Source organism: Stenotrophomonas sp. CASM114 (assembly GCF_049384325.1).
Classification (GTDB): Bacteria; Pseudomonadota; Gammaproteobacteria; order Xanthomonadales; family Xanthomonadaceae; genus Stenotrophomonas; species Stenotrophomonas muris.
The window spans coordinates 1-57671 of sequence record NZ_JBMRGJ010000007.1 but is presented as its reverse complement, the minus strand read 5'-3'; the positions used below and the strand labels follow the sequence as shown (position 1 = coordinate 57671).

Sequence of the window (57671 nt, the reverse complement as noted above, 5' to 3'; positions counted from 1 at the left end):
AGAGCGATCCACCCCAATCAAGCCCATACAAGATACATCATTGTATGGACTTGTGCATCTGCACGTATGGAAAAACTGACCGATGACGCCACCTGCCGCCGGCCGCCGCCTGAAACACCCCAATCGCACCTGGGTTCGCCCCTTCCGCGAGGGCGCTGGCCCGCTGTACCTGCAGATCGCCCAGCAGGTGCGCGAGGCAGTGGATGACGGCGTGCTGCGTCCGGGCGACCGGCTGCCGCCGCAGCGCGACCTGGCCCAGCAGGTGGGCGTGGACCTGACCACGGTCACCCGGGCCTTTGCCGAGCTGCGCCAGGCTGGCCTGCTGGATGCGCAGGGCGCCGGCGGCACCTTCATCGCGCTGTCGGCCGGCAACCGCAGCACCTCGGTGGACCTCAGCATGAACATCCCGCCGCTGCTGGGCAGCGCGCCGTTCGCACAGGGCATGGAGGCCGGTTTCCAGCACGTGGGCCAGCAGCTGGGCCAGGGCGAACTGATGAGCTACCACGTCGGCGCCGGCACCCGCGAGGACCGCGCCGCCGCCGTGCAGTGGCTGTCACCGGTGCTGGGCACGGTGGGTGCCGACCAGGTGGTGATCTGCCCCGGCGCGCAGACCGCACTGTGCGCACTGATCCTGGCCCGCACCCAGCCGGGCGAGCTGATCGCCGCCGAGCAGCTGACCTACCCGGGCCTGCTGGCCGCCACGCGCGTGCTGCAGCGGGGTGTGGTGCCAGTGGCGATGGACGCCGAAGGCATGCTGCCCGACGCGCTGGAAGAGGCCTGCCAGCTACGCCGCCCGCGCCTGCTGTACCTGGTACCGACCATCCAGAACCCGACCACGGCGACGATGTCGGCACAACGCCGGCAGGCCCTGCTGGCGGTTGCCAAGCGCCACGATCTGACCGTGATCGAAGACGATCCCTACTGGTTGCTGGCCGGGGACGCCGCACCGCCGCTGGCCGCCCACCGCGACGCTGGCTGCCCGGTGTATTACATCTCCACCCTGTCCAAGTGCCTGGCACCGGGCCTGCGCACCGCCTACCTGGTGGTGCCGGGCGGCGAACCGATGGAACCGGTGTTGGACGCCCTGCGTGCGATCGCGCTGATGCCGACCCAGTCAATGGTGGCGGTGGCGTCGCAGTGGATCCGCAGCGGCCAGGCCCAGGACATGGTGCAGCGCTTCCAGCAGGAGCTGCGCGAGCGCCAGGCGATTGCCGCGCAGTACCTGCCGTCCCGCGCGCGGGCGCACCCGGCCGGCCTGCACGTATGGCTGCCGCTACCGCCGCGGCTGGACCAGTACCGGCTGATCCAGGCCGCACAGGAACAGGGGCTGGGCATCGCCAGTTCGGACGCCTTCAGCGTGGAGGAACCGCCACCGGGCAACGCCATCCGCCTGTCGCTGGGCGGCGCAGTTGACCAGGATGCGCTGGCCGGGGCGCTGGCCAAACTGAACGAGATCCTGTCTGAGGCCCCCGGGGCCCGGCACAACGCCATCGTCTGAACCGGGCGCATGGCGCCGCATCCATACAAGATGATATTTTGTATGCAATGTATGGATGAAGGGACGTGCGTCGATGCGCGCCGAGAGACTGAAGTTCCACCTGGTAATGGCCGGCTGTGGTGGCTTCGTGGTGTTGATGCTGGCCGCGCTGGCCTGGGTCTGCCTGCAGCCGCAGACCGTGGATGTGCAGGCCGCCGAGCGCCACGCCATCGAGCAATGCGTGCAGCGCAGCGAGGATCCGTCGCGTAGCGAGATCCAGCGTCGCGCGCAGGCCGACTCCTGCCGCGAGATGCGCAAGCAGTACGTGCACAAGTTCGGCGGGGACGCGTCCTGATGGGCGCAGCCGCGCCGCGCCGCCGCTGGCTGCTGCCGACGATGATCGCCCTCGCCTGCCTGTTCATGGCCGGCGTGGCGGCTGCGCTGTGGCAGTACTTCGGCTACAGCGCGCAGTCGACGTTCACCGAACAGGCCATCGTCTTCGACGACTCGCAGCTGCGCCTGCCGTCCGATCTGGCCGGCGATACCGGCCGCATCCGCGTGGTGCACTTCTGGGACCCGGCGTGTGCCGTCTGCAACCGCGAAACCGGCGCACACCTGAGCTACCTGATCAGCATGTACCGCCGCGCCGGCATCGACTTCTATGCGATCCGCCGCCCCGGTACCCACGGCGAACTGCCTGAGCCGCTGCGCAACAAGGTGATCAACCTGCCGACCATCGACGGCATCGAACACATCCCGGCCAGCCCTGCCGTGGCGATCTGGGACCGGCAGGGCCACCTGGCCTATGCCGGCCCGTACAGCATCGGCATGGTCTGCAACTCGGCCAACAGCTTCGTCGAACCACTGCTGGACAGACTGGTGCGCGGCGAAACCGTGCGCCCGAAAGGACTGCTTGCCGTGGGCTGCTACTGCCCCTGGCAGGCCAAGCGCTGAGGACGCGCAATGACACCACTGACGCTGGCCGCTGTGGCCGCCACAAGCAACAACGGCGGTCACCTGTCCGAACCGACCGATGGTTATGGACAGGCTCCCGCCGTTGGAAGCAACGATACGCCCCGACATGCTCCGTACATGCCGCGACCGGATGTCGCAGCCCGCGAATGGGTGCAGGACGTGCTCGCGCACAACGGGCCGATCTACCTGCGCATCGTCAATTCGCTTGAGCGCACGGTACGTCGCGGTGGGCTTGCACCAGGACAACGCCTGCCCTCGCAGCGCGCGTTGGCGCAGCAGCTCGGCGTCGACCTGACCACGGTAACGCGGGCATTCGACGAAGCGCGCAAGCGCGGCCTGATCGAGGCGCGCGGGCCACAAGGCAGTTTCATCGCACCACCCAAGGCCGGCTTCGACCAGGTGGTGGACCTGAGCATGAACGTGCCGCCGGTGCCCGATGCCGATGCGCTGGCCGAAACCCTGCGCCGCGGTGCCGCCGCCGTGCTTGCGCGCAGCAACGCGCCGAACCTGATGACCTACCACCTGGGCGGCGGCAATCCCACCGACCGCCACGCGGCAGCGCGCTGGCTGCAACCGATGCTGGGCGCGGTGGAGGATGCCAGCCTGTTGCTGACCGAAGGCGCGCAGGTGGCATTGGCCGCGATCCTGCTCAGCCAGGGCCGCGATGGCGACGCGATCCTGTGTGACACGCTGGTCTACCCGGGGCTGCTGCAGGCCGCCGGGGCGCTTGGGCGGCGGCTGGTACCGGTGGACGGCGATGAGTACGGGATGTGCCCCGAAGCACTGGTGAGGCAGGCGCGCGGGAGTGGCGCGCGGTTGGTCTATCTCAATCCCACCTGCCAGAACCCGACCGCGCTGACGCTGTCGTTGCAACGGCGCGAAGCGCTGGCGCGCGTCTTGGAAAGCGAGAACCTGTTGGCGGTCGAGGATGATCCTTACTGGCACCTTGCCGAAGAGGCACCCATACCGTTGGCAACGCTGGCACCGCGCCACGTGTTCCATGTGGCGACGCTGTCGAAGGTGATCAGCCCCGGCCTGCGCACGGCCTTCGTGCGCTGCCCGGGTGCCGCGCACGCCGAGGCGATGGCTTCGGCCTTGCGCGCCACCCGGTTGATGGGGCATCCGCTGGTGGCGGCGCTGGCCAGCCAGCTGCTGCTGGATGGTTCGGCGCAATCGCTGCTGGCGCAGGTGCGCAGCGAAGCGCACGAGCGCATGCGCATGGCGCGCTACCTGCTGGCGCCTTCGCTGCTGCTGCGCGCCGAAGGCCTGCATGCCTGGTGCCGGGTACCAGCGCCATGGACTGACGCCACCCTGGTGCGTACCGCACAGCTGCAGGGGCTGGCGATCGCGCCATCTTCGGCGTTCTGTCCGCCGGGGGTGCAGCATCAGAACGGCGTGCGGCTGTCGCTGGGGCTGGCGGCCGATCGCCGGCAGCTGGAGAGCGCGTTGCGGCGGATTGACCGGTTGTTGTTGTCGGACGCGTTGCCGGCGATCGAGCGGTAGCCCTGGAATGGGATGTGCCGACCAACGGTCGGCACCCACCCGACCGGTAGTGCCGGCCGCTGGCCGGCGGAAGATTCCTCAGCACGGTTGGAATGTGCCAACCAACAGTTGGCACCCAGCCGACCGGTAGTGCCGGCCGCTGGCCGGCGGAAGATTCCCCGGCACGGTTGGAATGTGCCAACCAAGGTTGGCACCCACCAGATCGGAGGTAGATCGTGGAATGGGATGTGCCGACCAACAGTTGGCATCCAGCCGACCGGTAGTGCCGGCCGCTGGCCGGCGGAAGATTCCTCGGTACGGTTGGAATGTGCCAACCAAGGTTGGCACCCACCAAAGCAGGGTCAGGCCAAGGCGGAGAGGGCCTTCACCAGCGCATCCATCTGCTGCGGCCGGGTGAACACCGACGGCGTCACCCGCACGCAGGCGCCGGAGTCCAAGCCGTCGCGATGGGTGGTGAACACGCGATGCTCATCCAACAGGCGCCTCTGCAGCGCGATGTTGTCAGCCACGCTGGTGCGCCCGCGCAGGCGGAAGCTGGCCAATGCACTCGCCAACGCCGGATCCGGCGAAGACAGCACTTCGATGTGCGCCATCTGCCGCGCCGGCAGCGTCCAGCGCTCGCGCAGGTAACGCAGGCGCGCCTGCTTGTTGTCCGCACCGATGCGCTGGTGCAGGGCAATCGCCTCCGGAAGTGCCAGGTAAGCGGCGAAGTTGACCGTGCCGGTGTGTACGCGGCTGCCCACACGGCCGTCGTCGGTCTCGCCCATGTACGGGTCGAGGTCCGCAACGCGGCCCCTGCGCACGTACATCGCGCCGACACCGACCGGTGCGCCGATCCACTTGTGCAGGTTGATGCCGACGAAATCGGCCTTGAGCTGCGGCACCGCGTAGTCGATCTGGCCGAACCCGTGCGCCGCATCGACGATCACGTCGATACCGCGTGCGCGTGCACGCTCGGCGATCTCGGCCACCGGCAGCACCAGCCCATGGCGATGGCTGACCTGGGTCAGCAGCACCAGCTTCAGGCGTGGCAGCCGCGCGAACGCGGCCTCGTAGGCCTGCAGGATCTGCGCATGGTCGGGCACCACCGGCAGCGCGATGCGCTCGACCTGCACGCCACGGCGCTGCTGCAGCCAACGCATCGCACCGATCATGCTGTCGTAGTCGATGTCGGCGTACAGCACCTGGTCGCCGGGCCGCAGGCGGTTGTAGCCACCGATCAGCGCCAGCATCGCTTCGGTGGCGCCACGGGTCAGTGCGATCTCGTCGGCGCCCACGCCCAGCAGTTCGGCCACCTGCCGCTGCACCGCCATGTACTGCGCCGGGAACTCATGACGGCCGTACCAGGCGTTACCACGGTTCACCTCGGCGGTGTGGCGCTGGTAGCTGGCCAGCGTCTCGCGGCCCATCGCGCCCCAGTAGCCGTTCTCCAGGTGGTTCACTTCATCGGTGATGTCGAAGTGGCTGGCCACGGCGGCCCAGTAGCCTTCATCGCGGGCCAGCGCGTCCGGCGCTACGGTCGTTGCGGGAATCTGCATGGGCGCAGCGTAACCCGCGGCCGCCATGGCGGGCAGTGAAGACAGCGCAGCTGCAGCCGGCAACAGTGCACCGGCACGCAACAGGACGCGGCGGTTGCGGTCCATCAGAAGCTCAGCCGGTACTGTGCGTACAGGTTGGCACCGTCGGTGTCGTACGGCGCGTTGCGCGAGTAGACCAGGCCGCGACTGGCCTGGAAGGTGGCTTCGTCCGGATAGCGGTCGAACACGTTGTCGGCACCCACGCGCAGGCTGTGATGTTCGTTGATGCGATAGCCGACGGCCAGGTCGAGGAAGCTCATCGCACCGAAACGCTGGTAGATATCGCCCACCGCATTGCCGCTGGAATCGGTCCAGGCACCGTAGTAGCGCATGCGCGCCATCAGCGACCAGGCACCGATGTCCCAGCTGCCGGTCAAGCTGCCCTTGTGCTCGGGCAGGCGATCTTCGAACAGCACGCGCTGGGTCTCGTTGGTGGCCACCGAGGTGCTGCCGTTGTCCACGCGGGTGCGGTTGTAGTTGTAGGCCAGGGTCAGCGTCATGCGGCCCGCGCCGAGGTCGCGCAGGCAGTTGCCGACCACGTCCACGCCGGTGGTGGTGGTGTCGAAGTCGTTGGTGAAGTAGTTCACCGAGGTATAGCCCAGCGGATTGGGCGTACCGGCCGGAATGGCGAAACTGGCCGACTGGCTGAAGCGGTCGGTGAGCTTGATCTGGTAGACATCCACCGAGCCGGACAGGCCCAGGTCGGTGCGCCAGGTCAGGCCCAGCGATGCGGTACGCGATTCTTCCGGCTTCAACGGCCTGGCACCGAGCAGCTGCGCCAGCGGATCGTTCGGCGACAGGCGGCCGCTGGTGAAGATCTGCAGCGTGCGCGTATCCAACCCCTGGGTGGTGCTGGTGGTGTTGAGCTGCGCCGGCGTCGGCGCGCGGAAGCCGGTGGACACGGTGCCGCGCAGGGCGACGTCCGGGGTGATCGCGAAGCGCGCCGACAGTTTGCCGTCCAGTGTGCTGCCGAAGCTGGAGAAGTCCTCATAGCGGCTGGCTGCACCGATGCTCCAGCGCTCGCCCAGCGGCACTTCCATGTCCACGTAGGCGGCCTTGCTGCGCTGGCTCCACTGCCCGGCCTGGCTGGCCGAGAAGCCCGGCGCGCCATTGGAGTTGGCCTCCAGGCCCGCGGCCGCGCCCGGACCCACCGCGTACGAGGCCGGATCACCGGCGCGCACCTGGTAGGTATCCTGGCGGAACTCGCCACCGAAGGCGACGCTGATCGGCTTGGACAGCGCAGCCACGTCCCATTCGTAGTTGAAGTCGGCGTTGGCGTTCTTCTCGGTCTGGGTGAGGCGGCCGAGATCGAAGTCGGTCGGGCTGGCCGGACCGAGCGAGGCATTGATCGAGTTCTTCAGGCGATAGTCGATGGCGTTGCGGCCATACGAGGCGCTGACATCCCAGCGCAGCTTCGGCGTGATCTCGCCGCGCAGGCCACCGACCAGCTGCAGGTCGTTCTGCACGTTGCCGTACTGCGGGCTGAAGCCGACCGGATACAGCGAGCGCAGGTTCCAGCCCGGGAAGATGGCGGTGGTGCGGTACGCGCCGGCGGTGGTGTCCGGGTTGCGCCAGTTGAAATCGCTGACGCCATCGCTGTGGCTGTACAGGGCAAAGGCATAGAGCTCCAGCGTATCGCTGGCGTTGGCCTTTACGTTGAAGCCGACGCGGCGGCTTTCCAGTTCCGGCTGGCCCCAGCGCTGCACCGGGTTGGGCACCTCCAGCTCCGGATGCGCGGCCTGGAAGGCGATGGCATCGGGACGCTGGCGGGTGCGCGAGGTGGCGTCGGAGGTGGACGATTCGACGAACAGCACCAGGCTGCCATAGTCGCCCAGCGACCAGCCGGTGCGCGCACTGAAATCGCGCGAAGCACCGTCGCCCTGCGCGTACTGCGAGTAGCCGGCGGTGATCTCGCTACCCGGCCCATCTTCCAGGATGATGTTGATGACGCCGGCGATGGCGTCCGAGCCGTACTGCGCCGACGCGCCATCACGCAGCACCTCGATGCGCTTGATCGCGCTGGTTGGAATCTGTGCCAGATCAGCGGCCTGTGCACCACGGTTGCCGAGCAGCGCGCTGCGGTGGAAGCGGCGGCCGTTGACCAGCACCAGGGTCTGGTCCGGCGACAGGCCACGCAGCGTGGCCGGACGCACGAACACCTGGCCGTCCGCCATCGGCAGGCGCTGCACCACGAACGACGGCACCAGCTGGGCCAGCACGTCCTTCAGGTCGGTGGATTCGACGGACCTGATGTCTTCCTTGCTGAACACATCCACCGGCGCCAGCGTTTCGAACTGGGTGCGGTTGGACGCGCGGGTACCCGTGACCAGCATCGCGTCGAGCTGGGTGGGCGCGGCGCGGCTGCCGCCGGCGGCATCGACCGCATCGGCCTCCGCTGCGATCGCGCCTCCTGCGCTGGCCATGGAAAGGGCAAGGAGGATGGAACGCGAAAGCTTCGAACGATGCACGGCAGGGCTCCGGGAGGACGCGACAGGGCCAGCACCTGTGCGCACACAACAGGCCTGGACAAGGCGCGCAGTCTCGGCGCGATGTGTGAAGGAGGCATGACGTCAGTACGACAGCTTGATGCGCCAACCAAGGTTGGCCCCTGCCAGGGCTCATCCGTAGATCCACGCCATGCATGGGTGGCAATGCAGACCCACGCCCCATCCCCGCACACAGCGTCTAGCCGTTGGCGTCGTCGCCAAAGCCGAATCGGGCCGGCCGTGCCGTTCGCAGCGGAACGAACATCATGGCGGCGAACACCACCAAGGCGGGGGTGGACATGATCCAGATGCCCCTGTTGCGAATCCCGATCCCCATGAAGTCGACCTGCAGATCGCCGATCCATTGCAGCTGCGTCAGTATCATCACCAGCCCGCCGATAGTCGCGCACGGCAACCCACCGTGACCGGCCCCCAACAACGTCGGTGTCAGAAACCCGCCCAGCAACGCGAAGCCGACACGGTACACCCAGGGGTTGCCGCGCCACCGTGGCGCGCCGAACAACATCAGCAGCATCAGCGCCAGGGTCAACAGACTGGGAAGTACCCAGAGGACAAGCAGCATTTCGATCATCTCGATCATCGGCCGGGCTCCGCTGGCCTGGCATCCCACGTCGTCGATCGCATCTCCCTGCCCCCCATCACGTCCATGAAGCACGCATTGTTGCCGGTACGCAGGCAGACGCAAAGCCCCGGCAGCGCAAGAACTGCTAAACGCCGCGCCTGCCGATCCGCTACTGTGCCGGCATTGGATGCGGGGAACGGCAGGATGAGCGCGGCAGGCAAGGCGTTGTGGTACATCGAAACCCATGCGGACCAGCCATTGGCGCTGGCCGACATCGCCGCTGCGGCCGGCCTGTCGCCGTTTCATCTGTCACGCCTGTTCCAGGCCCGCACCGGCACCTCGGTGGTGCGCTACCTGCGCGGGCGCCGCCTGACCGCTGCCGCGCAGCGGTTGGCCAACGGCGCGGGCGACATCCTGCAGGTGGCGCTGGGGGCCGGCTACACCACCCATGCTGCCTTTACCCGCGCCTTCAGCGAACAGTTCGGGCAGACACCGGAACGGGTACGCGAACAGGGCACCGATGGGCTGACGCTGGTGCAGGCGATCCGCCTGGACGAGGCCCCGTCAGCCTGCATTGAAGCCCCGCGGCTGCTCGATACGCCCGCGTTCCAGCTGGCAGGCGTCGGCATGCGGCATACCCGCGACAGCAGCGGCTCGATTCCGGGCCAATGGGCCCAGCTCAACCGCGAGTGGCCGACACCGGCACCGGTCAGCTTCGGTGTGTGCTGCAACAGTGATGACGATGGTGGCTTCGACTACATTGCGGCACTACCGGCAAGCGCGGTGCCGAGCGTGCCTGCGCACTGGCGACGCGTGGACATCCCGGCGCGCCGCTACCTGGTGGCTTGGCACGGCGGACACATCTCGGCCATCCGCTCGACCTGGTTCTGGTTGCTGGATCATTATCTCCCTGCGTCCAACCTGAGCCTTGCCGATGCGCCGGACCTGGAGCGCTACGACGCCCGGTTCGACGAGCACAGCGGCAACGGCGGCGTGGAGATCTGGCTGCCGGTGGAAGAACGTCCCCACTGACAAGGAGTTGAAGATGCGCATGACCGCTGCTGTGCTGGGAGGAATGCTGCTGGCGTTCGCGAGCGTCGGCGCCGCCCGCGAAAGCGGCGTCGCCGGCGAGCGCCACGGCACGACGACGCTGGCCAGCGCCGCCGTGCGCGACGCAGGGCACCGCGACGCGCTGCGCTACACGGTCTGGTATCCGGCACAGGCCGGCAGCCGCGAAAACGCGCTGACCATCGGTCCACCCGACGCGCCGCTGTTCGACGCCGGCCGGTCGGCCAAGGATGCGCCGGTCGCGGGTGATCGCCTGCCGACCCTGCTGCTCTCGCATGGCAACGGCGGCAGCGCGCGCATGATGGGTTGGCTGGGCACGGCGCTGGCGCGGGCCGGATATCTGGTGATTGCGGTGGATCATCCAGGCAACAACGGCGTTGACACCATGACCCTGCCCGGCAGCCTTCTGACCTGGTTGCGCGCCGATGACCTGCGTGCCGCACTGGCGGCCGTGCAAGCTGATCCGGTGCTGGGCCCGCATGTCGATCCTGAGCGCCTGGGGGTCGCCGGCTTCTCGGCCGGTGGCTACACCGCGCTGCTGGCAGCCGGTGCGCGACCGGGCCTGCAGCGATTGCGGGACTTCTGCACCGCACATCCGGATGACGGCGTCTGCCGGCCCCAACAGGAGGCGGCAACGCACACGATGGAGGCGCGCGTTGCCGCTGCGGCGTCGCCCGAGCTGTCGCCATGGATGTCCCACGCCAACGACGCACGCGCCATTCCCGGCGTGCGCGCGGTGTTCCTGCTGGCGCCGGCAATCGTGCAGGCCTTTGCGCCCGAGCAGCTCTCCTCACTGAAACAGCCGGTGTCGATCGTGCTGGGCCAGGCGGACACGGTCGCGCCACCACAGACCAATGGCGAGGCTGCGCGTGCGGTGATTGCGGGCGCTGCACTGCAGGTGCTGCCCGGTGTCGGCCATTACGATTTCCTCGCCGCATGCACCCCGGCCGGACAACAGCGGCTGCAGGACCTGTGCAGCACATCGGTGCCGAAGGCGCAGACCCACGCGCAGGCAGCGGACGCGGCAATACGGTTCTTCAACCATTCGCTGCGCTAGTGGCCGCCGGGCATCGCCCGGCGCTACAGTGGGCGCGTCCACGGAGAATCGATCATGCGCCTGCTGCACCTCACTCTGCCGGTATCCGACGTCGCTTCCGTGGCCACATATTTCCACGATGTGCTGCAGCAGCGCGTGGTCGGCAACCATGTGCACGTCGGCTGGAGCACCCTCGAACTTCAGCCTGCGGCGGGACGTCCGGTGGGTGGCGTGCATCTGGCCTTCAACGTGCCGGACAACCGCTTCAGCGATGCAATGACGTGGTTGCGTGAGCGCACGCCGCTGCAGCGCAATCCGGCGGGGCTGGACTACTTCGCGCTGGAGAGCAGCTGGCAGTCGCAGTCGGTGTACTTCACCGGCCCGGACGGCCTGATCCTTGAACTGATCGGCCGCCGCCGCCTGCCGGCCAGCGCTCGCGAAGGCGTGTTCCATGGCAGCGAGCTGACCTGCCTGAGCGAAGTCGGCCTGCCCAGCCGCGATGTCGAGGCCGTACGCGAACTGTCCAACCAACGTTTCGGCCTGCAGCCGATCAGCCCGGCTTCGCCGCAGTTCGCACCGATGGGCGACGACGAGGGCCTGCTGATCGTGGTCGCGGCCGATCGACGGTGGTTTCCTGAGCAGAAGGACCTGCCCAATGCGCAGGGGCTGTTGCTGCAGGTCGGCGACGTGGCTGGCCCCGGTGTCGTGGAGGACGTTGTGCTCGGCTGGCGGGTACAGGCAGCCTGAACTACCAGCTGCCCGACGCACCACCTCCGCCGCTGCGGCCGCCGCCTCCGGACCAGCTGCTGGAGCTGCTCGCAGACGAACTTGATGACGGGGAGCTGGACGCACTGCGGTGGCCGACGGATGATCTGCGGCTGCCGCGTGCCTTCTCACCGGGCAGCATGGTGAAAATCCAGGCGAAGTACAGCACGACCGTGCCGGCACTCCACCCGATCGTCGCGGCAAGGCGTGCCACCGGGTCGGCGCGATCAATGGCCAGCAGTGCGAAGAGCACGTAGCCAGCGGTCAGCAGCAAGAGCACTGCGAACCTCACCCCGAAGCTGCTGCGGTCCTTGTGCCAGCGCGCGCGGCACGCCTGCACGAGGAAGAACAGCAGCATGGCTACGATGCCTGCCGCCAGGTCCAGCAACGTGTGCAGGGCCAGACTGGGCGGCAACTGGCCACGCAGCACCATCACCACCAAGAACCCCGAACTGACCCCGAGCATGCCGAGCAGCACCACGCGCACACCTCGGCTGCGGCGCCAGCACCAGCCAAGCAGGCTCGCCACCGGTACGCACAACGCCAATACGATGCAGACCGCTGCCAATGCCTGGCGTGGCGCCCACATAGCCGCCGACAGCAGACCCGCGGCTACCACAGCCGTCACCAGCAGCGGGCGACCCCAGGCCGGCAATCGCTTCGGGCGCGCCTGCGGCGTGGTGACCTCGCGTGGCGCTCCACGCTGGCGCTCGCGGTGCCTGCGTGCGAGGTCGTCCGGCATCCTGGCCGCGGGCGCCGAGGGCGGTGAGCGCCACAGACCCGCAAGGAAGCCGGCCAGCAGCGTCATTGCAACCACGGAATCCGCGCTGCGCCAATCGGCCGGCAGCACGTTGCGCATCGATGGCGCTTCCCAGGCCGGCAGGTCCTCGCCATCGATCAGCGCGACCACGACCTTCGTTCCATCCAGCAGGCCCTGGTCAAGGTCGCCATCGCGGAAACGCGGCACGATCGCCTTGTCGATGATGCGGGCGGCATAGGCATCTGGAATCGCGCCCTCCAGACCGTAACCGGTCTGGATGCGTACACGGCGGTCCTGCACGGCCACGAGCAGCAGCACGCCATCGTCAACGCCTTCCCGGCCCAGCTGCCACTGGTCGAACACCCGCTGTGCGTAGGCCTCGATGCCCTCGTCGCCAGCATGGTCGACCACCAGCACCTGCAGCTGCGCGCCGGTGCGCGCCTGCAACTTGAGGGCCTGCGTGCGCAGTATGTCGCGGGTATCCGCCGAAAGTGCGTTGGCGGCGTCCACCACCGGGTCATCCAGCGCAGGGACCGCAGCACCGGCCATCACCACCATCGGCAACAGGCACAACAGCATCAACAGCCATGCCGTGACCCGGGTGCACGTCATCCTGCGCAGCATCTTCACGTGCCCTGCCCTGCCTCGATCCGCGCATGCAGCGCCTGCAGCTGCGCGACCGTCTGGTTGAACACCTGCAGATCAGCATCAACCAGCGCCGGCCAATCGGGCGCGTGCCCCAGCAACTGCGCCACCTGCTCGGTCGGCGCACGATCAAAGCCTTCACCCAGCACCGCGAGATAGCGTTCACGGAACCCTGCCGGGTCGCGTTGATCCTGCACGAACAGCTGCACGGCCAGCAGCCCTGCATAGAGGTAGTTCACCAGATAGTTGGGGTCGTCATACATCAGGCGCTTGCCGATCCAGCCGTTGCACAGCTGCGGATAGCGCTCCGGGTCCTGCCCGAAGCGCGCCAGCACCCGGCCGGTCAACGCGTCCAGGTCATCGGCGGTACCCAGCGTGTTGTCCGCCACGCCCTCGTAGATCGACTGCTCCAGCTGCGCCTCTTCGGAAGACGTGAACAGCTGCAGCACCATATCGTCCAGCAGTGACTTCAGGTAATAGGCCTTGGCCCGCGGGTCCCCTGCCTGCTGGTACAGCTGGTCGCGGAAGCGCAGTTCGTTGTAGATGGCAAAGGCCTCGGTCAGCCACTGGCTGCCATTGCGCTGCAGCGGCGAGGCATGGCCGCGCTGCATCCACTCACCGTGCATGGCATGACCGGCTTCATGGGCGATCTCGACATCGCTTTCCAGATCACCACGGCGCACGCCAACGAACAGCATTGCCGGCACGCCGGGAGCGCTTACCGAGAACGCGTCCTGGCTGCGGTCACCACGTTCGGTGGCCAGATCCATGCGCCGGTTGGCCGGATCGAGCAGCGCACGCAGCTCACTGACGTATGCCGGCCCCAGGTGCTGCATGGCATCGGCGGCATTGTCGCGCAGCTGCGCCAGCGTCAGTACCGGCGGCATATAGCCGGCATCGGGCAACGTGGTATCCCAGAGCTGCGGCGCATCGATGCCTGAACGCGCGGCGTGGCGCAGCAGCATGTCCTGGTAGGCGCGACGGTCCCGTGCATGGCGTTCGATCGCCTGCAGCGTAGCATCCACCGCCGATGCATCCAGGCCCATGCGCTGGTAGCCCCGCGCCGGTGCAGAACCATCGCCCTGCAGGCGCGCGGCGGCATCGTTCACCTGCACCAGGCCCAGCAGCACCGAGGCCATCGGCTCGCGGCGCGAGTGCAGGCCCTGCCAGTAACCCTTCCAGCCCGCTTCCCGCAACGCGCGGTCCCGCTGCTGGGCCAGTGCCTGCTTGTCGTGCCCGGTGTCCCAGTGCCGACCATCACGCTCGATCTGCGGGTACTCGGCACTGCGCAGGATCTGCCCACGCAGCCGTGCGAAACTGTCCAGCGCCGGATCGGCCAGGGCCTCCACGGCCTCATCCAGTGCGGTACTGGCCGGTGCTGCAGCGTCCTTCAGCGCACGCGCGCGCAGGAAGGCATACGGTGCTGCCCACGCCGCGTCTGCGGGCGCTTCGCGCAGCGCCGCGCGGCCGGTGTGGGCGATGCGGCTGCACAGCCCCATCACCTGGTCCAGCGCCTGCGTCGGGCGATGGTCACGGGCATTGCGTGCGGCCTGCAGATGCAGATAGCTGTGATGGCGCAGGCACTGCGCCTGCAGTGCCTCGGCCTGATGGAAGCGTTGCGCAGGTGCAAGCGCGGAAGCCTGCTGCAGGGCCTCGACACGCTTGCCCAGCTCGCCGCGCGCGGCCTGTTCGGCTGCCGCACTGGCGAAGTAGGCGCTATCGTCGGCCGGCAGCGACTGCGCCTGGACGCCGGTGAAGGGTGCCATCGCCAGCATGACAGTCATGGTGGCGGTGATGGTGCACATCCTGCGAGCCTGCATCGGCGTCTCCCTGCCTGGATCAGGCTCCGAGCCTAGCAGCCCCCGCCCGGCCGCGCCTGTGCCGGGACAGGCATCAGATCGACTCATCCTCGCGCTTGACCAGCGTCCAGCAGGGCGACTGCGCGAAGGTGTAGGTCTGCTGGTCGCTGCTGTCCGGCGTGCGGATCTGTACCTGTCGTTGCCCATCGGCCAGCGTGCTGACCTGCATCTCGCGGCCCTGCCCGGCCAACGCGGCGGGATCGGGCATCACCGGCCACTCGACATCGGCCAGCGCCAGGCGGCTTTCCACCTTGCGCGGTTCCGGCTCGGCCTCGGCATCGATGTAGCTGTCCAGCAGCGGATCGGCGGTGGCTTTTTCCTGCAGCGCGATCTCGTTGCCGAAGTGCTTCAGGAACGCATCGAACTGCGAGTAGGGGCATTCACCGCTGGCAGGCACCGGTGCGGGCTGGACCGCTGCCGCCGTGGACGACGGCGCGGGATGTGCAGGCGCCACTTCCGTGGGCGTCACCTGGGGCTCGGGCGTGCAGGCAACCAGGGCCACGCCACAGGCAAGCATCAGCACGGCAGCGGAACGGTTTCGACGCATGGGCTCATCCTGAATCCGGTTGGGTCGTCCCATGCTACCGCGCGCCCTACAATTCCGGCATTCCGCCTGACCGAGACTCTCCATGCGTCGCCTCCTGCTCATGATCGGCCTGCTGTTGCCCGCCCTGTGGCCAGCGCTGGCGATGGCCGTCGATGTCCACGAAGGCGATCTGCTGTTCGTCACCGCCGGCCGCAGCGGCCTCAGTGCGGCCATCGACGATGCCACCGGCAAGCAGGGCGCGCCCAGCTTCGATCATGTGGCCCTGGTCGCTGTGGCGCCAAACGGCTGGGAGGTACTGCATGCGGACGAGAAGGGATCGCGTCGGCAATCGCTGGTCGAGTTCCGCCAGGACGCCCGGACCAAGCAGCGGCAGATCGTGGTCTATCGCCTGCGGGCACCGCAGCAGGCGGCGATCAAGGATGCGGTCGCCACCGCGCGCATGATGCTGGGCAAGCCGTACAACACGTCGTATGTGTTGAACGAGGACAGCTACTACTGTTCCGACTTCATCGAGCGTGCGTTCCGTGCGCACCATGTGTTCGCGCTGCAGCCGATGAACTTCCGCAATCCGCAGACCGGGCAGATCGCCCAGCACTGGGTCGATCTGTACCGCGGCATGGGCATGGAGGTGCCGCAGGATCAGCCCGGCACCAATCCCAATGACATGTCGGCCGCCCCGGTGCTGCAACGCATCGGCGTGCTGGAATAAGCGAAGCCCCGCGCGCGGCGGGGCTTCGGGGGTTGCCCAGGGTGGGTACCGACGTCACTCTTCCTCGTCCTGCCCACCTTGCTGCTGATTGCGCTGGTTGCGCTGCTGCTGTTCCTGCTGTTGTTGCTGCTGCTGGTCGCGGCCACGGCCCTGCTGCTGATCCTGCTGGTTCTGCTGGCCCTGCTGCTTCTGGTTCGGGTTCTGGTTCTGCTGTGCCATGTCCGATCTCCAAAGCCACGCGCGGAATGCGGTGGACGGGGCCATCGTCTGCAGCGAAGAGTTAATCGCGCGTTGGCGGACGGCTACACCTGTGTGTACGCGCGTGAATGAACGCGCGAAAGCCCTTGCGGCACAAGCCGCTGAAGGATTCATGCGGGTTCGGCATGTCCTTATGTGGTAATGACAGGAGCACGTATTCAGTGCTGTAGGGCGCACCGGAATGCGCGAGCGTTCGCTCAAGAATGGCTACCCGAAGCCGATAGGCTGCGGACGGGCTGCTATGGACGGCCCATCTTTCCAAGCATCAACAAGGAACGTCTAAATGAACGCCGTGGTTGCAGAAGCAAGTGACTCTCGCCTCCTCAAAGCGGTCGAGAGCATCGCGATCAGTCCCGCAGACGCGAAGGCCCTCGTCGCCCAGTACAGGCGCCAGATTCTCTCCCGGGATCCAACACGCGGCCAGCACGAGGTTGCAGGGTTGGTGGCCGACAAGATCATCAGCCGTTATTGCCGGATGTCAGCCACCACGGGGGGAGCGACTGCTCTGACCGGGGTCATCCCGGGAATTGGTACGGCTCTGGCAATGGTTGGCGGTGGTCTCGCCGATGCAAGCATCAGCATGAAACTGCAGGTCGACATGACCATGTGCTTGGCTGAGGCCTATGGATGGGACGTGAATGGCGAAGACGCCAGGCACCTGGCTTTTCTCATCGCCGCAGGAGGTTCTCTGGAGAAGCTCGGCGTCGAAGCGTCGACTCGGATCGCCTCAAATGCTGGCGTAAAGATGGTCCGTCAGTACTTGAAGGGCGCCGTGTTGCAAGCTCTCAAGGAACTCTTCAAGAAGATCGGCATCACCTTTACCCGCAAGGCGCTGGAAAAAGCCATTCCGTTCGGCATCGGAGTCGTCATCGGCTCAGGGGCCAACTATGCGTTGACCAAGTATGTTGGCAATACTGCGCGAAGCTGGTTCGAAGCGGATGCCGCACTGGGCAACAAGCCCAATGAAATCTGAGCAGCGCGCGTTCTGGCCATGCGGCTTTCAAAGCAGGAAGCCGCATGATCCGGGGATACTGGACTACGGCATCACCGGTGGCACATACGCCAGGGTCATGCCCAGCAGCCACAACAGGCCCAGCACCAGCGGGATGTGCACCAGCAATTGGATGAAGGTGAAGCCCACGATGTCGCGTGCCTTCAGGCCCAGCACGCCCAGCAGCGGCAGCATCCAGAACGGGTTGATCAGGTTGGGCAGGGCTTCGGCCGCGTTGTAGACCTGCACCGCCCAGCCCAGGTGCGCCTTCAGTTCGTTGGCGGCCTGCATCACGTACGGCGCCTCGATGATCCACTTGCCGCCACCGGACGGCACGAAGAAGCCCAGCACGGCCGAATAGACGCCCATCACCAGCGCGAACGAATCGGTGCTGGCCACGTGCACGAACAGGCTCGACAGCCGGTGCGCCAGGGTCTGCCCGTCACCGCCAGCGGCGTGGGTGAGGATCATCGCGATGCCGCCGTACAGCGGGAACTGGATCAGCACGCCGGTGGTACTCGGCACCGCCTTGGCCACCGCGTTGAGGAAGCTGCGCGGGCGCCAGTGCAGCAGCAGGCCCAACGAGATGAACAGGAAGTTGTAGGTATTGAGGTTGGCGATGGCGGTGATCACCGGCTTGTTGGCGAACTCGTTGAACAGCCAGCCGAACGCCAGCAGCGAGAGCAGCACGGTCAGCAGCGGGCTGTATTCCAGCCATTCGCCCGGGCGCGTGCGTCGCTGCAGCGGTTCCGGCTCGGCCTGTGCAGCACCGGGGAACTCCTCGGCGGTACGCGCACTACCCGCCGCGGGTGCCGTCAGCCAGGCGATCAGCAGCGAGACCAGGATCAGCACCGAGGTCAGCGCGATCGACTGCCACAGGAAGATGGTTTCGGTGAACGGCAGCACGCCGGTGATCTCCACCAGCCCCGGCGGCATGCTGGCCGGGTTGGCCTGCAGTTGTGCGGCCGAGGAACTGAGCCCCATTGCCCACACCGCACCCAGGCCGAGGTACGCCGAAGCACCGGCGGCGCGGTAGTCCATGCGCAGTTCGGTACGACGGGCCAGCGCACGCACCAGCAGGCCACCGAACACCAGCGAGAACCCCCAGCTGAGCAGCGAGGCGAGCATGCTGACCAGGCCCACGTACACCACCGCACCGCGGCCGGTACGCGGCACCCGGGCGAGGAAATCGATGAAGCGTGCGACCACCGGCGCGGTGGCCACGGCGTAGCCACCGATGACCACGAAGGCCATCTGCATGGTGAAGGGAATCAGGCTCCAGAAGCCGTCACCGAAGGCGCTCGCGGTGGCCTGCGGGGTCGAGCCGAAGCCCATCGCGGCCAGCGCGACGATGACCACGCCCAGCACCGCGAACACATACGCATCGGGGAACCACTTTTCCGCCCAGGCGGCCGAACGCAGCGCTGCGCGCGCCATCCAGCCGTCCTGTACTGCTGCCGTCGAGGCCATCGCCTACCCTCCCAGGTTCGATGGCCCGATTCTGGGCGGTGGGGTGCGGGCTGTCAGCCACCTATTGGTCGTAGGCGGCACAGAACGGTAGTGCCGGCCGCTGGCCGGCAATTTCCCAATCGGGATGGTCGTGCAGCCGGCCAGCGGCCGGCTCTACCAGATCCAGGCATCATCGCAGGTGGTGGAAGGCGGTGGTGCCGGCCGCTGGCCGGCAACCTCGGGATCGCGCACGGGCGCAGCCGGCCAGCGGCCGGCTCTACCAGATCCAAGCATCATCGCAGGTGGTGGAAGGCGGTAGTGCCGGCCGCTGGCCGGCCACTTCGGGATCGCGCACGGGTGCAGCCGGCCAGCGGCCGGCTCTACCAGATCCAGGCATCATCGCAGGTGGTGGAAGGCGGTAGTGCCGGCCGCTGGCCGGCAACCTCGGGATCGCGCACGGGCGCAGCCGGCCAGCGGCCGGCTCTACCAGGCCTTGGGATCAACGCAGCGCCAGGTCCGCGGCGATGCCGGCAAACAGCGCGGCGCCCACCCAGTTGTTGTGCAGGAACGCCTTGAAGCACGGGCCGCGTTCGCGGTTGCGGCAGATCCAGAACTCGTACACCACCAGCGCGGTGGCCACGGCCACGCCGGCCAGGTAGTACCCGCCCAGCCCGCCACGCACGCCGACCAGCGCCATCGTGGCCAGGAACAGTGCGTACAGCACGCCCTGGATGACCAGGTCGAGATCACCGAACAGGATCGCGGTGGAGTGCGAGCCCATCTTCAGGTCGTCCTCGCGGTCGACCATGGCGTACCAGGTGTCGTAGGCGGTGGACCACAGGATGTTGCCGGCATACAGCAGCCAGCCCAGCATCGGCACCTCGCCCTGCACGGCGGCGAACGCCATCGGGATGCCCCAGCCGAACGACATGCCCAGGTAGACCTGCGGCAGATGGGTGTAGCGCTTCAGGTACGGATAGCTGGCAGCCAGGAACACGCCGATGAAGCTCAGGCCGATGGTCAGCCCGTTCAGGGTCAGCACCAGGCCGAACGCCACCAGCATCAGTACGGCGAACAGCGCCAGCGCGGCGCGGCCGCTGATCGCACCGGTGGCCAGCGGGCGCGCCTTGGTGCGCTCCACATGCGGGTCGAGCCAGCGGTCGGCGTAGTCGTTGATGACGCAACCGGCCGAGCGGGTCAGCCACACGCCGGCGGTGAACACGAACAGCGTCCACAGCGGCGGCAGGCCGCCCGCGGCCAGCCACAACGCCCACCAGGTGGGCCACAGCAGCAGCAGCGTGCCGATCGGGCGATCAGCGCGCATCAGACTCCAGTAATGCCGCCAACGCGGCGTCGCCGGCGACTGCGGCGAAGTGAGGGGGGTATCAGCCATGGCGATAGGATACTCCTGCCCCTCCGGCACGGCTTTGCCCGTGGGGGGAGATTTGTTCGGCGAAACTGGATAGAATGCCGGTCCCGCACCGCTTCATGGCGCTGCGATGCCCGCCCCGGCACCGGCCGACGGCGCGGCGGTTCTACAACGCGCCCGTAGCTCAGCCGGATAGAGTAGTGGCTTCCGAAGCCATTGGTCGGGGGTTCGAATCCCTCCGGGCGCGCCATTTTTCCTTCATTGCCTGTACGCAGCGTCCCAACTGGGCGATGCTGCGATGTCGCGAGGAATCCGGCTCGCCTGCGGCGGAAGCTAGGGCGATGGTGGCCATGCATCCGGCACGCCACCAGGAACGTCAGGGAATGAACGTTGCCGAGCGATGCTCGCAACCGGCTGCATCCCTTACCACCATGGAGTACTCCTCACCCGCGCTGGATTGGCCGGGCAGGAACACGCCATCACCATCGAACAAAACGCTCTGCTGTTCACCCTGCCCGATCGACAGCCCGATCGCTCCCGGCGTGATTTCCTCAAGGATCACGTTGTAAGGCCGCCAGGCATCTCCGCCGGTTCGCCTCATCTCTGCGCGAGCGGTCCTTGAGTTCAACCTGCGTCTCTCATCCACCCACAGCTGAAGCGGCTGATCAGCATTGTGGGTGACCTGGAAGCGCCCGTAGGTCAGTCCGTCGACTCTCTCGGTGCCGACGTAGGTGAAATGGGCCGGCGGACACTTCGTGGTGCGGTTCGGATGCGCCGCACAGGATGTCAGTGCAACCACGAGGCAAAAGGCAGTCAGGCGCTTCATGGGTTCGAGGCCTGATGTGGGTTGTTGTCGCGGCGGCATGCGACGGTGAGGGCAACCAGCACTACGCCCCAGAGCGGCGTGAGCAGCACGACGCTCATCACCATCAGCGAAACCGCTACCTGCCAGAGCAGCGATGGCCTGAATCCGCTGAATCTATAGGCTTCCAGTACAAGCACCACGACCTGGGCCAGAAGGCCCGCGAGCAGCCCCAAGCCAGCCCCCTTGGCAAGCCGCCTGATCGTCAGGCGGCCAGCGGCGGGAACCCGTGCGCCAATTCCCAGCAACAGAAGGCTGACGGCATACAGCCAGAAGAAAACCTGATGTGAGTCGAAGGCGTAAAGCGCCCTGCCCACAAAGTGCAGGAACAGCCAGAGTGCTCCACACGACACCGCGTAGGCCAGCCCGTACCGAAGAATCTGCCTGGCTTTCATCTTGTACCTCTCCGAGGGCGTGCAGGCCGATCGCGTTCTTTGGTGGAGGAGCGCGGGAGCTCATGCACCTTGCATCCCGCTTGGCGCCCTACTCGCGCAACGCATCGCGCAGCGCTCGAGAGTACCTGCCTGCCTCCAGCGTTCGCAGCTGGGCCAGTGGAATCCGATACCTCCTGAACAGTGCGGCCAGTTCTCTTGCAAGCCCCTGGAGCGGAGCGCGTCGAACAGTATTGATGAGACCTTTTCCAAGGTATCCAAATTCATCTTCATACCAGACGCCGAATTCGAGTTTCTTAAGGCCAGGCTGGCACTGAGAAGAAGATTGCGACTGCCGGCCCACAGCGGGCATCTGCGCCCCCCAACAGTGGAGGTCATACGGAGAATATCTGAAAATCACTATCTGCATATTTCCCGCGCCCTGCCGAGAACTGCCGCGCTTGCCCGTCCGACTTCGAACTTCCGTATCAATCCAGCACATTCAGGCCGATCCCCAGTTTTCGCTCCATAGATCACGGGCTCACCCTTCCTATCTACTCCGTCCAAATAGAGCACTGCGCAATCACCAGCGATCGTACCAATGCGCACCGCACGAACCTTCTCGATACTGGCGTCTGGACCGGCTGCACCCTCGCACATCCCACCGTAATACGCACTACTCAGTTCCGCGTAGATGGGTTTCAGCTGCAGCTCCCCTAAGCGGTCATTCTCGCATGCGCTCAGGGCGAGCACACAGACGGACGCGACAGACAAAGCGCGCAGGAAGAAGCCTTTGGCATCGAGAGAACTCTTGAGCAACCCCGATTTCCTTTGACTGTTTTCCATTACCTCCCCAGAACGATCTGCTCGAACGCATTGGTCGCGCTGCGCCGATCTCCCTTGCGGTTGCCGAGCGCGCCATTGGTCGCACACCTGGCGTCATCCGCCAGGCAGTAGGCGGAGCTCGGCGCTTCAGCGCACTATAGCGCCGCCGAGCATCGACCGAATACGTTGGCGGGCTTCTCCCGAAGGCTCACGGCAACCACCCGTTGCTTCTGCTCACCGCAGCCCCCCATCACCCCATACATGATGAGAAGTCCCTTGTCGTTGACGTAGCCGATGAACTTGCCCCTACTTTCATCCGAAGCGGCCCTGACGAAGTAGACGCTCTCCCCGGGCGCTGGCTTCAGGTCACTCAACGGCATTGGACCGATCTTCCCTTCAACCTCTGATGCCGATACCACGGCCAGCGAATGCTCCAACATCCACTCCGCAATGGCTGCTTCACTATCAGGATCAAGCGTGGAAATGCGGTCAAGCGGCAGAGTCGTTGAATTGCCAGGGAAAATCGCATCGGACGAAACATCTACCCAGTCCGACTTCCATTCCGTATGTTGAAACTGGTGAATGCTGCAGCCCCCCAGCATTGGCAAGAGCAGCACCGCTGCACGCAAGATGCCAGCCTTCGGCATAGACATGAGAGCCCCAGAATGGGCCGGCCAAATGTCAATTACCATCTGGAACCCGTTCTGCAAAACGATTCAGGGACTGTACCTCGTGCCGGAGTTGCTGCACATGCCCATCTATTGACATACGACCGGTAGCCGCAAGCCCACGCCCATCCTCTGCGCACTATGTGAGCCTGGGGACTTAGTGGGTAGCTGGACGTTGCTAGCCCTCAATCGGCAAGTGACCTCTCTCTCCCTATCGTTTACTACCGCATCGTTGAGCTGCTATGCGGGCCGCTTGCTCAAGTTCAGAGTCCGCGGCTCTCACCCCGTTCAACGCGGCAATCTTGAGCCATGCGTATGCCTCACTTGATGACGCGCAGTCCTTCTTGTCCTTCAACATGAAGAACACGTTGTACTGTGCAATCGGGTGCCCCAGTGCTGCGGCATAGACAAGCCACATGTGGGAGCTGCCAGCCGTGCCTCTGCCCTCGAAGTGGCGTGAGATTCGAAACGCTGCCTCAGCGTCGCCCGCGTCTGCGCGGCCAGTCAACGCAAGTAGCTGCTTATCATCAAGCTCAGCGCCACTATCCGTCGCGATCGAGCCGTCAAGCTCAACCACCGGCCTTTCCGGCTGAGGGGGCACCTGCGCATTTACATACCCTGCACCCACCAGATACAGGAGAAGCCCAGTCTCCTTGAACATGCTCATTTGACCCCACCCTCTTTCATGAAATTCACCCACTCTCCAGGATTGCTTTTGTCTTTTTTCCCTTCAGGTGTTTTTCCATAGTTTCCTTGACCCGGATACAAAGGATCGTTCTTTGCCCAGGTGTACTCGGTAGGCGCCTGAATCTTCATATTCAGCGCCTTAGATAGCTGCTGAGCCGGGATCGGCCCACCATTTACCGACTTACCTGTTCGACAGGAATAGAGCCTGATATACAGATACTTTGAAAGATCTGCATCGCGTCGAATTGACTGCGCCAGCGATTCAACAGACATGCTCCTGCCATCCGGCCCTATGAAGTTATTTCCGTTGTGGTGAATGCTAATGGTAAGCATATCCGGGGGCGACGGAATCATTTTATTGCCCAGATAAGAATCAGGATTGTCGTGGGGTGGAATATAGTTTAGGTCGGTGAGCCCGTGTGGGTCGACCCGCCTTGCCGGGGAAGCGCTAGCGTACCCATAGGTCGAGATCCCCCCCATCAACCCAATCGGATCACTCTGCGAATACCGCCCCACCGCCGGGTCGTACTCGCGCTGGTAGTTGTAGAACAACCCACTCGCATCCGTCGCCTGCTGGCCCGGGAAGCGCAGTGTCAGCTCGAACGCCACACCATCGCCGTCCGGATCGGCACTCGCAATCTGGTTACCGAACACCTCGCTCTTGTTGGTCCACCCCCAGATCGCCACATCACGCACCGGATCAATCACCACGCGCGGCGTACCCAGACGATCCGGCTGCACGTAGGCCAGCTCCGGCACTCCAGCGCCTGGCGCGTTAATCAGCGCCCCCGGGTAGTTGTCCAGCCAGATGGCCTGCTGCTGCGCCTGCCCGGTCGCCGAGTAGTTGCCAACCCATTGCCCGGCTTCGTCATAGATCGTGACCTGCGCATCGCCACCAGCCGGGGTGCGCAGCACGCGCTCGCCGCGGTGGTTGTAACCGTAGCTCTCCAGTGTGGCGTCACCCTGCTTCACCGCATTCATGCGGTTGGCATCGTTGTAGGTGAAGGTCTTGCTGCCGATGCCGGTGGTGTTGCCCGCTGCGTCATGGGTGCGCGCCTCGCCATCCACCGCAGTCAGGCGATGGCTGGTCGCGGGACAGGTTTAAATGGCGGGGCCGCCGAGGCCCTGTGCATTCCTCAGCAGGCGTCACCGCACCGACGTGCCCTGCCATCACTGTGTCTTCCCAACCTGGCTAGGCTACGCCCTGGCCCATATCCAACTAGGTGATTCACGCAGTGGCAGCTCCTGTTTCGCCACAGTCTCCAGCTTGATGATCTCAGTTTCGCCTCGTTTGTTAATTCTAGTCCGCGCTCCGCGCGGTTTCAGGGCAGGATGGCCTCCGGTTTACTGTTGCCCTTAGCTCTCGTATTCCATCCCGCACATATCCTACGTGACCCAGATGGCAAACCTTCAGCACGTAAAGAGTCTTGTCCGGATAAACATATCCAACAACCGGAACCGGAGTAGTACTTGTACCAATTACGGCCCCTCCCTCTGCCGAATCATAGACTTCGATCACTCCCTCCGGCACAACTTCCCTGCCCTTGTGTTCGCAGGAGGTGGCAGTGAAGACTGAGCAGATAAAAAAAATGCCAAGAATGAATTTCATCATCCTTTCCCGCGATGAATGGTTGAGTCATCAGACATCCACCAAAGTAGGTGGTTTATTGATTCCGGAAGAATCATGTTCACAGGCTGAAGCTCCTTACCAATCTCCCGCATGCAGTTCTGCAACGGCGTCCCGCAGTTATTATTTATTGCACTGTACTCCCCCTGCGGCCTCGCGAGACATGCCGATAGCTTTGACTCCTGCTGCGGTGTAAGTTCTATTGTATGCTTAATTCCAGTGCGCAAATTAAGCTGAAATGAAACGTAGTTTGTACTTATTGAGTTGCCCGCAGGGCCAAATGAGTAATCGACACCATTTGAAGTTGTCGATATGTGCCCGAAAGAGGAATGCAGCTTTCCATAGCTCGGCAGCCCTCCCTCATAGGGGAGCGGCATCCATACCCAGACGTCGACCAGCCCCTTTTCATCGACCTTCGAAAGAGGCTTCCCGGAAGCATACAGGTACGTACCAATCCCCTCCGTCAACCCAATCGGATCACTCTGCGAATACCGCCCCACCGCCGGGTCGTACTCACGCTGATAGTTGTAGAACAACCCACTCACATCCGTCGCCTGCTGGCCCGGGAAGCGCAGTACCAGCTCGAACGCCACACCATCCCTATCCGGGTCCCCACTCACAATCTGGTTACCGAACACCTCGCTCTTGTTGCTCCACTCCCAGATCGCCACATCACGCACCGGATCAATCACCACGCGCGGTGTGCCTAGATGATCCGGCTGCACGTAGGCCAGTTCCGGCACGCCGGCGCTCGGCACGCTGATCAACGCCACCGGGTAGTTGTCCAGCCAGATGGCCTGCTGCTGCGCTTGGCCCATGGCCGAAAGTTGCCCAGCGACTGCCCCGCTTCGTCGTATAGGGTGACCTGCGCTGCGCCACCGGTCGGGGCGCGCAGCACGCGTTCACCGCGATGGTTGTAGCTGTAGCTTTCCAGTACGGCATTGCCTTGCTTCACCGCGTTCATGCGGTTGGCATCGTTGTAGGTGAACGTGTTGCTGCCGGTGCTGCTGGCCATGTCTTCAGGGACCACCTCTTATCGCCGCAAACCGAAATTGGCCCGGAGCAGGGGTGAAGGCGTTGCGCGCGGACATTGAATCCACCCCACTTATCTCATCTTCAGCCATATTGCCGCCAACGCGATGGAGAAGAACTGAGTCGCGACAACCAAGAAGACCGGCCATCTGCGAAGCGAAAGCGCCGAAACTGTGCCAGCGATCAAGCAGGCGCATCCTTCCAGCAAGAGCAATGACACAAAGGTCTCGCCAAGAATCGCCGATGGCCGCGAAAATGCCGTATAGATCGCAAGGACCAAAAACGAACACGACGACGCCAGTCCCAGCCTCTTTACATAGCCCACGAAAGTTCCCTATTAAATAGCTATCCGAATCCTTCAATGATCCACAGATGGACTGGAGCAGGTCTCGGCCCCCATTGAGAAAAAACACGATCACAATCGAGAGAACCTGCGAAAGAAGCAACATCAACACCGGCCTATCCTTGATCAGCACGGCCGAAACTGTACTGGCAAGGAAGCAAAGGAAACCTTGCCCGATGGATTTCATCGCGAAGTCGAGGGTGAGGACGCCTTGCAAGTTCTGCGCCCCCACCAGGCCATCAGGATTACGGTCGAACACAGAGTCGCCAGAACGACCCTCTCTATGTAGCTCATTTCGGCTCGCCATTCATTGCCACGCTCTCCGAAACGACTGACGATTACCCACTCCTTCAGCGATACCAACGGATCGCTCTGCTGGGGCCACCCCACCACAGGGTCGGGTTTCCGATATTAGTTGAGGAAGGGGCCGCCAGAATTTTACGAATACTGATACGGGAAGCAGAACGGCAGCCCGAGAACGTTGCGCGCCAGCTTTGAATCCACCCAGTGCCAACTATTCTTCCCTCAAGAATTTCCTCGGCCGAGCTCCAAGCCTGATGATTTTTCGCGCAGGACCAAGATAGATATCACCGAATACAAATGAGAATGCGACAGCTGTATAGAAAACAAGTAGTGCACCAGGAATGGGAATCGCGCGAACGAAGCTATCGCATTCGAGGTTGCGGGCGACCAGCAACCCAATCATCAGCATCTCGGCCAGGAGCGCTATTGCGAACGCGAAACGCACCCGCCCAACCTCAATCGACAGAATTCCCCTTCTCGCCAGTTCGAACTTGGAATATACGAGCAACATCAGCAACGCGAAAAAAAGAGCAAACATAACATCCGGAGAGTACCTAGCGACTGGACAGCGCATACTCAACATGGACGCGATCAGCGCGCAACAGATCCCCAGCGCTCCCGCCGCAGCTGCACCCTTCATGAACCTTATGAAAATCACTTCGCCGGACATTGGCATTTATTGTAGTTTGACCTGTAATTCACGATTGCTCCAAGGGGCCCCAGGATCTTCGACCCACCCCGCAAGAGATTGGCGTTCCCCGCATGCGCTGCAGCTCGATTAAGTCGACCGTTGGCAACCGAGTAGTGAATCCCGCGCTCTGCCGCCCCGCGCGTCCTTTTTGCCGCTTTGGCATCCTGACGCGACGCTGCTGCATCCAGCATGTGGCCCGCCGCTGCATACGGCGTCTTTGCGCCATACTCGCCAAAATGAACACCGGGATTCTCGTAGAAGTTTATGTCAACACCCACAGAATCCATTGCAAAGGACACCATAGAAGTAAGCGGAACGAGATCTATGAGCAGATCGGCAACAGCCTCCCGCTCACAATTGTTGGCGGGAACATAGCCGGTGACGTTATTCATTTCACCATTATTCCACGGCCCAATTCCCTCGAGCCCTTCTGGATCAATAGCCATTTGAGGATTGCTTCCAACATATGTGAACGTGCTGATTCCCCCTATCAGCCCAATCGGATCACTCTGTGTGTACCGCCCTACCCGTGACTCATACTCGCGCTGGTAGTTGTAGAACAACCCACTCGCATCCGTCGCCTGCTGGCCCGGGAAGCGCAGCGCCAGCTCGAACGCCACTCCATCACCATCCGGGTCGGTACTCGGAATCTGGTTGCCGAACACCTCGCTCTTGTTGCTCCACTCCCAGATCGAGACATTCCGTACCGGATCGATCACCACGCGCGGCGTGCCCAGATGATCCGGCTGCACGTAGGCCAGTTCAGGCACGCCGGTAGCCGGCATGTTGATCAACGCCACCGGGTAGTTGTCCAGCCAGATCGCCTGCTGCTGCGCCTGGCCCGTGGCCGAGTAGTTGCCCAGCCATTGCCCCGCCTCGTCATACAGGGTGATCTGAGCCGCGCCACCGGCCGGGGTACGCAGCACGCGCTCGCCGCGGTGGTTGTAACCGTAGCTTTCCAGCACGGCATCACCTTGCTTCACCGCGTTCATGCGGTTGGCATCGCTGTAGGTGAACGTCTTGCCGCCGATGCCGGTGGTGTTGCCCGCCGCGTCATGGCTGCGTGCCTCGCCATCCACGGCAGTCAGCCGGTGGCTGGTTGCGGGATAGTTATAGCTGACGGTGCCTGCCGAGGTGGTCAGCGCGGTGCGATTGCCGGTGGCGTCGTAGGCATAGGTTTCGATCGGCGTACCGGCCATGCCGTCCTGGGTCTGGGTCAGGCGACCCAGCGCGTCGTAGGCGTACTTGGCCAGCACCGTCGAGCCTGTGCCGTTCTTCAGCTCGGTGATCGAACCGACCGGATCATAGCCGTAGCCCAGCGACAGGCCGCCCGCGGCCGGGTCGCGCACCGTTTGCGGGCGATAGTCCAGGTCCAGCGGACGCTGCAGCTGGCGGCCATTGCCATAGGTCCAGCCGGTCGCCGGGCCGAAGGCCGCATAGGTCACGTTGTTCACCACGATCTGGCGCGCCTGGCCGGGGCGGGTGAGGCCGATCTGGCTGATGCGGCCCTGGGTATCGCGCACGTAGTCGGCCGCGCTGCCGTCGGGGTAGGTCAACGCAGCCAGGCGACCCGACTTGCTGTAGGCATAGCGCAGCGTGCTGGCGACACCATTGACGGTCTGCACCTTGCGGGTGACCTGGCCGAAGCGGTCATGGCAGTACTGGGTGCTGCCATTGGCGTGCAGCACCTGCCCGAGGCGCCCCTTGGCAAAGCGCTCCTCGGCAGTACACGCAGCAGGCGCCACGTCATAGCTGTAGCCCACGTCCAGATTGGGGTCCGGGTAGGCGATGCCGATCAGGCGGTTAAGCGCATCGTAGTGATAGGTGGCGGTGACGCCGCGCGCATCGGTGGCCGTCTTGCGGTTGCCTGCCGCATCCACGGTGAAGCTGCTGGTGCCACTGTCCGGGCTGACCTGGCCAGTCAGATCGCCGAACCCGTTGTAGGCGTAGGTGGTATGCAGACCCTTCGGGTCAGTGACCTGGGTGACCTGGTCCAGCGCGTTGTACTGTCTGCGGATCTCCGCCGCGACGCCGCCGACGTCCTGCAGGGTCTGGGCGAGTCGGTTGAGCGGGTCGTACTGCTGGCTGGTCACGCGCTGCAGGGCGTCGGTCACGGTCTGCGGGTTGCCGTTGGCGTCGTAGGCAAAGCCGGTGGCGTGATCGCCTGCGTCCTTCAATGCGGTCAGCTGGCCAAGCGTGTTGAAGGTCCGTGCCAAGGTGCGACGAAGGGTGCCAGCAGCATCCAGCGTGTCTTCCTTGAGCCGGTTGCCGGCGTTGTCCAATGCGTAGTGGATCGTGTTGCCGCTGTTGTCCGCAATATCGGTCAAGCGCTGGGCGGCGTCGTAGACATAGGTAACGCTGCTGCCGTCAGGCTCGGTGACCTGTTGCACCTGACCGGTCGGCCAGTAGCTGATCTGGGTAGTCCGGTCCTCGGCCGCGGTGGCACCGCGCACGGTGACCGAGGTCGGCCAGCCACGGGCATGGTAGGTGTAGGCCGTGACCACGCCGTTGGCATCCTTCGCCGACAGGGGCCGCCCGATTGCGTCGTAGGCCAGGGTCTCAACCGTCTGGCCGAGCGCATTGGTCACACTGCGCAGGTCGCCCTTGCGATAACTGCAGGCACCATTGGCCGCGCATCCCGTGTCGTCCGCGGTGTAGTAGGCATAGGTGGAGACATCCGCCACATCACTGCGCGGACCATCCACGCTACGCAGCAGTCCCACCAGCGGGCACTCCGGGCCCTCGGCCTCACAGTAGGTCTGCGTGGTGACGCGGGTGTCACCGGTCACCATGTCGCGCACGGTGATGGTGGTCGGCTGGAGGCGCGCATTGCGTGCGATGCGGATCTCACGGTTACCGACGGTCTGCTGCACCGGCCGATTGCTGTCCATGGCCACGCGCGTTTCGCTGACGCGCTGATCCGGGGTACCGGCCGCTTCGGTGGTGGTGGTCACGCTGACGGCGCCTGCGGCAGGATCGCTGGCCTCGGCATAGGCATACTGGGTGACAAAGCCACGGCGATCGGTCACCGACTGCAGCCGACGCCGGAAATCGGTGCCCTCGGGCAGATAGGCACGAGTGATACTGCCATTGCTCTCGGTGATGCCATTGACCTTGCGCGGAAGGCCACTGCTGCCGGTGGCAGTCAATGCGTACGTACTCTGCTTGCCCAGCGCGTCGGTGACGATGGTGGTGCCTGCCGGGGTGTACTCCAGGCGCACGCCATCAATGCCCACGTCGGCTTGACTGCAATCACCGGAATGGCGGCTGCAGCTGACCCGCCCCTTGGCGTCATAGCCAAACCAGCTGTAGCGCCGGGTGTCTTCGGCGGTCACGCCGGTCAGGTAGCCCGGGAAGCGGGTGTCCTCATAGTGATACGTACGGCTGGCACCGTCGGCATAGGTCGCGGTGATCAGTTCCCCGGCCGGAGAATAGGCGTAGCTCACCACAGGCTGGCCGGCGACCACCAGGGCCGAGATCAGTGAATCGTCGCCCTGCACCAGGTACTGGACGTCCACGCGCCGACCGGTTGAATGGGTGATGCTGAGCAGGCGGCCGCGGCTGTCGTATGCATAGGTCAGCGACGTTCCGTCTTCGAAATCGCGGCGCTGCATCAGGCCAGCGGCATCAAAATAAATGCGCTCTCCGGCACGTGAAAGTTGCCAGTTGGTGCCCTGCTGGACCGCGCGATCGCCGCTTCCGTCCATGGCTTCGTAGCTTGCCCCCACTTTCTGGAATGCGGTCTGCCCGCCATCGGCGCCGATCAGCCCAACTTTCAGTTCGGGGCTGGGAGGGAAGGTGGAATCGTCTACGCCTGCGGTAAGCCGCAGATTGTGGGAATGGGTCCAGCCCGTGCCCAACGCGCCGCCCGCCGTGCTTGTCAGGGAATGATAGTGGCGTTGGAAGCTCACCCATCCAAGGTTGAAATCCGGCTCAGGCTGGGATTTATCGCCAGTGGTCGGATCACATGGGTTGCCAACAGGACACTGCTGCGGCGGCAGCGGCGCGCTTGTGTAGGAGAGCATGGGCGACATGTGCGGCTCGTCCTGCTGGACCAGTGAGCACATCTGCAAGGCGTCATTCCACGTCAGGGACGGTCGATTCGGGCAAAGCGCCGTTCTGGCCCGGCGTACATGCTCCCACCCCACTATCGACGAGCATTCTTGAGTGCTCTGATGATAGAAGTTCAAGGTGTAATGGAAATCCTTCTCCTCGTTGGTGACACTACCATCGTCACCCCTGCCAAGCCCAAGGAGCTCGACCCACGGATCCTCCGTGAGTGAAGTCGCCGGGCACTGCGGGTCGCTGACGCGGGTAGCGAGGATCACGCTACGAATCTGATCTTCGGAGGAGTACTCCTGCCCTGAGTGGATGTAGACCCAGTCGGTAGTAACGATCTTCTCGGGTCTCACCCGGTAATCGTAGATGACCTTCTTTCCAAGGACGCGTTGGCGTTTGACATGCCAATTGAAGGGTTTGTCCTTTTCGTACTGGGAAAAGAGCGACTTGATGTCCTTCTGCACCGCCGCTTCGGTGGCTCGCGGCTGGCCCATCGACAGGTAGCTCTCCCACTTCTTCTGCACCTCCTGCGCCTGCGCAGCCCAAGGAGCCAAGCTCCCCAGCGCGATCATCGCCAGTGCGGCACACGAAATGGTCTTCAGTCGTTCCAACATCCCTGTTCTCCTTCCTGGACGAACGCAGCACCGGCAGGAACGAGAACGTGGGGCTAATGCCTCGCCACGTCATGCTTCGGATCGTCCCTGGTCCGGAATGCGGCCTGACCGCACGGTGAACGTTATCTCCGATGTGGTTTACACATTCAAGTCAGAAACTGTGGAGTGGGTCGGATTTCAGAGTTTTCTGATAAAGCGAGCGACCGACCGAACAAGCAGCCGGGCGTGGGCTCGGCTCTACAAGACGAATGCTTCCAGAAACAGAAACACCGGGCAGTGCCCGGCGTCTCCGTCACAGCGTGGAAGGGTGTAAACCTCAATACTTCCCGTCGAACGCGAAGATCGGCTTGCGCGTCTTCCACGCACCAGCAGTAAAGTCCGGGAACTCCAGCGTCTGGAAGCTGTTGGCGATCGACTGCTCGCTCAACGGGGTGATCGCACTCCAGGTCACCGCGTCGTAGATGTCGATCGGCATCGGTGCCTTGGCCTTCAGTGCTTCAACAAATGCATGGATGACGAACCAGTCCATGCCACCGTGGCCGGCGCTGGCGGCGGTGTCGGCATTCTGCTTCCACAGCGGGTGTTCGTACTCATCCTGGTACTTCTTGAACTCTTCCCACTGGTGCGGCGGGCTGCGGCCTTCGATGTGGATCGAATGGTTCACGTCCATCCACAGGCCCTTGGTGCCCTGCACGCGGAAGCCCATCGAGTACGGGCGCGGCAGCGAGGTGTCGTGCTGCAGCAGGATGGTCTCGCCGTTCTCGCAGGCCAGCGTGGTGGTCACGATGTCGCCGAGCTTGAACTTCACCTTGGTGCTGGGGTGGGTGGTGCCGCCACTCTTGGCCACGGTGTATTCGTGCAGGCCGCGTGCCTTGGTCGCGAAGGCGTTGATGTGGGTGAAGCGGTTGCCACGGTTGATGCCGGTGTACATCGCGCACGGGCCGATGCCGTGGCTGGGATACAGCTCGCCGTTGCGCTCCACCGAATGCTCGGTGCGCCAGCGTGCTTCGCTCCAGCCCTTGGGACCGAACTCCACGCCGCTGTCGTAGGGCTGGTTGGGATCGCCGGAATTGAACTTCACGCCGCGCAGGTCGTGCTGGTAGCCGGCCTGCAGATGCACCAGTTCGCCGAACAGGCCCTGGCGCACCATCTGCAATGCCGCCATCACGTCGCGGCGATAGCAGACGTTTTCCAGCAGCATGTACGGGGTGCCGGTGCTCAGCTGGGTCTTCAGCACATCCCAGTGGTCCTGCAGGGTGATGCCAGCCACCACTTCGCAGCCGACGGCCACACCGGCCTGCATCGCGGCAATCGCCATCGGTGCGTGGTATTCCCACGGCGTGGCGATGATCACGCCATCGATGCCCTTCTGTTCCAGAAGTCGCTTCCAGGCGTTGGTGTCGCGGTCCTGGCCATAGGTCTTCGGCGCGGGCTTGCCGGCCTTCGCCACCATCTCTGCGGCACGGCCGAGCATGATCGGCTCGATATCGCAGACGGCAACCACTTCGACGTCGTCGCGACGCACCAGTTCCTTCAGCAGCACCAGCCCGCGCATGCCGGTGCCGATCATGGCCAGGCGCACCTTGCGCCCGCGTGCCCAGGCGGGGGTCTGCGGCAGCAGGCTGCTGGCGGCGACAGCGGCGCTGGCCGCGATGAATTCCCTACGCTTCATGGCAAACATCTCTCCTCTTGGCAGCGTGCCGGCCGCAACCGGCACGCCAGGTCACGCAAACGGAATTACTTGAACCGGTAGCCGATGGTCACACTGTAACCACGGCCGAAGATGGTTGCGTAGTCACTGGAGTCACCCAGGAAGCTGTTCGGGTCGTAGAACGGCAGGCGGTTGAACAGGTTCTTGACGGTGAAGCTCAGGTTCCACGCATCATCCGGGCGCCAGGTGACGCTCATGTTGGCGGTCCACCACGACGGTGCACCATCGCACTTGCTCTTCTGCAGGGCCAGGTAGCCGCCGGTGCAGGTTTCCTTGTTGTTGCTCTCTTCGTCGATCTGGTCGGTGGCCCACTTGGTGCCGCCGACATAGTTGACGAACATGCTGGTGGTCACCTGCTTGTAGGTCCAGTCGGCATTGAGCGTGGCACGCAGGCGCGGGTTGTTGTAGTAGCCCACCACGTCGCCGTAGTACCAGCCGTTCTCGGCGTCCATGTAGAAGCGGTTGCGGTTGGCGATGGTGGCGGCCAGGCCGATGTTCAGGTTGCCCCAGTCACCCAGCGAGAAGCGGCTGCGCGCGTCGATGTCGAAGCCGTCGATCAGGGTCTTGCCGCGGTTCTTGTACTGGCCCACCACGCTGGCCACGTTGCCGGCGGAGTAGCCCGGCAGGTTCGCCGGGCAGCTCACACCGCCGGCCGGATCGGCGCACATCGCCGCCAGCTGCGCCAGGTTGGCGCGGTCACTGTCGGTGATCGGCGAGCGCGACATCGAGATGATGTCTTCCATGCGGCGATAGTCCGGCGCGACGATTTCATTGTTGCGGTAGATGAACCAGTAGTCGGCCGACACCGACAGCCAGCTGGCCGGCTCGTAGACGAAGCCGAGGGTGGCGATCTTCGCCTTCTCCGGCTTCAGGTCCTTGTTCGGCTGGGTCATGCGCGCCACGGTGCGGCTGCAGTCGACGTTCAGCAGGGTCTTGCCGAGGTCGACGTCACCCGGCCGCTGCGACTTCAGCAGCAGATTGGCGATGGCGTTGGTCTCGCCGCAGCGCAGTTCGTCACGGAAGCCACCGAGCTGGGCGAACACGCCGCCGTTGCCGGACTCGGCCAGGCTCGGTGCGCGGAAGCCGGTGGAATAGGTGCCGCGCAGCATCAGCTGATCGAACGCCTGGTACTTGAAGCCGATCTTCGGCGCGATGTTGGCGCTGAAGTTCGGGTACTTGTCCACGCGCACCGCCGCATCCAGTTCCAGCTTGTCGGTGATCGGCGCCACGGTCTCGGCGAACAGCGCGTAGGTGTTGCGCTTGCCGTCGAACCACGAGCCGCCCTGCTGGGTGATCAGGCCATTGGCCGCATCGGCGTTGCCCGGTGTGTAGAAGGTCTCACGGCTGGCGTTGAAACCGAACGCGGCGCGCATCTCGCCGGCCGGCAGCTGGAACAGCGGTCCTTCGATCTTGCCGTCCAGGGTATGCAGGCGGGTCCACGACTGGATGTCGAAGGTCGGGAACGCTTCACGGATCAACGCGGCGTTGGCTTCGCTGATCTCGCCGAACTTGTAAGCCGGGTGGTCGGAGATGATCACCCGACCGGTGCCCGGATCGATCGTGTATGGGCCGAAGGCCTTCTCGAAGCCCTTGGTGTTGACGTTGATCGTCTGGTAGGTGGTGGAGTGGGTACCCGCGCTGGCGAAGGCGGTTTCCCAGTTCCAGTCGCCCCGGTTGCCACGCGCACCGGCCAGCACGCGGTAGCTCTTGTCGGTATTGCGCTGGCCGAAGTAGTTCGGGCCGGCATCCTGCAGCAGGTAGTTCAGGCCGACCACGCCGCCCATCATGGCCCTCAACTGCGGGCTGGCGTGGTTGTACTCGTTGTTCGGGCCCAGGAACGGGTACAGGAACTGGTTGACGGTGTTGCCGGTGTTGCGCGAGAACCAGCTGGTCGGGTTGCCGGTCGTGGTGCCATAGGTGCGCGGCGTGCCGCCGTTGGCGCGCAGGTCGATGTCGGTATAGGTCGCCTCGGCGAAGATCTCGGTGTTGTCACCGACCAGGAAGGTGCCGTTGAGGTAGGCGGTGTTGCGCTCGGACTTGGCGCCGGCATCGATCTCGTTGTTCATCCAGGTTTCCCAGACGCAACGCGGGCCGGCCGCTTCACTGGTCAGCACGTTCCTGCAGCCCGGCGCAGCTTCCTGCACGCGGCGGCCGGTGACCGGATCGAAGGCGAAGTAGGTGCCCGGATTGAATTCACCCGGCTTGCTGCCCACGCCCAGGCGCAGGTTGTTGAGGTAGTTCGGATTGTTGACGTAGTACTGGTCGGGCCGCTTGTCGTAGAAATCGCTCAGCGGGATCGCGTCGCGGCGGTACATGTTCACCGCGCCGTAGATGTTGAAGCGGTTCTCGGCCAGGTCGCCGAAGCCGGCGGTGATGCTGGCCTGGCGTTCGCCGTAGGAGTCGATGCGCGAGGAGGTGTCGTTGGTGAAGCTGACCTCGGCACCCTGGAAGTTGCGCTTGGTGATCACGTTGATCACGCCGGCCACCGCGTCGGTGCCGTACACCGCCGAGGCACCGTCGGTCAGCACTTCCATGCGCTCGATGGCCGCGGCCGGAATCGCATCGATGTTGACGAACTGGGTCTGGAACCCGGCCGGTGCACCGTAGTACGACAGGCGGCGACCGTTCAGCAGCACCAGCGTGCCCTGGGCACCGAGGCCACGCAGATTGGCCTGCGAGGCACCGTCGGAACCGGTGAACAGCGAGCGCGCGTCCTGCTGCGCCGGGCGGGCGGCCGGCAGGTTGTCGAGCACCTGCAGCAGCGTGCGCGCACCCATGTTCTGGATGTCCTGCTTGCTGATCACCTGCACCGGCGAGGCGGTTTCAACGTCGGTGCGGCGGATGTTGGAACCGGTGACCTCGATGCGGGCCAGGTCGGTGGCCTTGTCCTTGCTCTCTTGGGCGAAGGCGGGAACGGCGACCGACAGCAGCACGCCGGCGATGGCCAGCGTCAGCGGAGCGATCGAGCGACAGGGGGGGCGGTGGTGGCGGGCGGGCAACATCGGGGTTCTCTCCTGGCAGGGGTGCGGCGCAAAAAGTGAGCGTGTGGGCGTTCGGCGGGCAAAACGCTCCCGGGCCACGGCCATGAGGGCCGTAGTCGGATTGGGCGGGGGAGGAGCGGTGTTACGTAGGGGTCATGGGGCGACGATGCTGGCGGAGTCGCCCTCCTGGCCGATCAGTACGGCGTTGGCCCAGTTGGCGCAGACCTGGGCGGGTTGACTGCCCTGCGCACCCAGCGTGCGCAGGCTCATGGTGGAAAGGCCACGGATGTCCAGCTCCGGCTTGACCACGCCGGGTGCCTTGACCAGGCCGCTGTCGTACAGCAGGCGGTTGTCACCCCAGACCTGGAACTGCAGGCCGCCGGCGCTGCGGCAGGCGTCGTCGATGCCGAGGTCGGCACGCAGCAGGTGCCAGCCGCCCTGCAGGCGCAGGTCGATGCGGCTGCTGGCGCCGACGCCCAGGCCACGGCGGAACTGCAGGCCGTTCATGCGCATGCCGGCGTCGCCACGGAAGGACTGGTCGGTACGCACCTGGCTGGCCAGCGCGGCCGGCACCGGCAGCTCGGAGAGATAGCGCTGCCGGGCCGGTCGCTCCGGTTCCTGGTGTTCGAGGATGTGGAAGGTGGACAGGGCGATCGGGCCGACATCGCGCGGCTGCAGTGCATCGAACGCGCGGGCGCTGCCCTGTGCGGCGGTGACCATCGGGTCGGTGCTGCTGGCGCCGTCGCCTTCGGGGTTCTGCACACTCAGCACGCGGAAGCGCAGCAGGCGGCCGGCGTGGGCCGGGAAGTCGATGCGCTGCACGCCTTCCTTCAACTGCAGGCGGCCGCGGGCGATCGGCTCGCCCCACTCACCGTTGCTGTCGCCCAGGTAGACCTCATAGTCACGTACCTGCCCGTGCTTCCAGTTCTTGTCATTGCGTGGCGCGATGTCGATGCCATCGATCATCTTCCGCTCGCCGAAGCCGATCACCCACTCGTGGGCGCCGGTGCGCACGGCCTGGTTGCGCATGCTGCGGAACCAGGTGGCCGGATCGTCGTCGAAGGCGTTCTCCAACGCATGGCCAGGCTCTTCGGCCGGGCGGTTGACCACCAGCAGGCTGTCGGCCGGCAGTTCGCGGCCCAGCACCGGCGCGGCCGGATAGGCATCATCGGCGGCTGCGGCAGCGACTGCGAAGTCCAGCTGCAGCTGCAGTGGCTGGCGGATGTCCTGGGTGGCGGTGCGCACATGCACGGTGCCGCGGCGGTCCTTGGCATCGAAGTACCAGCCCTCGTTGGCGCTGTTGAAGGCGGCAGCATCGGCCAGCGCCGGCAGCGCGCGGCCACCGGCCTGCACCGCACGTGGTGCCTGCCGGCTGAGTACGCGCAGGCCGTAGCGGCGCTGCGCCAGCTGGCCGTTGTACTGGCCCTGCACGGCGTCGATCTGCACCTGCACCGGGCCACTGCCCTGCGCCGGCGCCTGCACGCGGATTACCTGCATGCTCGACTCGCCCTGCTGATAGCGGCGCGTGTTGCCATCGTCTTCGTACAACGTGTACTGCGAGTCGCCCTGCGGGTACAGGTCGAAGGTCACTTCATCGAGCGGTTTTTCGCCATCGAACAGCATCGACGGGTACATCGGCAGGATCGCACCGGCACGCACGAACACCGGCAGCGTGGCCAGGTCCACCTGGCGGTCGAGCTGGCGGCCATCGGCGGCGGCCTGCACGCGACGGCCATCCCAGTAGTCGATCCAGCCGCCGGCCGGCAGGTGGATGTCGCGGCGCCAGCCACGGCTGGCGGCCTGGCTGCGGTACACCGGCGCCACCAGCAGGTCGCGGCCGAGCAGGAACTGGTACTTGTAGGTTTCATCCTGCGCATGCGGGTCGCGCGGGTTGTCCCACATCAGGCCACGCACCGGCGGTGCACCGGTCTGCGCGGCCTCGTGCACCAGCCCATACATGTATGGCGTCAGGCGCATCTTCAACTTCAGGTAGTCGCGGTTGATGCTGCGGTAGGGCTCGTCGTACCACCACGGGTGCTTGCGCGCGTTCGACGACCAGCCGCTCATGCCCATCAGCACCGGCGTGAACGCCTTCCACTGCAGGTCGCGGGTGAAGGTCTCGGCGCTTCCGCCGAAGATCGCATCCACATCGCCGCTGGCGTAGGCCATGCCGGACAGGCCCGAACCGACCAGGGTCGGCACGTGCCAGCGGATGTAATCCCAGCTGCTGCTCTGGTCGCCGGTCCATGCCACCGCGTAGCGCTGGATGCCGGCCCAGCCCATCACCGTCCACAGGAACGGGCGCGAATCGGAATTGTCGAGGATGCCGTTGAATGCCTGGCGGTTGGCGTCCATCGCGAACTGGTAGCCCTTGCCGGTCCAGGCCACGTCCAGCTTCTGCACGCGGCTGCCGGCCTTGCCCACTTCCCACGCGATCTTGTCGACGCCGTTCTCGGTCCACAGGCCGGTGCGGAAGCCGTAGCCGGCCAGCCCCTTCACCGTTTCCGGCAGCTGCTTGTAGCCGCAGCCGTAGCCATCGTTGGGCAGGATCCAGCCACCGGGCATGTCGTGGGCGCGGTACTGCTTGGCCACGCTGTCGATCACATCGGGCGTGGTGCCGGTCGGGCCGTCGCTCCAGCCTTCGGGCACGGTGCCGGGCTTCCTGCTGTTGTCGCCGTCGTTGTAGCAATCGGCATCGCCGTAGGACAGCGCCCAGCGCGCGACCATGTTGGGGCGGCCGGTCAGCTGGGTGTAGCGTTCGATGAGCTTGGGCAGGTCGGCGCCCACGAAGTAGTACGCATCGAAGCGGTCTTCGCGATGCAGCAGCGTGGCCTGGTCGCTCTGGCGCAGGTCGTAGCTGCCATCGCTCCATGTATTGCGCAGCATGCCCCAGCCACGGCTGCTCAGCAGCATCGGCGCCGGGCTCGGCCGATCACCTTCTTCCCAGCCACCGGAATAGGACACCTCCAGCTCGCGGCCCTTGAACTGGTAACGGCCGTTCTGCTGGCCACCACCGAAGTAGCCCTCATCGGCCTGCGAGGACAGCACCTGCACGCTCTGCGTGGCATCCAGGTCCAGCGGTTGCAGTTCCTGCCACAGCGCGGTGGGCTGGCCATTGTCCAGCCGTTCCAGGCGCAGGCGCAGCGGCTGCCGCTGTACATGCAGTACCAGTGCCTCGGTACGCACGCGGATTTCCTGTGCGTCTTCTTCCAGCTGCGCCTGCACGCTCGCCTTGGGCTGCGGCAGCACGATCGGCGCGGCCTTGTCGCCGGCGCCGGTCAACGTGCCGTTGCGGCCGGCCTGCACGCGGATGATGTCGGTCGCCGGCAGTTCAATGCGGATGCGCGCGCCCTTGTCGGTCTGCAGGTCCCAGCCCTGCACGCCGTCGCGGCTGGCGCTGGCGCTGACCGTACGCAGGTTGCCGACCGGCTCGGCGCGGGCCGTCATGGACGCCAGCATCAAGGCCGGCACCAGGGCCAGCATCAGCGGCGAGCGACGAACGCAGTTTTCCACGCGGACTCCCAACCCGTTCACCGGGCGTTTCGAAAGCGGTTGGGCCGACTCTAGGGCAGCGATTCGAAAGATGTCAACAAATTGAAAGGAAAAAGGAAGATATATTCCGTTGAAACGAAAGTTGCTGCGCCGCAATACTTTGTGTAAACGCTTGCAGTTGCCTGTTAAGCATTGTGCGATACGGCATTCAGTCGGTCCTTTCGTTTTTCCCGGCATCGCGCGCAGGGCAAAGCCACCCAGCTTTTTTCTTTCTTTTTACTTTCGATGTTTGACATTTCGAAAGAAAACGCAGATGGTGCGCTGGCCCAACTGGAACCTCCGAATGGACGTCACCCTGCTTTCCGATGTGTCCGCCTGGCAGCGCCTTGGCGGAGCCGATACCGCTACCGAAATCGCCCAGCAGCCTGCGCTGTGGGACGCCCTCGCACAGGACCTGTCGCGTGCCCGCGACCGCCTGCAGGGCTTCCTCGGCGACAGCCTCAACGATCCCAACCAGCGCGTGCTGTTCACCGGCGCCGGCAGCTCCGGCTTCATCGCCGAAATGGTGGCCGACGCGATCAACGCGCAATGGCCTGCCGAGGTGCGCGTGGTGCACACCACCAGCCTGCTGACCCACCCGGCGCTGTACCTGCAGCGCGACCGTCCGACCCTGCTGGTCTCGTTCGGCCGCAGTGGCTCCAGCCCGGAGAGCGTGGCGGCGGTTGACCGCGTGCGCAGCGACGTGGATGACGCGCGCTTCCTCGACATCACCTGCAACGCCGATGGCGAGCTGGCCCGCCGTGGCGCCGGCCGTGCCGACACCTGCACCCTGCTGATGCCGTCGGCCAGCTGCGACCGCGCCTTCGCCATGACCAGCAGCCTGACCTGCATGCTGCTGGCCGCGCTGACCGTGTTCGATCGTTCGCCGTGGGATGCGCGCGTGACGCGCCTGAAGCAGATCGCCGCGCTGGCCCGCGAAGGCCTGGCGCAGTGGGATGCACCGGTGGCGACACTGGCGCAGCGCCCGTTCAACCGCATCATCTACCTCGGCAGCGGACCGCTGGAAGCACTGGCACGCGAGTGCGCGCTGAAGGTGCTGGAGCTCACCGCTGGCCGCGTGCTGGCGCTGGCCAACACACCCCTGGGCTTCCGTCATGGCCCGAAGTCGACGCTGGATGGCAACACCCTGGTGGTGGTGCTGCGCAGCGTGCAGCCGCTGGCGCGCCGCTACGAACAGGACCTGCTGGAAGAACTGCGCCGCGACGGCGTGGCCGGCCAGGTGCTGGCGATCGGTCCGCATTCGGACATCGGCGCCGACGACGAATACACCCTCACCGTGCCGGCACTGGACGATCCGTGGCTGGCACCGGTGTGGCTGGGCTTTGCGCAGCTGTTCGCACTGCAGCGCTCGGCCGCGCTGGGCCTGACCCCGGACAACCCGTTCCCGGACGGCACCGTCAACCGCGTTGTCAAGGGCGTCACCATCCACCATGGCTGAGCTGATCGCCCACGCCTGCTACGGCATCGACATCGGCGGCACCAAGATCGAGCTGGTGGCGTGCGATGCGGCGATGCAGGTTACCTGGCGCCGCCGCGTGGCCACCCCACAGGGTGACTACGACGGTTTCCTGCAGGCAGTCGTGGCGCTGGTCGCCGAGGCCGATGCCGCACTGGGCCGCAGTGATGCGGCGATCGGCATCGCCCTGCCCGGCGTGCGCGACCGACGCAGCGGCCGCCAGCTCAGCGCGAACGTGCCTGCGTTGACCGGCCACAGCGTGGCCGCGGATCTGCAGGCGCGGCTGCAACGCCCGCTGCATTTCGGCAACGACCTGCAGTGTTTTGCCCTGTCTGAAGCACACGGCGGTGCCGCCGACGGCTACCCCAGCATGTTCGGCGCCATCCTCGGCACCGGTGCTGGCGGTGGTTTCTGCGTGCAGGGCCGCCTGCTGACCGGTTTCAACGGGCTGGCCGGCGAATGGGGCCACTGGAGCGTGCCCGGTCATCTGCTGCAGCGCCACGGCCTGCCGCTGATCGACTGCGCCTGCGGCCTGCAGGGCTGCGTGGAGCGTTATGTGTCCGGCAGTGGCGTGGCGATGATCGAGCGCCACCTTGGTGGCAGCGCCGCCGACGCCAGCGCGGTGATCGCCCTGGCCGAAGCCGGTGATGCCCGCGCGCGCAAGGCGCTGGACATCCATCGCGACCTGCTCGGCCACAGCCTGGCCGCGCTGGTGCTGGCGCTGGACCCGCACGTGATCGTGCTCGGCGGCGGCCTTTCGCAGTACGCGCCGCTGTACCAGCACCTGCCCGCCGCCATCGCCGCCCACCTGTTCAAGGGTGTGCAGGTGCCACCGATCGTGCCGCCACGCTTCGGCGATGCCGGTGGCGCACGTGGTGCCGCCCTGCTCGCCTGCCAACCCTCGTTTTCCTGATGTCCGGAGCCTGACCATGTCCCCGTTGCAGACCCTGCTTGCTTCCCACCGCGCCGGTGCCAATGTCGGCCTGTACAGCGTCTGCTGCAGCAACGAGCAGGTGCTGCGCGCGGCCATGCACGTGGCACAGGCACATGGCACCGTGCTGCTGGTCGAGGCCACCTCCAACCAGGTCGACCAGTTCGGCGGCTACACCGGCATGACCCCGCCGCAGTACCGCGATTACGTCGGCGCCCTGGCCGATGAGGAAGGCTTCCCACGCGAACGGCTGATCCTGGGCGGCGACCATCTCGGCCCGAATGCCTGGCAGAAGCGCCCGGCGGCCGAAGCGATGACCCACGCGCGCGTGCTGATCGAAGCCTACGTCGCCGCCGGTTTCCACAAGATCCACCTCGACTGCAGCATGTCCTGCGCCGATGACCCGGTGCCGCTGCCCGATGCCATCGTCGCTGCACGTTCGGCCGAGCTTGCCGAGATCGCCGAACGCACCGCCGCCGAACACGGCCTGCCGCCGCCGGTCTACGTGATCGGTACCGAGGTGCCGATTCCCGGCGGCGAAGCCTCGCTGGCCGAAGGCCTGCAGGTGACCACGCCGGCTGCCGCCGCGCAGACCCTGGCCATCCACCAGCAGGCGTTCGACACGCCACAGCTGCGCGATGCGTGGCAGCGCGTGATCGCGATGGTGGTGCAGCCGGGCGTGGACTTCGACCACAGCAGCGTGCATGAGTACAACCCGGACGCCGCCCATGCGCTGGCCGACTTCCTCGAGCGGCAGCCGCGCATCGTGTTCGAAGCACATTCCACCGACTACCAGCGCGAAAGCGGCCTGCATGCGCTGGTACGGGACCACTTCGCCATCCTCAAGGTCGGCCCGGCGGCCACCTTCGCCTACCGCGAGGCGCTGTTCGCGCTGGCCGCGATCGAGGCCGAACTGCTGCCGGCCACACAGTGCTCGCGCCTGCCGCAGGTGCTGGACGAGGTGATGGTGGCGCAGCCGAAGTACTGGCAGTCCTACTACCAGGGCGATGCCGCCGCGCTGCGCCTGCTGCGCCGTTATTCCTTCAGCGACCGCTGCCGCTACTACTGGGGCGAGCCGGCGCTGGTACAGGCGGTGCAGACCCTGTTCGCCAACCTGGAGCAGCATGCGCCGCCGCTGGTGCTGCTCAGCCAGTACCTGCCGGAGCAGTACCGCGCCGTGCGCGAAGGCAGCCTGGCCAACACCCCCACCGCGCTGGTGCAGCACCGCATCGGCCTGTGCCTGGGTGAGTACGCCCGTGCCTGCAGCGCCAACCAGGCCGGACCCCGCACGCAGAACGCAGGTTCGGCTGCCGGCGTTCCTGCGAACGGCTAATCTCTACCTTTTCCCGCAAAACCGAGAATGGCCATGCGCAACACCCGCTCCCGCCGGCAACAGATCCTGCAGCTGCTGATCGAGCACGGCTCGGTGCAGGTGGCCGATCTGGTCGAGCGCTTCGGCGTGTCGGCGGTGACGATCCGTGCCGACCTGACCCACTTCGAATCGCAGGGCCTGGCCAACCGCACCCACGGCGGCGCGACCCTGGTGCGCACGCCGCCGCAGGAACAGGACATCCATGAGAAGGACGCGCTGAACCTGCCACTGAAGGAATCGATCGGTGCGCGCGCTGCGCGCCTGGTGCAGCCGGGTGACAACATCATCATCGATTCCGGCTCGACCACGATGACGCTGGCCCGCCACCTGCGCGCGCATCGCGACGTGACGGTGATGACCAACGGCCTGAACATCGCTTGGGAACTGGCCAATGCCGCGGGCATCACCGTGCTGCTGACCGGTGGCCTGCTGCGCCAGCAGTCGCTGTCGCTGCAGGGCAGCCAGGCCGAAGCCAGCCTCAACTCGTACAGCTTCGACACCCTGTTCCTGGGCGTGGACGGCCTGGACCTGCAGTTCGGCCTGACTACCCACGACGAGGCCGAAGCCCGCCTCAACCACCGCATGGTCGAGCGTGCGCGCCGCATCGTGGTGCTGACCGATGCCTCCAAGTTCGGCCGCGTCAGCCTGCACCGCATCGCCCTGCTGGATCAGATCCACGCCATCATCACCGACGCCGGCATCGACGATGCAACCCGCGAAGGGCTGCAGCGGCTGGGCATCGAGGTGATCATCGCCGAGCCCACCGCATGACCGAGACCCGCACCCTGCATGGCCGCATCCTCACCCCGCTGGGCTGGCGGCGCGGGCACGTCCACTTCGATTCACGCGTGCGCCAGCTGCAGGTGGACGACCACAGCGGCGCCGACGACCTGCAGCTGCCGGTGATCCTGCCCGGCTTCGTCGACCTGCATGTGCATGGCGCGGCCGGCGTGGACCTGATGCAGGGCGGCGACGTGGCACGCACCATCGCCCGCACCCATCTGCGCTTCGGCACCACCACGCTGCTGGCGACCACCATGACCGCCGGGCTGGACGAGATCGAGCACGCGCTGCACGGCGTCGCTGCGGCAATGGCGGCGCCCGATGCCGACGCCGCCAGCATCGTCGGCGTGCATCTGGAAGGACCGTTCATCAGCCCCCAGCGGCTGGGCGCACAGCCCAATCGTACGATCGAGGCGACGGTGGCACTGGTGCAGCAGCTGCACGCGCTGGCGCCGATCCGGGTGATGACGCTGGCGCCGGAGATCGGCGAGCACACCGCGTTGATACCCGCGCTTTCGGCGATGGGCATCCGCGTGCAGCTGGGCCACAGCGCCGGCACCTACGAGGAGGGCGTGGCGGCGCTGCAGGCCGGTGCCTCCGGTTTCACCCATCTGTTCAACGGCATGACCGGCGTCGACCACTATCGCCCGGGCATTGCGGCGGCGGCGCTGGCGCATGCGCAGTACGCCGAGATCATCCCCGACCTGCAGCACATCCACCCCGGCGTTATCCGGCTGGCCGCGCGCGCGATCCCGCGCCTGTACGCGGTGACCGACGCGACTGCCGCCACCGGCATGCCCGACGGCGAGTACGCGCTGGGCGAGCAGCGCGTGCACAAGTGCGGCGGCTGCGTGCGCCTGGCGACGGGTTCGCTGGCCGGCAGCGCACTGACCATGGACCAGGCGCTGCGCAACCTGGTGCGCGTCGGCCTGGACCTAGCCGACGCCTCGCAGCGGGTTTCCACCTTCCCGGCCGACTATCTGGGCCTGGGTGATCGCGGCCGCATCGCGCCCGACGCCCGCGCCGACCTGGTGGTGCTGGACGCCGAACTGCGCCTGCAGCAGGTGGTCATTGGTGGGCGCGTGGTCGATCTGACCTGACGCAAGCGATGCGGCCCGGATGCCGCGCGGGCTCCCTGTAGAGCCGAGCCATGCTCGGCTCACCGCGCGAAGCGCGGCATGGGGAACCTCGATATCGGAACGGAAAGCAGCCGAGCATGGCTCGGCTCTACAGAATGCACTCTGCGACGAACCGCCGCCGGGCCTGGCCCGGCGCTACCACAGGAACTGCCGATGACTGCAAGCACCGCCCCGCGCTGGCCCGTACGCTACCTGCTCTTCATCGGCGGCCTCGGCGGCCTGCTGTACGGCATCGACATCGGCATCATCGCCGGTGCCCTGCCCTACCTGGAGGCAACGGCCAGCCACGCCTGGCAGCTCAGCAGCCAGCAACTCGGCTTCGTGGTGGCGGCGGTGCTGCTGGGCAGCGTGCTGTCCTCGCTGTTCGCCGGCATGGTCGCCGACCTGATCGGTCGCCGCGGTGCGATGCTGCTGGCCGGCCTGCTGTTCACCGCGTCGATTCCGATCATGGCGCTGGCCTCAGGCTATACGCCGCTGCTGCTCGGGCGGCTGCTGCAGGGCATCAGTGGCGGCCTGATCGGCGTGGTGATTCCACTGTACCTGGCCGAAGTGCTCAGCCCCGAGCGGCGTGGACGCGGTGCGGCGATGTTCCAGCTGCTGCTGACCATCGGCCTGGTGTTGGCGGCACTGATCGGGCTGTACCACGCACATGCGGTGGATGCCGCCGCCGAAGCCGTGCGCTCGCTGCCGCTGGCGCAGCAGGCGCAGGAACTGTTCACGGTGAAGGATCATGCGTGGCGCACCATCTTCTGGAGTTGTCTGGCGCCCGGCCTGCTGTTCTGTGCCGGCATCTTCTGGCTGTCCGAATCGCCGCGCTGGCTGGTGCGCCGCGGCCGCGTCGATGATGCCCGCCGCAGCCTGCAGCGGGTGCTGCCTGCTGCCGACGTGGAACCCACCCTTGCACAGATCCAGGCGCCGGAATCGAGCAGCAGCGACGGCAAGCGCGACCCACTGCTCAGCCGACGCTACGTGGTGCCGTTCGTGCTGGCCTGCGTGGTGCTGGCCTGCACCCAGGCCACCGGCATCAATTCGGTGCTGGCCTACGCGGTGAACATCCTCAACCAGGCCGGCCTGTCCGGCTCGGTGGCCAACGGCGCCGACGTGGCGATCAAGCTGCTCAACGCGGTGATGACCGTGGTCGCGCTGCTGCTGGTCGACCGCAAGGGCCGCAAGTTCCTGCTGATGCTCGGCAGCGGCGGCATCTGCGTGGCCCTGCTGGCTGCCGCCACGCTGTTCTTCCAGGCCGAGCGTGGCCGCGCCGACGTGCAGCCGCAACTGCACGCGGCGGTCAGCGGCGACGGCCTGCGGCTGGTGCTGGACGACGCACAGTGGCAGCGCCTGGGCGGTGGCATAAACAGCGAAGGCCGGCCGATGCAGCTGACCGTGTCGTACGCCTACGGTGACTTCACCAATGTGCGCGCCCTGCGCAGCGACAGCCTGACCGACCGCGAGCTGCGCATCGAGCGTGCCGGGACCGTGCAGCCGGACAGTGTGATCGGCGCGTTCTTCCGCAAGCTGCATCTGAACCCGTTCGCCGACCCGGCCAAGGCCGCACAGGCACCGCTGCGCATCGAGCAGGCCCGCATCGGCCCGGTGCCGCCGCCGGCGCATGGCTGGGCGGTAGCCGCCTGCATCCTGGTATTCGTCGCGTTCTTCGCGGTCGGCCCCGGCGTCTGCGTGTGGCTGGCACTGTCGGAACTGATGCCCAATCGCATCCGCTCCAACGGCATGAGCATCGCCCTGCTGATCAACCAGTTCGTGTCCACGACCATCGCCGCCATCTTCCTGCCCACGGTGGGCCACTACGGCTACGCCAGCATGTTCCTGTTCTGGGCGGCGTGCACGTTCGTGTTCTTCCTGGTAGCCGCGTTCTGGCTGCCGGAGACCAAGGGCAAGTCACTGGAGGAGATCGAGGCACGGTTCGCACGGTAGCGGTCGACCTTGGTCGACCTCCGCGCGTAGCGCGGTGGTGTTGGCGCGCCCGTCACTGACCGGTGATGTGCCTGGCCAGCGCCTGCGCCTCGGCAATGCTCGGCAGCCCGCTCAGCATCATCGATTCCCCGAAGGGGCCTTTCACCGTCGCCACCATCAGCACGCGGCCGTCCACGCTGATCGCCGCGCGCTGGCCCACCAGGGCCGAGGTGCCATCGTGGATGCGCTGATGCGCTTCTGGCCGATAGCGGATCTGCAGGCCTGGCTGCTTGGCATCGTCCAGCACGTAGCGCACATCGGCGATGTCCGCACTGCCGGCAATCGGCGGCTCGCGCAGGGCCAGGGTTTCACCTTGCCAGTGCGCCGGAGTGCCGTTGCCAGCCGCATCGACCGCGCTCAGGCGCACGTCCACGCCGGCGCGCGGCGCATGATCCTTGCCTGCCAGCGCACCGGGCGTGGCACCCGGCATGCATCCGGCCAGCACCAGCGCCGCGCCCAGCAGGAGCGGAAGCGCGCCCCTCATTTCAGCTTCCGCAGCTTGAACGCCACCAGCACCTGCAGCAGCCCGTACAGCAGGCTGCCAATGCCGATCCACAGCGTGGTCACCGCCACGCCTGCGTATGGATTGGCCGCGAACAGCAGCCCCAGCACCACCGCCAGCACGCCACTGAGGATCAGCAGCCACTCGCCCTGGATCTGCTTGCGCACGCGGATCGCGAAGACGATGCGATAGATGCCGGCTACCAGCAGCCACGCCGCCAGGAACAGCACCAGCACGCTGGCGGTGGCCAGCGGGTTGATCACCGCCAGGATGCCGAAGCCCAGCGAAGCGATGGCATACAGCGCCAGCCAGCCGCGCGAGGCGCCGCTGCCACCACTGATCAGTGCGAACAGGCTGATGACCCCTTCGATGATGGCCATCACGCCCAGCGTCCAGGCCAATGCCATGGCTGCGGACAGCGGCCAACCGATGGCGATGATGCCGAAGCCGAGCGCGACCAGGCCATACAGCAGCAGGATCCACCAGCTGCGGCCAACCGCTGACAACAAGGGAGACAAGGGGGAATTCATGGTCACTCCTTCGATCCGGAACCGGGTTCATCCTAGCCCGTTGCGATGAAGGGAGCGATCACGGCACCCGCGCGCACACCCATACCCGCACCTCTCTGGCGCCCACGCAGCGCAGGGTTTCGGCGATTTCCATCACCGTGCTGCCGGTGGTCATCACGTCGTCCACCACGGTCAGATGCGTGGGCACCGGCCCGTGGACATCGAACGCATCGAACAGGTTTTCCCTGCGCTGTTCGGCCGTGCGTTCGGACTGAGGTGCGGTGTGCCGCCGCCGGTACAGCCCCTGCCAGACCGGCAACGGCAGCAGCCGGCAGAGCTCGGCAGCCTGGTTGTAGCCGCGCTGGCGCAGGCGCCGGCGGTGCAGCGGCACCGGCACCAGCGGCGGGCAGGACCAGGGCGGTGGTGCGCGCTGCATCAACTGCGCCAGCAGGCGACCGGCCGCCAGGTCCTGATGGAACTTGTAGCGCAGCAGCAGCTGGTCCACCGGCGGCAGGTACAGCAGGCTGGCGTGCGTGGCCGTCTGCGGTGGTGCTTCCTCGCGGCAGCTGCCGCAGACGATCAGGCCCTCATCCGGCAACGGCAGTGCACACCGCAGGCAGGCGCGACCGGCCCAGGGCAGTCCGGCGAGGCAGGCGCGGCACAGATCGAGATCATCATGGCCCGGATCGCCGCAGACCAGGCAGCGCAGTGGCAGCAGGACACCCAGCAGTGCGCGGGAGACACGGGTTGCCGAACGCAGGAGATCAATGCGCATTGCCCATGCTTCATCGCGCTGCCCATGTGCGGCCATCGGCGAAGCACCGATCGCAGTGTCGGGACTGCCCGCAACTGCAGAGGGTGCTGCCGATCAGGAAAGGCGTCCGCCCTGCCCAGGCCCGGTTGATGCAACGGCCGACGCCGTCAACACCTCCGCCAACCCACGATAGATCGGCACCCGGCATACCAGACCGGACACGCCCCGCGCGATCAGCACCGTGGCCAGGATCGGCAGGAGCAGATCGCCGCTGTCGGTCAGCTCCAGCGAGATCACCGCCGAGGTCAGCGGTGCCTGGGTGACGCCGGTCAGGTAGGCGCACATGCCCAGCAGCACGAACGCACGTGGGTCCACGCCCGGCATCAGCACCGCCAGGTTGTGGCCCAGCCCCGCACCGACCGCCAACGCGGGCGAGAACAGGCCGCCGGGTATGCCGGCCACGTACGATGCCAGGTTGGCCAGCAGCTTCATCAACCCGAACTCGTGGCCGACCAACGCCTGCCCCTGCACCAGGCTGCGCGCCTGTTCGTAGCCGGTGCCGAACGCGCCGTCGCCGAACGTCAAAGCCAGTGCCACCACCGCCAGACCGCAGCCTGCGGCCAGCAGCACCGGATGCCGCTGGCGCAGCTGGCCCAGCCAACGCGGGCGGCCCGCCGCACTGGCCAGCACCGCGCGCGCGAACAGGCCGCCCAGCAACCCGGCCACCACGCCGCACAGCAGGATCGCCAGCCAGCCCTGCCCCAGCGGCAACCGCGCGCTCACATGGCCGAAGTAGGTGTAGTTGCCAAGCAGGCCCAGCGACACCACGCCACCGACGATCACCGCCGTCAGCAGGGTGCCGGAGAAGCGATGCTCGAAACGGCCGCTGAGCTCCTCGATGGCGAATACGATGCCGGCCAGCGGCGTGTTGAACGCCGCGGCAATGCCCGCTGCACCACCGGCCAGCAGAAAGTGCGAGAGCTCGCGAGGATCCTTGAAGCCGAACCAGCGGCCGAACAGGTACATCAGGCTGGCACCCACATGCACCGTGGGACCTTCGCGTCCGACCGACGCGCCGCCGAGCAGCGACAACGAGGTCAGCAGCAGCTTGCCGGCTGAGACCGCAGGCGAAAGATTGGTCTTCCGGAATGGCTCATCGGGCTTGTCCAACGCAGCGATGACCTGCGGAATGCCGCTGCCCCGCGTGGGCTTCAGCACGCCACTGGTCAACCAGGCCAGCAGCGCGAAGATGCCCGGCGTGAGCAGCAGGGCCCACCACGGCGAGTGCGCGGTGATGCGCTGGAACAGATGGAAGGCCGCGTCGCTGGCCTTGGCGAACAGGATGGCCACCAGCGCTACGGCCACAGCGCCGCCCCAGAGCGCGGCGCGGCGGCGCCAGGCCTCGCTGAGAACCAGCGCGGTGATGCGGCCGCGGAGGCGATGGAGATCGGTCATGGGGCACAGTCTGCGCGCCAGCGCTTGCGTTGGGCAGCGGTTATTGTGGCTGCAGGCCTTGCAGGATGCGGTGAAACGCGCGAGTGCGGGTGCTCGCCGATAGCACCTGCCCTGTGCAGCTACCTATGCGTGCAGGCGCTCCCGCCACCGGCGCTTCTCCACCGCTCGCACGTTGGGCTGCTGCCGCAGCCACTCCAGATACAGCTGCAGATGGGCCAGCTCGTCATCAGCCGGATCACCGGTGAACTCACGCACCGCGACCAGATTTCCGTAGTTTCTGGCGTACTTGCCGGGCGTGTCATCGATACCGATCATCTGCTCCAAACGGAAGCCGTGGCGCTTCAGCTTGCCCAGCCGCTTCTGCGAGGTGTAACCGCCGGTTTCCCAATCACGGGCCGTGCTGCACCGCGGCGCGGACCACAGGAACGCCAGCGGACGCCCCGGCATCAGCCGGTCCACCAGCGGTTCGGCGTACAGTTGCCCGGACGACGTCCACACACCCACCGTGAAATGGGCAAAGGCATAGTCGAGGAATGCCTGCAGATGGGGCCGCAGGTAGACGTGGTAGCCGACGAGGCGGAAATCCGCGGCTCGCTCCAGTTCACGCTCGCTGGCATGCACCAGCGTCTCATCCAGATCGAGTATCAGCAGCTTTCCGCCCTGCGGCATCGTGTCCGGTTCCATGCGCATCCTTCTTTCATTGCCTCAGATGCCGCCATCTTCTGGATGGACTTCAGCATGTGTCCTTCCAGCAGGTAGATGTAAGCACAGTTCCAATGAGGTCCTGGTAGGCGCAAGCCTACTGCCGGACGCGCACTTCGCAACGGCCCATCCGCGTGAGGTCGCCCTGCGCCTGCAACATGCCCCGTTCCACCAGCATGCGTATACGCCGTGCATAGAACACATCGGGAATTCCCGATCGGCACTTCGGCTGCAGCGACATGACCATGCCCACAATGTAGGCGATCTTTCGGAACTGCCCGTCGCAGAGGGAGAACAGCTGCTCATCGATCGAGGCGATGTCCTCGCTGGTCAGCGCGGCGATGTTCTGCCGCGCCAGGTCAGTGAGATGGGCATCGTTGTCGGAGCGCTCGTCCGTATCGCGCAGGCAGCCATTGATGGCCAACAGGCGAACCAGCACATAGTGGCCGAAAGCCTCGAGCTCCTCCTTGGGCAACGTCGCCGGATCGAGCTGCCCTGCCGGGTAGTCCTTGAAGGTCACGAAGACGTGGTTCTTCCACTGCCCTGGCGTGTCGGACTGGCGAAGATCATCCAGCACCACGCGCAGGCCGCCGTCGGGCAGTTCGGCAAGGCTGCACAGCACCGCGTCGCGGCGGATCGGGTAGGACTGATAGCTGTTCATGGCACGTGCTCGCGCGTCCGTATGCAGCAATGAACTTACAGCGTAGCGCCCATTCATGGCGGTCAGTCGATGTAAACCACATGGGAATCAATCAAGTTGACAGGACTCACCAACCCACCCACACTGCCGCCCTCGCTTCACTCGTACCCCAAGGTCCCGCCATGGCTGCTGCCATCCGCCACGACTGGCAACACGACGAACTGCAGGCGCTGTTCGATCTGCCGTTCCCCGAGCTGCTGTTCCGCGCCGCCGCAGTCCATCGCGAGCACTTCGACCCAGCGCAGGTGCAGGTGTCCACGCTGCTGTCGGTGAAGACCGGCGGCTGCCCGGAAGACTGCGCGTACTGCCCGCAGGCACAGCGCTACAGCACCGGGGTGAACGCGCAGAAGCTGATGGACACCGACGCGGTGCTGGCCAAGGCACGCCAGGCCAAGGCTGCCGGCGCATCGCGTTTCTGCATGGGTGCCGCGTGGCGATCGCCGAAGGACCGCGACATCCCGAAGGTGGCGGCGATGATCGCCGGGGTGAAGGCACTGGGCCTGGAAACCTGCGCCACGCTGGGCATGCTCAGTGGCGAGCAGGCGCGTGCGCTGAAGGATGCGGGCCTGGACTACTACAACCACAACCTCGACACCGCGCCGGACTACTACGATTCGATCATCCACACGCGCCAGTACCAGGACCGCCTGGACACGCTGGCGCACGTGCGTGATGCCGGTCTGAAAACCTGCTGCGGCGGCATTGTCGGCATGGGCGAGACGCGCGCGCAGCGCGTGGGCCTGCTGCTGGCGCTGGCCACGCTGCCGGCGCATCCCGATTCGGTGCCGATCAACAAGCTGGTGCAGGTGGCGGGCACGCCGCTGCATGGCAGCGCCGAGCTGGATCCGTTCGAGTTCGTGCGCATGATCGCGGTGGCACGCATCGCCATGCCGCGTTCGATGGTGCGGCTGTCGGCCGGTCGCGAGGCGATGAGCGACGAACTGCAGGCGCTGTGCTTCGTGGCCGGTGCCAACTCGATCTTCTACGGCGACAAGCTGCTGACCACCGGCAACCCGGAGAGCGAGCGCGACCTGGCCCTGTTCGCGCGGCTGGGGTTGCAGCCGATGGCGGTGCAGGTGGATGCCGAGGGCCACGACCACGGCGGCACCGTGCACGCTGATATCAGCGCCGATGCGCCCGCCTGTGGCTGCGCTCACGCGGCCTGAGACGGGCCGCAAGCAGGCGCCGCGGCAACGCGCTACCCTAGCCGCCCCGTCGCCGCATTCAGCCGCCATGGCCCGCCCCGACCTGACCGCCCGCCTCCACGCCCAACGCGCCCTGCGCGATGCCCAAGGCCGTCGCCGCACGCGGCGCACGGTCAGCCGTCGTGATGGCGTCCGCCTGGAGGTAGACGGCCAGTGGCTGACCGGCTTCTGCAGCAACGATTACCTGGGCCTGGCCCAGCAGTTCAGCGTGGTCAACGCATTGCAGGATGCGGCCGCACGCGAAGGCTCCGGCGCGGGCGCCTCGCATCTGGTCTGCGGCCACCACGCTCTGCATGAGGCGCTGGAGCGCGAAGTGGCGGAGTGGCTGGGCTACCCGCGCGCGCTGCTGTTCGGCAGTGGCTTCGCCGCCAACCTGGCCGTGCAGCAGGCGCTGCTGAGCGAAGAGAACGATGTGTGCGTGCAGGACAAGCTCAACCACGCCAGCCTGCTCGATGCGACGCGGCTGGCGGGTGCGCGCCTGCGCCGTTATCCGCACCTCGACGCCGAAGGCGCGATGCGCCAGCTCAAGCACGCGCCCGACGGCGCGGCGATGCTGGCCACCGACGGTGTCTTCAGCATGGATGGCGACATCGCACCGCTGCGTGCATTGTCGCTGGTGGCACGCCTGCAGCAGGCGCTGTTCTATGTGGACGATGCACACGGCGTGGGCGTGGTCGGTGATGGCCGTGGTGCCGTGGCCGCCGCCGGGCTGGGCGTGGATGATGTGCCGCTGCAGCTGGTCACGCTGGGCAAGGCACTGGGCGGTTCCGGCGCGCTGGTGCTGGGCCGCGACGACCTGGTCGAGCACCTGGCCGAAACCGCACGCCCGTACATCTACACCACTGCGATGCCGCCGGCGCTGGCCGCCGCTGCACTGGAAGCGGTGCGCCTGGCGCGCCGTGACAACTGGCGGCGCTCGAAACTGACCGATCTGATCGCGCTGTTCCGCGGCGAAAGCCGCCGCCATGGCCTGGACCTGATGGCCTCGGAAACGCCGATCCAGCCGCTGCTGTGTGGCGACGACCATCGCGCCGTGGCGATGTCCCAGGCGTTGGAACAGGCCGGTTGGCTGGTCGGCGCGATCCGCCCGCCCACGGTTCCCGAAGGCAAGGCGCGCCTGCGCGTCACGCTGTCCGCGCTGCACACCCCCGAGCAGGTGCGTGGCCTGGTCGAAGCCATTGCCAGCGCGCGCGATCGCGTCGACCTGGCCGCGCGTGAGGCCGCGCCACCGCCGCTGCCTGTCTTTGCCTGAGCCAGTTGCCGTTTCCCCATGCATATCGACGTCACCGGCCAGGGGCCGGACCTGGTACTGATCCATGGCTGGGCCCTGCAGGGCGGCGTGTTCGCTCCGTTGGTGCAACGCCTCGCCGATCACTTCACCCTGCATCTGGTTGATCTGCCGGGCCATGGCCACAGCCGCGAGGACACCACGCCGCTGCGCCTGCCGTTCGTGGTCAATGCCATTGCCGCGGCCACGCCGCCTGCGGTGTGGTGCGGCTGGTCGCTGGGCGGCCTGTTCGCGCTGCACGCCGCCGCGACACTGCCGAAGGTGCGCGGGCTGGCGATGATCGCGGCCACGCCGCGCTTCGTGCGTGGCGACGACTGGCCGCATGCGGTGGAGCCGGCGGTGTTCGAGCAGTTCGGGGGCGAGCTGGCCACCGACTTCGGTGGCACCCTGGAACGCTTCCTGGCGCTGGATGTCATGGGCTCGGCACACGCCCGCGAGGAGCTGCGCACGCTGCGCCAGCGCCTGGTCGAGCGCGGTGCACCCACCGAACGCGCCCTGCTGGAAGGCCTGCGCCTGCTGGAAAGCACCGACCTGCGTGGCGCACTGCCGACGCTGGCCAAGCCCAGCCTGTGGATCGCCGGCCAGCGTGACCGGCTGGTGTCTCCGGCGGCAATGCAGGCCGCCGCGGCACTGACCCCCGGTGCGCAGGCGCTGACCATCGCCCACGGCGGCCATGCGCCCTTCCTCGGCCATGCCGACGAGGTGGCCGCCGCCCTGCAACACTTCGTTGCCGGCCTGTCACCGGCCGATGGCGGACAATGAGCGCCTTCCTCATTCCGCAGGATTGATGCATGGATCTGGGTATCAACGGCCGCTGGGCACTGGTCTGCGGCGCAAGCAAGGGGCTGGGCCTGGGCTGCGCGCGTGCGCTGGTGCGCGAGGGCGTCAACGTAGTGATCGTGGCCCGTGGTGAGGCTGCGCTGCAGGCCGCCGCCGAAGCGCTGCGCGCCCTGCCCGGCGCCGCCGAAGTCCGCGTGGTCGCCGCCGACGTGACCACCGAGGCCGGTCGCTCCGCAGCGCTCGCCGCATGCCCGCAGGTGGACATCCTGGTCACCAATGCCGGTGGCCCGCCACCGGGCGACTTCCGCAATTTCGAGCGCGACGACTGGATCGCCGCGCTGGACGCCAACATGCTGGCGCCGATCGCGCTGATCCGCGCCACCGTGGACGCGATGATCGCGCGTGGCTTCGGCCGCATCGTCAACATCACGTCCTCGGCGGTGAAGGCCCCGATCGACATCCTGGCACTGTCCAACGGCGCGCGCAGCGGCCTGACCGGCTTCGTCGCCGGGCTGTCGCGCCGTACCGTGGCGCACAACGTCACCATCAACAACCTGCTGCCCGGCCAGTTCGACACCGACCGCCTGCGCGCCAACTTCGCCCACAGTGCGGGCAAGGACGGCAATGCTGCCGAAGTGGCCGAACGCCGCCGCCAGCAGATCCCGGCCGGCCGCTTCGGCACGGCGGATGAATTCGGCGCGGCCTGCGCCTTCCTGTGCAGCGCACAAGCCGGTTACCTCACCGGGCAGAACCTGCTGATCGACGGCGGCGCCTACCCCGGTACGTTCTAAGAGACTTTCGCAATGCCGTCCCATTTCGATGCCCGCCATGTCCGCCGCGCGTTCGCCCGCGCCGCCAACAGCTACGACGCCGCCGCCGCCCTGCAGCGCGAGGTACAGGCACGGCTGGTGGAATCGCTGGACTACCTGGAGGCACGCAAGCCCGAGGTAGTGCTGGACATCGGCGCGGGTACCGGCCACGCCAGTGCGCTGATGAAGAAGCGCTGGCCGAAGGCGCAGGTGATCGCGCTGGACGTGGCGCTGCCGATGCTGGACCAGGCCAAGCGCCAGGCCGGCTGGTGGAAGCCGTTCCAGCGCCTGTGCGGCGACGCCGCCGCGCTGCCGCTGGCCGACAACAGCGTGGACGTGATCTTCAGCAACCTGTGCCTGCAGTGGGTGGACGACCTGCCGGCGGTGTTTGCCGGCTTCCGCCGCGTGCTCAAGCCCGGCGGCCTGCTGCTGTGCTCCACCTTCGGCCCGGACACGCTGGTCGAACTCAACGAAGCGTTCGCAGCTGCCGATGACCGCCCGCACGTGAGCCGCTTCGCGCAGATCGCCCAGTTCGGCGATGCGCTGATGATGGCCGGTTTCCGCGACCCGGTGCTGGACCGCGATCTGTTCACCCTGACCTACGACGACCTGCCCTCGCTGATGCGCGAGCTGCGCGCGATGGGCGCGACCAATGCGCGGGTGGACCGCCGCCACACGCTGACCGGGCGTGGCCGCTTCGCCGCGGCGGCAGCGGCGTATGAACCGATGCGACGCGCCGACGGCAAGCTGCCCAGCAGCTGGGAAGTGATCTACGCCCACGCCTGGGCACCGGACCCGGGCGCACCGATCCGCGAAGGCGGGCATGACGTGGCCTCGGTGCCGGTGTCGGCGATCCCGATCCGGCGCAGGCAGACCTGATCGCCTGGTAGTGCCGGCCGCTGGCCGGCAACCTCACGATTCCACGGTGGACC

At 66.1% G+C, this 57671-nt stretch carries 45 protein-coding genes, 1 tRNA gene and 2 pseudogenes; 21 read left to right on the top strand and 27 right to left on the bottom strand.

All coding sequences use genetic code 11. From position 1 onward, the window contains the following. Positions 1–82: 82 nt before the first annotated feature. The 4 genes from VG566_RS09660 to VG566_RS09645 are packed head-to-tail and all read left to right on the top strand — an operon-like array spanning position 83 to position 3955. Complete coding sequence (locus VG566_RS09660) at positions 83–1498, top strand: PLP-dependent aminotransferase family protein (protein WP_241884477.1); 1416 nt, start codon at positions 83–85, stop codon at positions 1496–1498. Positions 1499–1553: 55 nt separating this feature from the next. Continuing rightward, positions 1554–1832 (top strand): hypothetical protein, encoded by a 279-nt coding sequence (locus VG566_RS09655; protein ID WP_169411283.1) that lies wholly within the window; start codon positions 1554–1556, stop codon positions 1830–1832. After that, positions 1832–2431 (top strand): DUF6436 domain-containing protein, encoded by a 600-nt coding sequence (locus VG566_RS09650; RefSeq protein WP_032958773.1) that lies wholly within the window; start codon positions 1832–1834, stop codon positions 2429–2431. Before VG566_RS09655 ends, VG566_RS09650 begins: the two co-directional genes overlap by 1 nt. A gap of 9 nt (positions 2432–2440) precedes the next feature. After that, positions 2441–3955 carry a PLP-dependent aminotransferase family protein gene (locus tag VG566_RS09645; protein ID WP_241884476.1) on the top strand — a complete coding sequence of 505 codons (1515 nt, stop codon included), beginning with the start codon at positions 2441–2443 and terminating at the stop codon, positions 3953–3955. 341 nt (positions 3956–4296) lie between these two features. Here VG566_RS09645 and VG566_RS09640 read toward each other — a convergent pair whose 3' ends face one another. The 3 genes from VG566_RS09640 to VG566_RS09630 form a co-directional block, all read right to left on the bottom strand. Further along, the gene (locus VG566_RS09640; RefSeq protein ID WP_241884475.1) at positions 4297–5598 is read right to left on the bottom strand and encodes an aminotransferase class V-fold PLP-dependent enzyme; all 1302 of its coding nucleotides are present in this window, start codon (positions 5596–5598) and stop codon (positions 4297–4299) included. Beyond that, a complete protein-coding gene (locus VG566_RS09635; protein WP_241884474.1) occupies positions 5598–8000 on the bottom strand; it encodes a TonB-dependent receptor in 2403 nt (800 codons plus the stop codon). Before VG566_RS09635 ends, VG566_RS09640 begins: the two co-directional genes overlap by 1 nt. 217 nt (positions 8001–8217) lie before the next feature. After that, positions 8218–8619 carry a hypothetical protein gene (locus VG566_RS09630; RefSeq protein ID WP_046432987.1) on the bottom strand — a complete coding sequence of 134 codons (402 nt, stop codon included), beginning with the start codon at positions 8617–8619 and terminating at the stop codon, positions 8218–8220. A 186-nt stretch (positions 8620–8805) separates the two neighbouring features. On the opposite strand from VG566_RS09630, the gene VG566_RS09625 reads away from it, so the two are divergent. From VG566_RS09625 to VG566_RS09615, 3 genes are read left to right on the top strand one after another with little or no spacing between them, the layout of a single operon-like run. After that, a complete protein-coding gene (locus tag VG566_RS09625) occupies positions 8806–9633 on the top strand; it encodes an AraC family transcriptional regulator (RefSeq protein WP_164109654.1) in 828 nt (275 codons plus the stop codon). Positions 9634–9646: 13 nt separating this feature from the next. Next, positions 9647–10726 carry a serine aminopeptidase domain-containing protein gene (locus VG566_RS09620; protein WP_241884473.1) on the top strand — a complete coding sequence of 360 codons (1080 nt, stop codon included), beginning with the start codon at positions 9647–9649 and terminating at the stop codon, positions 10724–10726. 54 nt (positions 10727–10780) lie between these two features. Next, a complete protein-coding gene (locus tag VG566_RS09615) occupies positions 10781–11452 on the top strand; it encodes a VOC family protein (RefSeq protein WP_241884472.1) in 672 nt (223 codons plus the stop codon). Position 11453: 1 nt separating this feature from the next. On the opposite strand, the gene VG566_RS09610 is transcribed toward VG566_RS09615, so the two are convergent. The 3 genes from VG566_RS09610 to VG566_RS09600 all read right to left on the bottom strand — a co-directional run bounded on the left by VG566_RS09610 (position 11454) and on the right by VG566_RS09600 (position 15281). Continuing rightward, positions 11454–12854 (bottom strand): TPM domain-containing protein, encoded by a 1401-nt coding sequence (locus VG566_RS09610; RefSeq protein WP_423172602.1) that lies wholly within the window; start codon positions 12852–12854, stop codon positions 11454–11456. A 2-nt stretch (positions 12855–12856) separates the two neighbouring features. Beyond that, a complete protein-coding gene (locus VG566_RS09605) occupies positions 12857–14695 on the bottom strand; it encodes a M3 family metallopeptidase (protein WP_241884470.1) in 1839 nt (612 codons plus the stop codon). Between the two features lie 73 nt (positions 14696–14768). Beyond that, complete coding sequence (locus VG566_RS09600) at positions 14769–15281, bottom strand: hypothetical protein (protein ID WP_032958753.1); 513 nt, start codon at positions 15279–15281, stop codon at positions 14769–14771. 82 nt (positions 15282–15363) lie between these two features. Here VG566_RS09600 and VG566_RS09595 point away from each other — a divergent pair, with 82 nt between their 5' ends. Beyond that, positions 15364–15990, top strand: a complete 627-nt coding sequence (locus tag VG566_RS09595; RefSeq protein WP_032958751.1) for a YiiX/YebB-like N1pC/P60 family cysteine hydrolase — start codon at positions 15364–15366, stop codon at positions 15988–15990. Positions 15991–16044: 54 nt separating this feature from the next. On the opposite strand, the gene VG566_RS09590 is transcribed toward VG566_RS09595, so the two are convergent. Further along, complete coding sequence (locus VG566_RS09590) at positions 16045–16209, bottom strand: hypothetical protein (RefSeq protein WP_005414774.1); 165 nt, start codon at positions 16207–16209, stop codon at positions 16045–16047. Positions 16210–16531: 322 nt separating this feature from the next. Here VG566_RS09590 and VG566_RS09585 point away from each other — a divergent pair, with 322 nt between their 5' ends. Then, positions 16532–17221 carry an EcsC family protein gene (locus tag VG566_RS09585; protein ID WP_032958748.1) on the top strand — a complete coding sequence of 230 codons (690 nt, stop codon included), beginning with the start codon at positions 16532–16534 and terminating at the stop codon, positions 17219–17221. A 63-nt stretch (positions 17222–17284) separates the two neighbouring features. Here VG566_RS09585 and VG566_RS09580 read toward each other — a convergent pair whose 3' ends face one another. Then, positions 17285–18709 (bottom strand): short-chain fatty acid transporter, encoded by a 1425-nt coding sequence (locus tag VG566_RS09580; protein ID WP_014038818.1) that lies wholly within the window; start codon positions 18707–18709, stop codon positions 17285–17287. A gap of 478 nt (positions 18710–19187) precedes the next feature. Continuing rightward, a complete protein-coding gene (gene ubiA, locus VG566_RS09575) occupies positions 19188–20081 on the bottom strand; it encodes a 4-hydroxybenzoate octaprenyltransferase (protein WP_014648747.1) in 894 nt (297 codons plus the stop codon). Between the two features lie 149 nt (positions 20082–20230). On the opposite strand from ubiA, the gene VG566_RS09570 reads away from it, so the two are divergent. Beyond that, positions 20231–20307: transfer RNA gene (locus VG566_RS09570), tRNA-Arg, on the top strand. 126 nt (positions 20308–20433) lie between these two features. Here the strand turns inward: VG566_RS09570 and VG566_RS09565 are convergent. The 12 genes and pseudogenes from VG566_RS09565 to VG566_RS09510 all read right to left on the bottom strand — a co-directional run bounded on the left by VG566_RS09565 (position 20434) and on the right by VG566_RS09510 (position 40344). Continuing rightward, positions 20434–20883, bottom strand: a complete 450-nt coding sequence (locus tag VG566_RS09565; RefSeq protein ID WP_032958744.1) for a hypothetical protein — start codon at positions 20881–20883, stop codon at positions 20434–20436. Further along, the gene (locus VG566_RS09560) at positions 20880–21314 is read right to left on the bottom strand and encodes a hypothetical protein (RefSeq protein ID WP_069117682.1); all 435 of its coding nucleotides are present in this window, start codon (positions 21312–21314) and stop codon (positions 20880–20882) included. Before VG566_RS09560 ends, VG566_RS09565 begins: the two co-directional genes overlap by 4 nt. A gap of 956 nt (positions 21315–22270) precedes the next feature. After that, positions 22271–22768, bottom strand: a complete 498-nt coding sequence (locus tag VG566_RS09555; protein ID WP_236636274.1) for a hypothetical protein — start codon at positions 22766–22768, stop codon at positions 22271–22273. Positions 22769–22994: 226 nt separating this feature from the next. Then, positions 22995–23450 (bottom strand): hypothetical protein, encoded by a 456-nt coding sequence (locus VG566_RS09550; protein WP_241884469.1) that lies wholly within the window; start codon positions 23448–23450, stop codon positions 22995–22997. Continuing rightward, positions 23447–24571: pseudogene (locus VG566_RS09545) on the bottom strand (RHS repeat-associated core domain-containing protein); the annotation flags it as partial. The pseudogene VG566_RS09545 and the gene VG566_RS09550, both read right to left, overlap by 4 nt. Before the next feature lie 915 nt (positions 24572–25486). Continuing rightward, positions 25487–26106: pseudogene (locus VG566_RS09540) on the bottom strand (RHS repeat-associated core domain-containing protein); the annotation flags it as partial. Between the two features lie 10 nt (positions 26107–26116). After that, on the bottom strand, positions 26117–26731 hold the full coding sequence (locus VG566_RS09535; RefSeq protein WP_241884468.1) for a hypothetical protein: 615 nt from the start codon (positions 26729–26731) through the stop codon (positions 26117–26119). A gap of 255 nt (positions 26732–26986) precedes the next feature. Continuing rightward, on the bottom strand, positions 26987–27445 hold the full coding sequence (locus VG566_RS09530) for a hypothetical protein (protein ID WP_241884467.1): 459 nt from the start codon (positions 27443–27445) through the stop codon (positions 26987–26989). Next, positions 27430–32139, bottom strand: coding sequence for an RHS repeat-associated core domain-containing protein (locus tag VG566_RS09525; protein ID WP_241884466.1), 4710 nt, complete (start codon positions 32137–32139; stop codon positions 27430–27432). Before VG566_RS09525 ends, VG566_RS09530 begins: the two co-directional genes overlap by 16 nt. Positions 32140–32455: 316 nt before the next feature. Continuing rightward, complete coding sequence (locus VG566_RS09520) at positions 32456–33811, bottom strand: Gfo/Idh/MocA family oxidoreductase (RefSeq protein ID WP_241884465.1); 1356 nt, start codon at positions 33809–33811, stop codon at positions 32456–32458. 65 nt (positions 33812–33876) lie between these two features. Further along, the gene (locus VG566_RS09515) at positions 33877–36852 is read right to left on the bottom strand and encodes a TonB-dependent receptor (RefSeq protein WP_241884464.1); all 2976 of its coding nucleotides are present in this window, start codon (positions 36850–36852) and stop codon (positions 33877–33879) included. Between the two features lie 132 nt (positions 36853–36984). Beyond that, the gene (locus VG566_RS09510) at positions 36985–40344 is read right to left on the bottom strand and encodes a TIM-barrel domain-containing protein (protein WP_241884463.1); all 3360 of its coding nucleotides are present in this window, start codon (positions 40342–40344) and stop codon (positions 36985–36987) included. Between the two features lie 322 nt (positions 40345–40666). Between VG566_RS09510 and VG566_RS09505 the strand changes: the two genes are divergently transcribed. The 6 genes from VG566_RS09505 (at position 40667) to VG566_RS09480 (ending at position 47996) form a co-directional block, all read left to right on the top strand. Continuing rightward, positions 40667–41821 (top strand): SIS domain-containing protein, encoded by a 1155-nt coding sequence (locus tag VG566_RS09505; RefSeq protein WP_241884462.1) that lies wholly within the window; start codon positions 40667–40669, stop codon positions 41819–41821. After that, positions 41814–42752 (top strand): ROK family protein, encoded by a 939-nt coding sequence (locus VG566_RS09500; RefSeq protein WP_049405402.1) that lies wholly within the window; start codon positions 41814–41816, stop codon positions 42750–42752. Before VG566_RS09505 ends, VG566_RS09500 begins: the two co-directional genes overlap by 8 nt. Before the next feature lie 16 nt (positions 42753–42768). Continuing rightward, positions 42769–44103, top strand: a complete 1335-nt coding sequence (locus VG566_RS09495) for a D-tagatose-bisphosphate aldolase, class II, non-catalytic subunit (RefSeq protein WP_049442012.1) — start codon at positions 42769–42771, stop codon at positions 44101–44103. Positions 44104–44136: 33 nt separating this feature from the next. Then, on the top strand, positions 44137–44913 hold the full coding sequence (locus tag VG566_RS09490; RefSeq protein WP_014038836.1) for a DeoR family transcriptional regulator: 777 nt from the start codon (positions 44137–44139) through the stop codon (positions 44911–44913). Continuing rightward, on the top strand, positions 44910–46025 hold the full coding sequence (nagA, locus tag VG566_RS09485) for an N-acetylglucosamine-6-phosphate deacetylase (RefSeq protein WP_032957517.1): 1116 nt from the start codon (positions 44910–44912) through the stop codon (positions 46023–46025). The genes VG566_RS09490 and nagA overlap by 4 nt, the downstream gene beginning before the upstream one ends. Before the next feature lie 192 nt (positions 46026–46217). Then, on the top strand, positions 46218–47996 hold the full coding sequence (locus tag VG566_RS09480) for an MFS transporter (protein WP_032957519.1): 1779 nt from the start codon (positions 46218–46220) through the stop codon (positions 47994–47996). Between the two features lie 52 nt (positions 47997–48048). On the opposite strand, the gene VG566_RS09475 is transcribed toward VG566_RS09480, so the two are convergent. The 6 genes from VG566_RS09475 to VG566_RS09450 form a co-directional block, all read right to left on the bottom strand. Further along, on the bottom strand, positions 48049–48519 hold the full coding sequence (locus VG566_RS09475) for a SecDF P1 head subdomain-containing protein (protein ID WP_046433045.1): 471 nt from the start codon (positions 48517–48519) through the stop codon (positions 48049–48051). Further along, a complete protein-coding gene (locus VG566_RS09470) occupies positions 48516–49067 on the bottom strand; it encodes an HdeD family acid-resistance protein (RefSeq protein WP_014648758.1) in 552 nt (183 codons plus the stop codon). The genes VG566_RS09475 and VG566_RS09470 overlap by 4 nt, the downstream gene beginning before the upstream one ends. A gap of 58 nt (positions 49068–49125) precedes the next feature. After that, complete coding sequence (locus tag VG566_RS09465; RefSeq protein WP_053495196.1) at positions 49126–49821, bottom strand: ComF family protein; 696 nt, start codon at positions 49819–49821, stop codon at positions 49126–49128. A gap of 93 nt (positions 49822–49914) precedes the next feature. Further along, positions 49915–51255, bottom strand: a complete 1341-nt coding sequence (locus tag VG566_RS09460) for a chloride channel protein (RefSeq protein WP_014648760.1) — start codon at positions 51253–51255, stop codon at positions 49915–49917. A gap of 123 nt (positions 51256–51378) precedes the next feature. Then, entirely contained in the window at positions 51379–51939 is a 561-nt protein-coding gene (locus tag VG566_RS09455) for an HAD family hydrolase (protein WP_197574976.1), read from the bottom strand. Between the two features lie 115 nt (positions 51940–52054). Next, positions 52055–52675, bottom strand: coding sequence for a DUF3658 domain-containing protein (locus VG566_RS09450; protein WP_241884461.1), 621 nt, complete (start codon positions 52673–52675; stop codon positions 52055–52057). Positions 52676–52779: 104 nt separating this feature from the next. Here VG566_RS09450 and bioB point away from each other — a divergent pair, with 104 nt between their 5' ends. The 5 genes from bioB (at position 52780) to bioC (ending at position 57618) form a co-directional block, all read left to right on the top strand. Continuing rightward, on the top strand, positions 52780–53823 hold the full coding sequence (gene bioB / locus VG566_RS09445) for a biotin synthase BioB (protein ID WP_014648762.1): 1044 nt from the start codon (positions 52780–52782) through the stop codon (positions 53821–53823). Between the two features lie 67 nt (positions 53824–53890). Beyond that, positions 53891–55114, top strand: a complete 1224-nt coding sequence (gene bioF, locus VG566_RS09440) for an 8-amino-7-oxononanoate synthase (RefSeq protein WP_241884460.1) — start codon at positions 53891–53893, stop codon at positions 55112–55114. 18 nt (positions 55115–55132) lie between these two features. Next, positions 55133–55912 (top strand): pimeloyl-ACP methyl ester esterase BioH, encoded by a 780-nt coding sequence (gene bioH, locus VG566_RS09435; RefSeq protein ID WP_241884459.1) that lies wholly within the window; start codon positions 55133–55135, stop codon positions 55910–55912. A gap of 29 nt (positions 55913–55941) precedes the next feature. Continuing rightward, positions 55942–56721: an SDR family oxidoreductase gene (locus VG566_RS09430; RefSeq protein ID WP_032957533.1), complete on the top strand. Its 780-nt coding sequence runs from the start codon at positions 55942–55944 to the stop codon at positions 56719–56721. 12 nt (positions 56722–56733) lie between these two features. Beyond that, the gene (gene bioC, locus VG566_RS09425) at positions 56734–57618 is read left to right on the top strand and encodes a malonyl-ACP O-methyltransferase BioC (RefSeq protein WP_140230551.1); all 885 of its coding nucleotides are present in this window, start codon (positions 56734–56736) and stop codon (positions 57616–57618) included. Positions 57619–57671 lie beyond the last annotated feature (53 nt).

What these genes read in the sequence shown, in the direction of transcription:
- VG566_RS09455 (WP_197574976.1), bottom strand. Translation starts at nt 51,939, where the DNA reads ATGGAACCGGACACGATGCCGCAGGGCGGAAAGCTGCTGATACTCGAT.
- VG566_RS09555 (WP_236636274.1), bottom strand. Translation starts at nt 22,768, where the DNA reads ATGTCTATGCCGAAGGCTGGCATCTTGCGTGCAGCGGTGCTGCTCTTG.
- VG566_RS09465 (WP_053495196.1), bottom strand. Translation starts at nt 49,821, where the DNA reads ATGCGCATTGATCTCCTGCGTTCGGCAACCCGTGTCTCCCGCGCACTG.
- bioB (WP_014648762.1), top strand. Translation starts at nt 52,780, where the DNA reads ATGGCTGCTGCCATCCGCCACGACTGGCAACACGACGAACTGCAGGCG.
- VG566_RS09590 (WP_005414774.1), bottom strand. Translation starts at nt 16,209, where the DNA reads ATGGCACAGCAGAACCAGAACCCGAACCAGAAGCAGCAGGGCCAGCAG.
- VG566_RS09460 (WP_014648760.1), bottom strand. Translation starts at nt 51,255, where the DNA reads ATGACCGATCTCCATCGCCTCCGCGGCCGCATCACCGCGCTGGTTCTC.
- VG566_RS09615 (WP_241884472.1), top strand. Translation starts at nt 10,781, where the DNA reads ATGCGCCTGCTGCACCTCACTCTGCCGGTATCCGACGTCGCTTCCGTG.
- VG566_RS09495 (WP_049442012.1), top strand. Translation starts at nt 42,769, where the DNA reads ATGTCCCCGTTGCAGACCCTGCTTGCTTCCCACCGCGCCGGTGCCAAT.
- VG566_RS09600 (WP_032958753.1), bottom strand. Translation starts at nt 15,281, where the DNA reads ATGCGTCGAAACCGTTCCGCTGCCGTGCTGATGCTTGCCTGTGGCGTG.
- VG566_RS09530 (WP_241884467.1), bottom strand. Translation starts at nt 27,445, where the DNA reads ATGTCCGGCGAAGTGATTTTCATAAGGTTCATGAAGGGTGCAGCTGCG.
- VG566_RS09620 (WP_241884473.1), top strand. Translation starts at nt 9,647, where the DNA reads ATGCGCATGACCGCTGCTGTGCTGGGAGGAATGCTGCTGGCGTTCGCG.
- bioF (WP_241884460.1), top strand. Translation starts at nt 53,891, where the DNA reads ATGGCCCGCCCCGACCTGACCGCCCGCCTCCACGCCCAACGCGCCCTG.
- VG566_RS09475 (WP_046433045.1), bottom strand. Translation starts at nt 48,519, where the DNA reads ATGAGGGGCGCGCTTCCGCTCCTGCTGGGCGCGGCGCTGGTGCTGGCC.
- VG566_RS09585 (WP_032958748.1), top strand. Translation starts at nt 16,532, where the DNA reads ATGAACGCCGTGGTTGCAGAAGCAAGTGACTCTCGCCTCCTCAAAGCG.
- VG566_RS09630 (WP_046432987.1), bottom strand. Translation starts at nt 8,619, where the DNA reads ATGATCGAGATGATCGAAATGCTGCTTGTCCTCTGGGTACTTCCCAGT.
- VG566_RS09560 (WP_069117682.1), bottom strand. Translation starts at nt 21,314, where the DNA reads ATGAAAGCCAGGCAGATTCTTCGGTACGGGCTGGCCTACGCGGTGTCG.
- VG566_RS09610 (WP_423172602.1), bottom strand. Translation starts at nt 12,854, where the DNA reads ATGCTGCGCAGGATGACGTGCACCCGGGTCACGGCATGGCTGTTGATG.
- VG566_RS09580 (WP_014038818.1), bottom strand. Translation starts at nt 18,709, where the DNA reads ATGGCCTCGACGGCAGCAGTACAGGACGGCTGGATGGCGCGCGCAGCG.
- VG566_RS09650 (WP_032958773.1), top strand. Translation starts at nt 1,832, where the DNA reads ATGGGCGCAGCCGCGCCGCGCCGCCGCTGGCTGCTGCCGACGATGATC.
- VG566_RS09655 (WP_169411283.1), top strand. Translation starts at nt 1,554, where the DNA reads ATGAAGGGACGTGCGTCGATGCGCGCCGAGAGACTGAAGTTCCACCTG.
- VG566_RS09500 (WP_049405402.1), top strand. Translation starts at nt 41,814, where the DNA reads ATGGCTGAGCTGATCGCCCACGCCTGCTACGGCATCGACATCGGCGGC.
- VG566_RS09625 (WP_164109654.1), top strand. Translation starts at nt 8,806, where the DNA reads ATGAGCGCGGCAGGCAAGGCGTTGTGGTACATCGAAACCCATGCGGAC.
- VG566_RS09505 (WP_241884462.1), top strand. Translation starts at nt 40,667, where the DNA reads ATGGACGTCACCCTGCTTTCCGATGTGTCCGCCTGGCAGCGCCTTGGC.
- VG566_RS09450 (WP_241884461.1), bottom strand. Translation starts at nt 52,675, where the DNA reads ATGAATGGGCGCTACGCTGTAAGTTCATTGCTGCATACGGACGCGCGA.
- VG566_RS09595 (WP_032958751.1), top strand. Translation starts at nt 15,364, where the DNA reads ATGCGTCGCCTCCTGCTCATGATCGGCCTGCTGTTGCCCGCCCTGTGG.
- bioC (WP_140230551.1), top strand. Translation starts at nt 56,734, where the DNA reads ATGCCGTCCCATTTCGATGCCCGCCATGTCCGCCGCGCGTTCGCCCGC.
- bioH (WP_241884459.1), top strand. Translation starts at nt 55,133, where the DNA reads ATGCATATCGACGTCACCGGCCAGGGGCCGGACCTGGTACTGATCCAT.
- ubiA (WP_014648747.1), bottom strand. Translation starts at nt 20,081, where the DNA reads ATGGCTGATACCCCCCTCACTTCGCCGCAGTCGCCGGCGACGCCGCGT.
- VG566_RS09520 (WP_241884465.1), bottom strand. Translation starts at nt 33,811, where the DNA reads ATGAAGCGTAGGGAATTCATCGCGGCCAGCGCCGCTGTCGCCGCCAGC.
- VG566_RS09525 (WP_241884466.1), bottom strand. Translation starts at nt 32,139, where the DNA reads ATGTTGGAACGACTGAAGACCATTTCGTGTGCCGCACTGGCGATGATC.
- VG566_RS09490 (WP_014038836.1), top strand. Translation starts at nt 44,137, where the DNA reads ATGCGCAACACCCGCTCCCGCCGGCAACAGATCCTGCAGCTGCTGATC.
- VG566_RS09470 (WP_014648758.1), bottom strand. Translation starts at nt 49,067, where the DNA reads ATGAATTCCCCCTTGTCTCCCTTGTTGTCAGCGGTTGGCCGCAGCTGG.
- VG566_RS09480 (WP_032957519.1), top strand. Translation starts at nt 46,218, where the DNA reads ATGACTGCAAGCACCGCCCCGCGCTGGCCCGTACGCTACCTGCTCTTC.
- VG566_RS09640 (WP_241884475.1), bottom strand. Translation starts at nt 5,598, where the DNA reads ATGGACCGCAACCGCCGCGTCCTGTTGCGTGCCGGTGCACTGTTGCCG.
- VG566_RS09645 (WP_241884476.1), top strand. Translation starts at nt 2,441, where the DNA reads ATGACACCACTGACGCTGGCCGCTGTGGCCGCCACAAGCAACAACGGC.
- VG566_RS09550 (WP_241884469.1), bottom strand. Translation starts at nt 23,450, where the DNA reads ATGAGCATGTTCAAGGAGACTGGGCTTCTCCTGTATCTGGTGGGTGCA.
- nagA (WP_032957517.1), top strand. Translation starts at nt 44,910, where the DNA reads ATGACCGAGACCCGCACCCTGCATGGCCGCATCCTCACCCCGCTGGGC.
- VG566_RS09605 (WP_241884470.1), bottom strand. Translation starts at nt 14,695, where the DNA reads ATGCAGGCTCGCAGGATGTGCACCATCACCGCCACCATGACTGTCATG.
- VG566_RS09565 (WP_032958744.1), bottom strand. Translation starts at nt 20,883, where the DNA reads ATGAAGCGCCTGACTGCCTTTTGCCTCGTGGTTGCACTGACATCCTGT.
- VG566_RS09660 (WP_241884477.1), top strand. Translation starts at nt 83, where the DNA reads ATGACGCCACCTGCCGCCGGCCGCCGCCTGAAACACCCCAATCGCACC.
- VG566_RS09515 (WP_241884464.1), bottom strand. Translation starts at nt 36,852, where the DNA reads ATGTTGCCCGCCCGCCACCACCGCCCCCCCTGTCGCTCGATCGCTCCG.
- VG566_RS09430 (WP_032957533.1), top strand. Translation starts at nt 55,942, where the DNA reads ATGGATCTGGGTATCAACGGCCGCTGGGCACTGGTCTGCGGCGCAAGC.